General features: G+C 72.4%; 56 protein-coding genes, 1 rRNA gene, 2 pseudogenes and 1 riboswitch (2 of these 60 cut by a window edge). Of the genes and pseudogenes, 20 read left to right on the top strand and 39 right to left on the bottom strand.

Annotation, left to right across the window (positions count from 1 at the left end):
- Positions 1–898, bottom strand: the 5' portion of a protein-coding gene (locus tag DVA86_RS19060; protein ID WP_208879898.1) for an FAD-dependent monooxygenase. Its footprint begins 308 nt before the window's first position; the window shows 898 of its 1,206 coding nt (coding positions 1–898); its start codon is at positions 896–898; its stop codon lies off the left edge, out of view.
- A gap of 96 nt (positions 899–994) precedes the next feature.
- Here DVA86_RS19060 and DVA86_RS19055 point away from each other — a divergent pair, with 96 nt between their 5' ends.
- On the top strand, positions 995–1,618 hold the full coding sequence (locus tag DVA86_RS19055) for a TetR/AcrR family transcriptional regulator (protein WP_208879896.1): 624 nt from the start codon (positions 995–997) through the stop codon (positions 1,616–1,618).
- Between the two features lie 157 nt (positions 1,619–1,775).
- Positions 1,776–2,306 carry a hypothetical protein gene (locus tag DVA86_RS19050; protein WP_208879895.1) on the top strand — a complete coding sequence of 177 codons (531 nt, stop codon included), beginning with the start codon at positions 1,776–1,778 and terminating at the stop codon, positions 2,304–2,306.
- 72 nt (positions 2,307–2,378) lie between these two features.
- Here DVA86_RS19050 and DVA86_RS19045 read toward each other — a convergent pair whose 3' ends face one another.
- The 7 genes from DVA86_RS19045 to DVA86_RS19015 all read right to left on the bottom strand — a co-directional run bounded on the left by DVA86_RS19045 (position 2,379) and on the right by DVA86_RS19015 (position 8,739).
- The gene (locus DVA86_RS19045; RefSeq protein WP_208884889.1) at positions 2,379–2,831 is read right to left on the bottom strand and encodes a hypothetical protein; all 453 of its coding nucleotides are present in this window, start codon (positions 2,829–2,831) and stop codon (positions 2,379–2,381) included.
- 180 nt (positions 2,832–3,011) lie between these two features.
- Positions 3,012–3,683, bottom strand: coding sequence for a uracil-DNA glycosylase (gene ung / locus DVA86_RS19040; RefSeq protein WP_208884887.1), 672 nt, complete (start codon positions 3,681–3,683; stop codon positions 3,012–3,014).
- 148 nt (positions 3,684–3,831) lie between these two features.
- The gene (locus DVA86_RS19035; RefSeq protein WP_208879893.1) at positions 3,832–5,418 is read right to left on the bottom strand and encodes an ABC transporter substrate-binding protein; all 1,587 of its coding nucleotides are present in this window, start codon (positions 5,416–5,418) and stop codon (positions 3,832–3,834) included.
- 297 nt (positions 5,419–5,715) lie between these two features.
- Positions 5,716–6,471, bottom strand: coding sequence for an SDR family oxidoreductase (locus tag DVA86_RS19030; RefSeq protein ID WP_208879892.1), 756 nt, complete (start codon positions 6,469–6,471; stop codon positions 5,716–5,718).
- Between the two features lie 87 nt (positions 6,472–6,558).
- On the bottom strand, positions 6,559–7,320 hold the full coding sequence (gene fabG / locus DVA86_RS19025) for a 3-oxoacyl-ACP reductase FabG (protein ID WP_208879891.1): 762 nt from the start codon (positions 7,318–7,320) through the stop codon (positions 6,559–6,561).
- Positions 7,321–7,504: 184 nt separating this feature from the next.
- A complete protein-coding gene (locus DVA86_RS19020; protein WP_208879890.1) occupies positions 7,505–7,885 on the bottom strand; it encodes a DUF3037 domain-containing protein in 381 nt (126 codons plus the stop codon).
- Positions 7,882–8,739: a HipA family kinase gene (locus DVA86_RS19015; protein WP_208879889.1), complete on the bottom strand. Its 858-nt coding sequence runs from the start codon at positions 8,737–8,739 to the stop codon at positions 7,882–7,884. Before DVA86_RS19015 ends, DVA86_RS19020 begins: the two co-directional genes overlap by 4 nt.
- 57 nt (positions 8,740–8,796) lie before the next feature.
- Between DVA86_RS19015 and DVA86_RS19010 the strand changes: the two genes are divergently transcribed.
- On the top strand, positions 8,797–10,911 hold the full coding sequence (locus tag DVA86_RS19010) for a S9 family peptidase (protein WP_208879888.1): 2,115 nt from the start codon (positions 8,797–8,799) through the stop codon (positions 10,909–10,911).
- Positions 10,912–10,974: 63 nt separating this feature from the next.
- Complete coding sequence (locus tag DVA86_RS19005) at positions 10,975–11,424, top strand: Rieske (2Fe-2S) protein (protein WP_208879887.1); 450 nt, start codon at positions 10,975–10,977, stop codon at positions 11,422–11,424.
- Between the two features lie 151 nt (positions 11,425–11,575).
- Here DVA86_RS19005 and DVA86_RS19000 read toward each other — a convergent pair whose 3' ends face one another.
- Complete coding sequence (locus DVA86_RS19000; protein ID WP_208879886.1) at positions 11,576–12,481, bottom strand: LysR family transcriptional regulator; 906 nt, start codon at positions 12,479–12,481, stop codon at positions 11,576–11,578.
- Positions 12,482–12,554: 73 nt separating this feature from the next.
- On the opposite strand from DVA86_RS19000, the gene DVA86_RS18995 reads away from it, so the two are divergent.
- Entirely contained in the window at positions 12,555–13,559 is a 1,005-nt protein-coding gene (locus DVA86_RS18995; protein WP_208879884.1) for a DMT family transporter, read from the top strand.
- A gap of 40 nt (positions 13,560–13,599) precedes the next feature.
- Here the strand turns inward: DVA86_RS18995 and DVA86_RS18990 are convergent, their stop codons facing one another.
- The gene (locus DVA86_RS18990) at positions 13,600–14,937 is read right to left on the bottom strand and encodes an aminotransferase class I/II-fold pyridoxal phosphate-dependent enzyme (RefSeq protein WP_208879882.1); all 1,338 of its coding nucleotides are present in this window, start codon (positions 14,935–14,937) and stop codon (positions 13,600–13,602) included.
- Between the two features lie 98 nt (positions 14,938–15,035).
- Here DVA86_RS18990 and DVA86_RS18985 point away from each other — a divergent pair, with 98 nt between their 5' ends.
- Positions 15,036–15,797, top strand: coding sequence for a pyridoxamine 5'-phosphate oxidase family protein (locus tag DVA86_RS18985; protein ID WP_208879880.1), 762 nt, complete (start codon positions 15,036–15,038; stop codon positions 15,795–15,797).
- A 180-nt stretch (positions 15,798–15,977) separates the two neighbouring features.
- Here DVA86_RS18985 and DVA86_RS18980 read toward each other — a convergent pair whose 3' ends face one another.
- The 3 genes from DVA86_RS18980 to DVA86_RS18970 form a co-directional block, all read right to left on the bottom strand.
- Positions 15,978–16,952 carry a DMT family transporter gene (locus DVA86_RS18980; RefSeq protein ID WP_245996782.1) on the bottom strand — a complete coding sequence of 325 codons (975 nt, stop codon included), beginning with the start codon at positions 16,950–16,952 and terminating at the stop codon, positions 15,978–15,980.
- A 161-nt stretch (positions 16,953–17,113) separates the two neighbouring features.
- The gene (locus DVA86_RS18975; RefSeq protein ID WP_208879879.1) at positions 17,114–18,118 is read right to left on the bottom strand and encodes an EamA family transporter; all 1,005 of its coding nucleotides are present in this window, start codon (positions 18,116–18,118) and stop codon (positions 17,114–17,116) included.
- 12 nt (positions 18,119–18,130) lie between these two features.
- Entirely contained in the window at positions 18,131–18,730 is a 600-nt protein-coding gene (locus DVA86_RS18970; protein WP_245996780.1) for a peptidase, read from the bottom strand.
- A 143-nt stretch (positions 18,731–18,873) separates the two neighbouring features.
- Here DVA86_RS18970 and DVA86_RS18965 point away from each other — a divergent pair, with 143 nt between their 5' ends.
- On the top strand, positions 18,874–19,089 hold the full coding sequence (locus DVA86_RS18965) for a hypothetical protein (protein ID WP_245996777.1): 216 nt from the start codon (positions 18,874–18,876) through the stop codon (positions 19,087–19,089).
- A 16-nt stretch (positions 19,090–19,105) separates the two neighbouring features.
- Here the strand turns inward: DVA86_RS18965 and DVA86_RS18960 are convergent, their stop codons facing one another.
- Together DVA86_RS18960 and DVA86_RS18955 are read right to left on the bottom strand one after the other, a co-directional pair.
- Positions 19,106–19,708 carry a PadR family transcriptional regulator gene (locus tag DVA86_RS18960; protein ID WP_208879876.1) on the bottom strand — a complete coding sequence of 201 codons (603 nt, stop codon included), beginning with the start codon at positions 19,706–19,708 and terminating at the stop codon, positions 19,106–19,108.
- A 158-nt stretch (positions 19,709–19,866) separates the two neighbouring features.
- A complete protein-coding gene (locus tag DVA86_RS18955) occupies positions 19,867–20,670 on the bottom strand; it encodes a CPBP family intramembrane glutamic endopeptidase (RefSeq protein ID WP_425470868.1) in 804 nt (267 codons plus the stop codon).
- Between the two features lie 172 nt (positions 20,671–20,842).
- Here DVA86_RS18955 and DVA86_RS18950 point away from each other — a divergent pair, with 172 nt between their 5' ends.
- The gene (locus DVA86_RS18950) at positions 20,843–22,678 is read left to right on the top strand and encodes a substrate-binding domain-containing protein (RefSeq protein ID WP_208879874.1); all 1,836 of its coding nucleotides are present in this window, start codon (positions 20,843–20,845) and stop codon (positions 22,676–22,678) included.
- Between the two features lie 80 nt (positions 22,679–22,758).
- Here the strand turns inward: DVA86_RS18950 and DVA86_RS18945 are convergent, their stop codons facing one another.
- The gene (locus DVA86_RS18945) at positions 22,759–24,252 is read right to left on the bottom strand and encodes a glutamate-cysteine ligase family protein (RefSeq protein ID WP_208879872.1); all 1,494 of its coding nucleotides are present in this window, start codon (positions 24,250–24,252) and stop codon (positions 22,759–22,761) included.
- Between the two features lie 539 nt (positions 24,253–24,791).
- Between DVA86_RS18945 and DVA86_RS18940 the strand changes: the two genes are divergently transcribed.
- Together DVA86_RS18940 and DVA86_RS18935 are read left to right on the top strand one after the other, a co-directional pair.
- Positions 24,792–25,391: a hypothetical protein gene (locus DVA86_RS18940; protein WP_208879870.1), complete on the top strand. Its 600-nt coding sequence runs from the start codon at positions 24,792–24,794 to the stop codon at positions 25,389–25,391.
- A 384-nt stretch (positions 25,392–25,775) separates the two neighbouring features.
- A complete protein-coding gene (locus DVA86_RS18935) occupies positions 25,776–25,982 on the top strand; it encodes a DUF5999 family protein (RefSeq protein WP_222623333.1) in 207 nt (68 codons plus the stop codon).
- 162 nt (positions 25,983–26,144) lie between these two features.
- Here the strand turns inward: DVA86_RS18935 and gcvP are convergent, their stop codons facing one another.
- Positions 26,145–29,030: an aminomethyl-transferring glycine dehydrogenase gene (gene gcvP / locus DVA86_RS18930; protein ID WP_208879867.1), complete on the bottom strand. Its 2,886-nt coding sequence runs from the start codon at positions 29,028–29,030 to the stop codon at positions 26,145–26,147.
- A gap of 188 nt (positions 29,031–29,218) precedes the next feature.
- Positions 29,219–29,317, bottom strand: a riboswitch (glycine riboswitch).
- 144 nt (positions 29,318–29,461) lie between these two features.
- Between gcvP and DVA86_RS18925 the strand changes: the two genes are divergently transcribed.
- Positions 29,462–29,863, top strand: coding sequence for a PRC-barrel domain-containing protein (locus DVA86_RS18925; protein ID WP_208879865.1), 402 nt, complete (start codon positions 29,462–29,464; stop codon positions 29,861–29,863).
- On the opposite strand, the gene DVA86_RS18920 is transcribed toward DVA86_RS18925, so the two are convergent.
- From DVA86_RS18920 to DVA86_RS18860, 13 genes and pseudogenes are all read right to left on the bottom strand, one after another.
- Positions 29,755–31,413, bottom strand: a complete 1,659-nt coding sequence (locus DVA86_RS18920; protein WP_208879864.1) for a DNA polymerase IV — start codon at positions 31,411–31,413, stop codon at positions 29,755–29,757. The genes DVA86_RS18925 and DVA86_RS18920 overlap by 109 nt on opposite strands.
- A gap of 33 nt (positions 31,414–31,446) precedes the next feature.
- Complete coding sequence (locus tag DVA86_RS18915) at positions 31,447–32,049, bottom strand: MerR family transcriptional regulator (protein WP_208879862.1); 603 nt, start codon at positions 32,047–32,049, stop codon at positions 31,447–31,449.
- A 195-nt stretch (positions 32,050–32,244) separates the two neighbouring features.
- Positions 32,245–32,718: a bifunctional nuclease family protein gene (locus tag DVA86_RS18910; RefSeq protein ID WP_027750355.1), complete on the bottom strand. Its 474-nt coding sequence runs from the start codon at positions 32,716–32,718 to the stop codon at positions 32,245–32,247.
- 75 nt (positions 32,719–32,793) lie between these two features.
- Complete coding sequence (gene ftsR, locus DVA86_RS18905) at positions 32,794–33,546, bottom strand: transcriptional regulator FtsR (RefSeq protein ID WP_208879860.1); 753 nt, start codon at positions 33,544–33,546, stop codon at positions 32,794–32,796.
- 20 nt (positions 33,547–33,566) lie between these two features.
- Entirely contained in the window at positions 33,567–34,409 is an 843-nt protein-coding gene (locus DVA86_RS34975) for a double zinc ribbon and FHA domain-containing protein (protein ID WP_222623434.1), read from the bottom strand.
- A 124-nt stretch (positions 34,410–34,533) separates the two neighbouring features.
- Positions 34,534–35,484 (bottom strand): DUF881 domain-containing protein, encoded by a 951-nt coding sequence (locus DVA86_RS18895; protein ID WP_208879856.1) that lies wholly within the window; start codon positions 35,482–35,484, stop codon positions 34,534–34,536.
- Between the two features lie 5 nt (positions 35,485–35,489).
- On the bottom strand, positions 35,490–35,822 hold the full coding sequence (locus DVA86_RS18890; RefSeq protein WP_208879855.1) for a small basic family protein: 333 nt from the start codon (positions 35,820–35,822) through the stop codon (positions 35,490–35,492).
- A gap of 22 nt (positions 35,823–35,844) precedes the next feature.
- A complete protein-coding gene (locus DVA86_RS18885; protein WP_208879853.1) occupies positions 35,845–36,735 on the bottom strand; it encodes a DUF881 domain-containing protein in 891 nt (296 codons plus the stop codon).
- A 114-nt stretch (positions 36,736–36,849) separates the two neighbouring features.
- Positions 36,850–39,345, bottom strand: coding sequence for a mannose-1-phosphate guanyltransferase (locus DVA86_RS18880; protein ID WP_208879852.1), 2,496 nt, complete (start codon positions 39,343–39,345; stop codon positions 36,850–36,852).
- 122 nt (positions 39,346–39,467) lie between these two features.
- The gene (gene clsA / locus DVA86_RS18875; RefSeq protein ID WP_208879850.1) at positions 39,468–40,076 is read right to left on the bottom strand and encodes a cardiolipin synthase ClsA; all 609 of its coding nucleotides are present in this window, start codon (positions 40,074–40,076) and stop codon (positions 39,468–39,470) included.
- Positions 40,077–40,230: 154 nt separating this feature from the next.
- Positions 40,231–40,347, bottom strand: a 5S ribosomal RNA gene (rrf, locus tag DVA86_RS18870).
- A 37-nt stretch (positions 40,348–40,384) separates the two neighbouring features.
- A pseudogene (locus tag DVA86_RS18865) lies at positions 40,385–40,999 on the bottom strand (MFS transporter); the annotation flags it as partial.
- 3 nt (positions 41,000–41,002) lie between these two features.
- Positions 41,003–42,382 (bottom strand): NAD(P)-binding domain-containing protein, encoded by a 1,380-nt coding sequence (locus DVA86_RS18860; RefSeq protein ID WP_208879848.1) that lies wholly within the window; start codon positions 42,380–42,382, stop codon positions 41,003–41,005.
- Positions 42,383–42,493: 111 nt separating this feature from the next.
- Here DVA86_RS18860 and DVA86_RS18855 point away from each other — a divergent pair, with 111 nt between their 5' ends.
- Complete coding sequence (locus DVA86_RS18855; RefSeq protein WP_208879846.1) at positions 42,494–43,576, top strand: flavin-containing monooxygenase; 1,083 nt, start codon at positions 42,494–42,496, stop codon at positions 43,574–43,576.
- Positions 43,577–43,723: 147 nt separating this feature from the next.
- The gene (locus DVA86_RS18850; RefSeq protein ID WP_208879845.1) at positions 43,724–44,083 is read left to right on the top strand and encodes an ArsR/SmtB family transcription factor; all 360 of its coding nucleotides are present in this window, start codon (positions 43,724–43,726) and stop codon (positions 44,081–44,083) included.
- Between the two features lie 51 nt (positions 44,084–44,134).
- Here DVA86_RS18850 and DVA86_RS18845 read toward each other — a convergent pair.
- The 3 genes and pseudogenes from DVA86_RS18845 to DVA86_RS18835 all read right to left on the bottom strand — a co-directional run bounded on the left by DVA86_RS18845 (position 44,135) and on the right by DVA86_RS18835 (position 46,695).
- Positions 44,135–45,189, bottom strand: a pseudogene (locus DVA86_RS18845) (ArsO family NAD(P)H-dependent flavin-containing monooxygenase).
- A gap of 52 nt (positions 45,190–45,241) precedes the next feature.
- On the bottom strand, positions 45,242–46,372 hold the full coding sequence (gene arsB / locus DVA86_RS18840; protein ID WP_425470992.1) for an ACR3 family arsenite efflux transporter: 1,131 nt from the start codon (positions 46,370–46,372) through the stop codon (positions 45,242–45,244).
- Entirely contained in the window at positions 46,363–46,695 is a 333-nt protein-coding gene (locus DVA86_RS18835; protein WP_208884882.1) for an ArsR/SmtB family transcription factor, read from the bottom strand. The genes arsB and DVA86_RS18835 overlap by 10 nt, the downstream gene beginning before the upstream one ends.
- Positions 46,696–46,791: 96 nt before the next feature.
- Here DVA86_RS18835 and DVA86_RS18830 point away from each other — a divergent pair, with 96 nt between their 5' ends.
- From DVA86_RS18830 to DVA86_RS18815, 4 genes are all read left to right on the top strand, one after another.
- Complete coding sequence (locus DVA86_RS18830) at positions 46,792–47,205, top strand: arsenate reductase ArsC (protein ID WP_208879843.1); 414 nt, start codon at positions 46,792–46,794, stop codon at positions 47,203–47,205.
- A gap of 221 nt (positions 47,206–47,426) precedes the next feature.
- The gene (locus DVA86_RS18825) at positions 47,427–47,762 is read left to right on the top strand and encodes a hypothetical protein (RefSeq protein WP_208879842.1); all 336 of its coding nucleotides are present in this window, start codon (positions 47,427–47,429) and stop codon (positions 47,760–47,762) included.
- Entirely contained in the window at positions 47,759–48,211 is a 453-nt protein-coding gene (locus DVA86_RS18820; protein WP_208879841.1) for a MerR family transcriptional regulator, read from the top strand. The genes DVA86_RS18825 and DVA86_RS18820 overlap by 4 nt, the downstream gene beginning before the upstream one ends.
- Before the next feature lie 88 nt (positions 48,212–48,299).
- Complete coding sequence (locus DVA86_RS18815; protein WP_208879840.1) at positions 48,300–48,635, top strand: YnfA family protein; 336 nt, start codon at positions 48,300–48,302, stop codon at positions 48,633–48,635.
- A 173-nt stretch (positions 48,636–48,808) separates the two neighbouring features.
- On the opposite strand, the gene DVA86_RS18810 is transcribed toward DVA86_RS18815, so the two are convergent.
- The 5 genes from DVA86_RS18810 to DVA86_RS18790 all read right to left on the bottom strand — a co-directional run bounded on the left by DVA86_RS18810 (position 48,809) and on the right by DVA86_RS18790 (position 52,472).
- Complete coding sequence (locus tag DVA86_RS18810) at positions 48,809–49,432, bottom strand: methyltransferase family protein (RefSeq protein WP_208879839.1); 624 nt, start codon at positions 49,430–49,432, stop codon at positions 48,809–48,811.
- Positions 49,429–50,181 (bottom strand): cation efflux transmembrane domain-containing protein, encoded by a 753-nt coding sequence (locus DVA86_RS18805; protein WP_208879838.1) that lies wholly within the window; start codon positions 50,179–50,181, stop codon positions 49,429–49,431. The genes DVA86_RS18810 and DVA86_RS18805 overlap by 4 nt, the downstream gene beginning before the upstream one ends.
- A complete protein-coding gene (locus tag DVA86_RS18800; RefSeq protein WP_245996776.1) occupies positions 50,181–50,516 on the bottom strand; it encodes an ArsR/SmtB family transcription factor in 336 nt (111 codons plus the stop codon). The genes DVA86_RS18805 and DVA86_RS18800 overlap by 1 nt, the downstream gene beginning before the upstream one ends.
- Positions 50,517–50,688: 172 nt before the next feature.
- Positions 50,689–51,348, bottom strand: coding sequence for a response regulator (locus DVA86_RS18795; protein ID WP_208879836.1), 660 nt, complete (start codon positions 51,346–51,348; stop codon positions 50,689–50,691).
- Entirely contained in the window at positions 51,345–52,472 is a 1,128-nt protein-coding gene (locus DVA86_RS18790; protein WP_208879835.1) for a sensor histidine kinase, read from the bottom strand. The genes DVA86_RS18795 and DVA86_RS18790 overlap by 4 nt, the downstream gene beginning before the upstream one ends.
- Positions 52,473–52,703: 231 nt before the next feature.
- On the opposite strand from DVA86_RS18790, the gene DVA86_RS18785 reads away from it, so the two are divergent.
- Complete coding sequence (locus DVA86_RS18785; RefSeq protein WP_208879834.1) at positions 52,704–53,102, top strand: DUF6223 family protein; 399 nt, start codon at positions 52,704–52,706, stop codon at positions 53,100–53,102.
- Positions 53,103–53,179: 77 nt separating this feature from the next.
- On the opposite strand, the gene DVA86_RS18780 is transcribed toward DVA86_RS18785, so the two are convergent.
- Positions 53,180–54,451, bottom strand: coding sequence for an APC family permease (locus DVA86_RS18780; protein WP_208879833.1), 1,272 nt, complete (start codon positions 54,449–54,451; stop codon positions 53,180–53,182).
- An 82-nt stretch (positions 54,452–54,533) separates the two neighbouring features.
- On the opposite strand from DVA86_RS18780, the gene DVA86_RS18775 reads away from it, so the two are divergent.
- Complete coding sequence (locus DVA86_RS18775; protein WP_208879831.1) at positions 54,534–55,319, top strand: arsenate reductase/protein-tyrosine-phosphatase family protein; 786 nt, start codon at positions 54,534–54,536, stop codon at positions 55,317–55,319.
- On the top strand, positions 55,316–55,632 hold the 5' portion of the coding sequence (locus DVA86_RS18770; RefSeq protein ID WP_208879829.1) for a VOC family protein. 61 nt of this gene lie beyond the right edge of the window; only the first 317 of its 378 coding nucleotides appear in the window; the start codon lies at positions 55,316–55,318; the stop codon falls past the right edge of the window. The genes DVA86_RS18775 and DVA86_RS18770 overlap by 4 nt, the downstream gene beginning before the upstream one ends.

The raw sequence follows: 55,632 nt of genomic DNA, 5'->3' as shown, positions 1-55,632 counted from the left end.
CGAGGCTGGGGGTCATGGGGTGGGCGGCGTCGCCGAGAAGGGCGACGCGGCCGTGGTGGTACGCGGGCAGCGGCGCGGCCGTCTCGTACACGTCGGTGCGCAGTACGGACTCGGGGGCGACGGCGTCGAGCAGGGCGGGCACGGGGTCGTGCCAGCCGCCGAACAGGCGCCTGAGCTCGGCGTGTTCACTGTCCGGCACGCGTTCTCCGGCGGGCACGGCGGCCGACGCGTACGCGTAGACGCGGACGTCGGGCAGCGGCTGGCTGCCCCAGCCGAGGCCGCGGCCCCAGGTCTCGTGCGGGAGCACCTCCGCCCCGGCGGGCGCGGGGACGACGAACCGCCAGGTGGTGAAGCCCGCGTAGCGCGGCTCGGGGTGGTGCGGGAACAGCGCGCGGCGGGCGGCGGAGTGGATGCCGTCGGCGGCGACGACGAGACCGGCCTCGACGCCGTCGTCGTACGGGCCGCCGTCCGTACGCACCGTCGCGGGGCGGCCGGCCGCGCCGGGATCGGTGACCTCGGCGGGGGCGCCGGTGCGTACCGCGCCGTCCGGCAGCGCGCGGGCCAGCAGTTCGATCAGCTCGGCGCGGTGGAGCAGGACAAGGGGGCCGCCGAAGCGTTCGGCGGCGGCCTGATTGCTCGTACGGGAGAGCCAGCGGCCGGAGGGGGTGCGCAGGCCGCCCTCGGTGTGCCAGGCGGTACGGGCGCGGGCGGCGTCACCGGCGCCGATCACGTCGAGGGCGCGCAGCCCGTTGGGGGCGAGGGAGATGCCCGCGCCGACGGGTTCGAGGCGCGCGGCGCGCTCCAGCACGGTGACCCGCCAGCCGCGGCGGTGCAGCGCGGCGGCCGCGGTCAGTCCGCCGACTCCGGCTCCGATGACGACGGCCCGGTTCGCGGCCATGGCGGCTCCCTTCGACCGGTTCACTACATCTGTAGTGCACGCTACTACAGGTGCGGCGGCGGCACTACAGGTGTAGCGGCGGCGTACCGTGCCTCCATGACCAGCCGCACCACCGCCCCCGCCGGCCCGGGTTCCGCTGGCTCCTCCCCCACCCGCGCCGAGCTCGTCGCCGACACCGCCCTCGGCCTGCTCGCCGAACGCGGCATGCGCGGGCTCACCCACCGCGCGGTCGACGAGGCCGCCGGCCTCCCCCAGGGCTCCACCTCGAACCACGCCCGCACCCGTGCGGCGCTGCTGGAGGCGGCACTGCGGCGGCTCGCCGTACGGGAGGCCGCGCTGCTCACGCCCCAGGAGATGCCCGAACCCGGCGCAGGGGCCGCCGGACTGGCGGAGCTGCTCGCGGTCGCCCTGCACCGGCATCTGGCCGGACATCCCGAACTGACCCTCGCCCGCTACGAACTGGCCCTGGAGGCCACGCGGCGGCCCGAACTGCGCGCCCTCTACGACCGGATCGGGATCAGCGCGTTCCGCGAACCGCTGGCCGCCCTGCTGCGAGGGGCCGGTTCGGCGGAGCCGGAACGGCACGCGCTGTCCGTGGTGGCCTGGTGCGACGGGATGATGTTCTCCTGCTCGGCCGGGGCGCACCACACGCGGGTGCCGACGCTGGAGGAGCTGCGCGCGGGGGCACGCGAGCTGCTGCGCGGAATACTCGGCGGCTAGGCGGCTGGATAGGCGGCGGTCGGCAGCCGGGGACCGGGCCGCCCGGCCGACCGGCCGCCGGGGACGGTGCCGGGGACCCCAACGGCAGCCCCGCGCACGGGAGTTCACTCCTGCGGGGACTGTCCCCGGGGACGTGCCGGGCAGCAGAGTTGCCCGGGTGCGACGGATGACGGAGGCGCTGCTGCTGACGGGTCTCGCCGTGTCGGTCCTGTCGGGCTGCGTGACGGCCTCCGGACGGCCGGAACCGGACGGCGTACGCGGACCTGGGCACGCCCCGGGCGCGCCTCCGGTGGACGGCGCCGCCGCCCGGACCGTACGGCCGCCGCTGCCGCGCGAGGGCCTGTCCCGGCCCGAGCCGGCGCGGTCCCGGGCCGCTTCTCCCGCCGCACGGACGCCGTCCGGCGGGCCGGAGCACGCACCCGCGCCCGGCACCCGTACGCCCGCGGCCCCGGCAGCGGGTGCCGCGCCGGCTCCCGCCCGTGACGCGCCGGAAGGCCGGGCCCCCGACCGGGCGCCCGAGCGGCCACCGGGGCGGCCGCAGGGCCCGCGGCCCGGGCCGGCCGCCCAGCCCGCACGCGGCGGGGGCGGCGGTCCGGGGCCCGGCGTGTGCGACCTCGGCGAGCGCTACGGCCGCTGGGACCCGGACAGCACCCAGGCCCGCATCTGCCGCGGCGCGTACGGCCGCTGACCGCCGCGGGTCCCGTCCGGCGGCCGGCCCGGTCCGCCGCGGCTCCCCCTACGCCGCCGGGCACCCTTCCGCCTACGGCCTCTGGTCCATTCCGGCGAGGCGCAGCTCCAGCCGGTCGATGGCGGCTCTGATGCCCTGTCCGTAGTCGTCGTGCGCCAGCTCCGCCGCGGTGCCGCGCGCCAGGAGCAGCTCGCGGCGCGCGGCGCGGGTGTCGTGGAGCTTCACGTGGTCGGCCGCGAGGTTGAGGTGGAGGGAGGGATAGAGCGCCCGCACCGCCAGCTCGTGCCGCCCCCACGCCACCCGCTCCCCCGACAGCGCGTCGGCGGCTGCCAGCGCCCGGCGGTCCCACTCCAGCTCGTCGGCGGGGTGGTCCTGGGTGTCCGCCATGTAGTGCGCGATGGTGCAGCGGTGGAACAGCGCCGCCTCGTCCTCGCCGGCCTCCTCCCACAGCCGCGCGAAGCGGTTGCGTGCCTCCTCGCGGTCGCCACCGCGGTGCAGGATGATCGCCTGACCGATACGGGTCATCAGAGCGCCCTCGTCCCCGGACGTCTCCCGCTGCTGCTCCGCCACCGGCTCCTCCTGGTCCTGGCTGCGCGTACGGACGGCGTACGGACTTCGCACCCCGGTCCTTCCGACGCTAGCCGGTGGCACTGACAACCGCGCTCCGCACACGGCCCCCGGGACCCGCGGCCCGGCTCCCGGAGCTCAGCTCCCGAGGTCGGGAATGCGCCAGTCGACGGGCGTGTGCCCGTGCTCGGCCACCGCGTGGTCGATCTGGCTGAACGGCCGCGACCCGAAGAACTTCTTCGCGGACAGCGGCGACGGGTGCGCGCCCTGCACCACCGTGTGCCGTCCGGTGTCGATGAGCGGCAGCTTCTTGCGCGCGTACGCCCCCCAGAGCACGAACACCGCGGGGTCGGCGCGGTCCGCGACCGCCCGGATCACGGCGTCGGTGAAGGTCTCCCAGCCCTTGCCCTTGTGCGAGTTGGCCTCGCCGGCCCGCACCGTCAGCACGGCGTTGAGCAGCAGCACGCCCTGCCGGGCCCACGGCATCAGATAGCCGTTGTCGGGCACGGGGTGGCCGAGGTCGTCCCGCAGCTCCTTGTAGATGTTCCGGAGCGACGGCGGCGTCCGCACGCCGGGCCGCACGGAGAAGCACAGGCCGTGGCCCTGCCCCTCCCCGTGGTACGGATCCTGGCCCAGGACCAGCACCTTGACCTCGTCGTACGGGGTGGCGTCGAGGGCGGCGAAGACCTCCTCGCGAGGCGGGTAGACCGGACCGCGCGCCCGTTCCTCCTCGACGAACTCGGCGAGCTCCTTGAAGTACGGCTTCTCCAGCTCTTCGCCGAGGACGTCCTGCCAGGACTCGGGCAGCATGCCGTTCACGCCTCAACCTCCGGTATGTGCGGGCTCGTTGCTTCGTTCTGCACTGCCCGAACGTACCGGTGGCCACTGACAACCCGGCCGCCGAGACCGGCGGAATCCGGCCCTCCGCCAGGCCCGCCGCACCCCGTGCAACCGGCTGCTACCAGCTGGACTTCCGGCTCAGCTCCCACATCTTCATGATGATCGACGGGTCGAGGCACCACTCGACGCCCGCGACGTCCTTCCGGGCGGCCAGGAACACCTTGCCCTGCCACAGCGGCAGCAGCCTGGCGTCCTCCGCGAGGATCTTCTGCGCACTGGTGAACGCGCGCCCCGCCACCCCACGGTCGCTCTCCTTGCGGGACTGCGGCAGCAGGTCCTCGGTGAGCCGGGTGTTCTCGTACGGGGTGCTCATCGCGTTGTTCTCGCCGACGAACGGCGAGACGTAGTTGTCCGCGTCCGGGAAGTCGGGGAACCAGCCCCGGCCGAACACCGGGTACTCGCCCTTGGCGTAGCCCGCCTGGAACTCGTTCCACTGCCGGCCCTTGACGGTGATGTCGAACAGTCCGGAGTCCTCGAGCTGCCGCTCGATCTCCTTGAACTCGCCCTGGGTCGTGGCGCCGTACCGGTCGGTGGGGTACCAGAGGGTGAGGGAGACCTTCTCGTCGATGCCCGCCGACTTCAGCGTCTCCTCCGCCTTCGACTTGCTGGGCTCGCCGTACTCGTCGTAGTACGCGTTCGTGTGCCCGGTGATGCCGGCGGGGACCATCGAGTAGAGCGGCTCCGCGGTCCGCTCGTAGACGTTGCGCACCAGCGCCTTGCGGTCGATGAGCTGCGCGATCGCCCTGCGTACGGCGGGCTTGCCGGCGGCGTCGAACTTCGGGTTGAAGACGAGGTAGCGGATCTCCGTGCCGGTCATCTCGCTCAGGTCGATGTTGTCGGCGCCCTCGGCTCCGGCCTTCCGCAGGTCCGTCACCTGAGCGGGGGTCAGACCGCGGAGCGTCAGGTCGATGTCGCCGCCCTTGAGCGCCTTCACCATCGGCTCGGAATCCTTGAAGTAGCGGATCGTGACGCCGTCGTTCTTGATCTTGGCCGCGCCCTGGTAGTTCGCGTTCTTCGCGAGGACGGACTCGCGGCGCTCCTTGTAGCTCTCCAGCTCGTACGGGCCGGAACCGACGATCTTCGTGCCCTTCAGCAGGCTGTCCGCCGGGTAGACCTCGGGGTCGACGAGCGCGGTGGCCGGGGTGGCGAGGATGAACGGGAAGGTCGCGTCGGACTTCTTCAAGTGGAAGACGACCGTGCTCTCGTCGGGTGTCTCGACCCGGTCCAGGCTGCCCAGCAGAGCGGCCGGGCCGGTGTCCGCGTCGATTTTCAGGATCCGCTCGAAGGAGAACTTGACCGCCTTGGCATCCAGCGCGTTCCCGTTGGAGAATTTTATCCCCTCACGGAGAGTGCACCGGTAGACGCGGCTCGCGGAGTCGGTGAACTGGCAGCGCTTCGCGGCGTCGGGTTCCGGAGAACTGCTCGAGTTCGGAAAGTGCATCAGCGTCTGGTAGATATTCCGGAACAGCTCCCAGGAACCGTCCCAGGCCGCGGCCGGGTCCAGCACGCTGGGCGCGCTGGTCGTGCCGACCACCAGGGGCTCGTCCTCCTCGTCGTCACCGCCGGGCAGCACGCCGCAGCCGGCGAGCAGTACCGCTATGAGCACGGCGACAGTCGTTTTCAGGGGTCCGTTCCGGTCGAACACTTACGAGCTCCTCGGTCGGCGGGGCCACCAGTGCGGATGCGATGCGTGAGGGAGTCGCCCGTCGGCCGGTTGTTTGCGCTCTTCTGCACCCACTTGTCCCGTAGAGGGGTGGTGCCACACGCGGACCCGCTGGCCGGAGGCGAGAGTGACCATACCGCAGCATCCGGCCAAGTAGCATGCACAGATCAACTGTTTGGTACGGCCATTTTCTTTCCCGCAATGCAACCCCGGTGCCCGTCCACGGGGGACAGCCACCGGGGCCGTACTCACTGCTGTCCGTTATTCGATACCGGATTATCAGACTCCGGCATTGAGGAACAACCCGCCGTCGACCACCAATGTCTGTCCGGTGATCCAGCCCGCCTCCCCGGAGGTGAGGAACGCGACCACGCCGCCGATGTCGTCCGGAGCGCCCAGCCGCCCCATCGGGTAGCGCGCGGCGGCCTCCTCCTCGCGGCCCTCGTACAGGGCGACGGCGAACTTCGTCTTGACGACGGCCGGCGCCAGCGCGTTGACGCGTACGACAGGCGCGAACTCGTGCGCCAGCTGCTGCGAGAGGTTGACCATCGCGGCCTTGCTCATGCCGTACGCGCCGACGAACGGCGAGGCGTTCAGCCCGGCGATGGACGCGATGTTGACGATGGAGCCGCCGTTGTCCCGCTGCCAGGCCGCCCACGTACGCTGCGCGAAGCCGAGCGCGGAGATCACGTTCGTCTCGAACACCTTGCGCGCGACGCCGAGGTCCAACTCCGCCATGGGGCCGAACACCGGGTTCGTGCCCGCGTTGTTGACCAGGTGGTCGATCCGGCCGTACGCCTCCATCACGCGCTCGACCGCGGCCGCCTGGTGCGCCTCGTCATGCGCCTTCCCGACCACGTACATCGCGCGGTCGGCGCCCAGCCGCTCCACCGCTTCCTTCAGCGCGTCCTCGTTCCGCCCGGTGACGCAGACCCGGTCGCCCCTGGCAACCAGGGCCTCCGCGATGCCGTATCCGATGCCGCGGCTGCCGCCCGTGACGAGGGCGACCTCTCCGGTGTCCCGCTGCTCTGCCATGCCGCTCCGCTTCCGTTCCGTGCCCGATTCCACATGCGCGTCCGTACGGTGGCCGTGCCGCCGGTGCCGGCGGCGCGCGCACGCTCGTCAGTTGAGCGGTCCGCCGGCCACGTAGATGACCTGGCCCGACACGAAGCCCGCGGCGTCGCCGGTGAAGAAGGCGATGGCGTTGGCGACGTCCTCGGGCCTGCCGACGCGCTGTACGGGGATCTGGGAGGCGGCCGCCGCCTGGAAGTCCTCGAATCCCATGCCGACGCGCTCGGCGGTGGCCGCCGTCATGTCCGTGGCGATGAAGCCGGGGGCGACGGCGTTCGCGGTGATGCCGAACTTGCCGAGCTCCTTGGCGAGCGTCTTGGTGAAGCCCTGCATGCCGGCCTTCGCCGCCGCGTAGTTGACCTGCCCGCGGTTGCCGAGCGCGGAGCTGGACGACAGGTTCACGACGCGGCCCCAGCCCGCGTCGACCATGTGCGACTGGCAGGCGCGGGTCATCAGGAAGGCGCCGCGCAGATGGACGTTCATGACCGTGTCCCAGTCCGAATCGCTCATCTTGAACAGCAGGTTGTCGCGGAGCACGCCCGCGTTGTTCACGAGGACGGTCGGCGCGCCGAGCTCCGCCGCGACCCGCTCGACGGCCGCTTCGGCCTGGGCCGAGTCGGACACGTCGCAGCCGAAAGCGGCCGCGGTGCCGCCCGCCGCGGTGATCTGCTCGACGGTCTCCTTGCAGGCCGCCTCGTCGAGGTCGAGCACGGCGACCGTACGGCCCTCGGCCGCCAGCCGTACGGCGGTGGCCGCGCCGATCCCTCGGGCCGCGCCGGTGACGATCGCGACGCGCTGCTCGGTGCTGGACATGCTGTTCTCCTCGCCCTGTCAATGATGAGCAACCGCTTAGTAGGTTCGCATGCGTGACGCTAGAAGGCCGGGCACTCCGTGTCAACGGGTGCCCTGGTCAACGGCGTACGGGCGCGGGTGCCCGTACGGGATGCGCTGAGCGCCGGCGTCCGCACCGGCGCAGGACAGCACCGTACGCCCGCGCTCAGCGCACCAGCAGGTCCAGCAGCCGTTCGGCCTCCGCAGCCGGGTCGGCGGTGAGCCCCGTGTGCACGGGGCCGGGCTGTACGACCGTGCTCCGGGGCGCGATCAGCCACCGGAAGCGCCGTCCCGCGTCGTCACCCGCCGCCTGCCCCGCCGCGTCGCCGCCCCGGCAGACGCACTCCGCGGCGTGCAGCGCGGCGCGTACGCCCGCCACGTCGGCCGCCGGGTCGAGCGCCCGCAGCCGATCCTCGTCCAGGTGCGTGCGGGCGGTGACGAACGAGTGCGCGCGGCAGTACAGCACGACCCCCGCGTTGATCCGCTCACCGCGCTCCACGCGCGGGACAACGTGCAGCAGCGCGTACTCGAAGACCTCGCGTTTCACCGCGCACCGCCTCCCTCGCGCCCGGCGCGGCCGCCCGGCAGCGGGCGTCCGGAGCCGCCCGTGAGCCAGCCGGGCGCCTGCGACGGCCGGTCCGGGCTGGGCGGGCCGATGGTGACGCGTTCGTGGAGCCCGTCCGCACGGGCCGTCAGCACCTCCACGTACGCGGCGCGCAGCGCGTCCGGTGCCGCGAAGCCGGGCTCGTCGAGCAGCCACTCGTCGGGCACGTCGGCTGCGCACTCCGCGAGGAGTTCCGCGGTGACCCTCGGGGCCAGTTCGCGGGCGGCGGCCGCGAGGTCGGGCGCGAAGGGGGCGAGGGCGTGGTCGGAGGCGTCGTACGGGCGGCCCGCCGCGGCCTGGGCGGTGGGCCAGTTGTGGTGCCAGATCATGGCGGCGCCGTGGTCGATGAGCCACAGGTCGCCGTGCCACACCAGCAGGTTGGGGTTGCGCCAGGACCGGTCGACGTTGTTCACCAGCGCGTCGAACCAGACGACACGCCCGGCCTCTTCGGCGCTCACCTCGTACGCGAGCGGGTCGAAGCCGATCGAGCCGGGCAGGAAGTCCATGCCCAGGTTGAGGCCGCCGCTCGCCTTCAGCAGCTCCTGCACCTCCTCGTCCGGCTCGCTCAGGCCGATGACCGGATCGAGTTGGACCCCCACCAGCTCCGGCACCCGCAGGCCGAGGCGCTGCGCGAGGCGGCCGCAGATCGCCTCGGCGACGAGCGTCTTGCGGCCCTGCCCGGCGCCGGCGAACTTGGTGACGTACGTCCCGAGATCGTCAGCCTCGAGGAGCCCGGGGAGCGAGCCGCCCTCCCGCAGCGGGGTGACGTAGCGGGTCGCGGTGACTTCAGGGAGCATTCCGCCAGGTTAGACGGCATCCTTCCGTGGTCACGCGGCGGATGCGACAGTCTCGCCATGCATACGGACAACGACGCCCCCCACACCCTCCGCGCCCCCGACTTCCCCCGCCAGTACGCGCGCACCCGCCGCTTCTCCCTCGGCGAGGTGCGCGATCTGACGGTGTCACCGGACGGCGAACGGGTGCTGTTCGTCCGTACGGTGAGCGGCAGCGACCCGGTGGGCCGGCTGTGGCAGTGGAAGGACGGCGGCGAGCGGCTGCTCGCCGACCCGCGCACCCTCGGCGTCGTCACGGGCACGCCCAGCGCGCGGGAGCAGGCCCGCCGCGAACGGGTCCGGGAGCAGTCCGCCGGGCTCACCGCGTACGCGACGGACGCCGCCGCCGAACTCGCCGTCTTCGCGCTCGGCGGCGCGCTGTGGGCGGTGCGCACCCGCGAGCACGAGGCCGCCCCGTTCCCGGTGCCCGCGCACGGCCCGGTGCTCGATCCGCGGCCCTCCCCCGACGGGCGGCTCATCGCGTACGTCACCGGCGGCGCGCTCCGTGTCGTCGCCCCGGACGGCAGCGGCGACCGGGAGCTGGCGGCACCGGAGGACGGCGAGGTGACGTACGGGCTCACCGACTACGTCTCCGCCGAGTCGATGGGCCGCATGCGGGGCTTCTGGTGGGCGCCGGACTCGTCCGCGCTGCTCGTCGCGCGCGTCGACACGTCTCGCGTGGCGCGCCGCTACCTCACCGACCCGTCCCAGCCGCACCTGCCGCCGCGCGTGCTGCGCTACCCGGCCGCCGGCACGCCCAACGCCGACGTCTCGCTGCACGTGTTCCGGCTGGACGGGGGGCGCACCGAAGTGGACTGGGACCACGGCGCCTTCGAGTACGTCCCCGCCGCGGGCTGGGACGCCCACGGCCCGCTCGCCGCCGTGCAGAGCCGGGACCAGCAGGCGCTGCGGGTGCTCGCCGTCGACCCGGACAGCGGGGCAACCCGGACGCTCGCCGAACAGCGCGACAAGCACTGGGTGGAGCTCGTGCCGGGCACCCCGTGCCGTACGGCGTCGGGCGCGCTGGTCGACCCGTACGAGAGCGGCGACACCCGCGGGCTGCGCGTCGGCAGCGACGCGGTCACCCCGGCGGGGCTGCAGCTGAGGGACGTGCTCGGCACGGACGGCGACGCCGTGCTGTTCACCGCGAGCGACGACCCCGCCGAGCGGCACGTGTGGCGCTACGCCCGGGACACCGGCTGCGTACGGCTGAGCGAGGCGCCGGGGATCCACGGGGCGGCGTACGGCGGCGGCACGGTCGTACTGGACGCGCTCGGCCCGGACGGGCAGCGGGTGACGGTGCTGCGGGACGGCGTGCCGGTGGGGACGGTCGAACCGCTGGTTGAGGAGCCGTGCGTACGGCCGCGTCCGGAGCTGCTGTCGCTCGGCGAACGGGAGCTGCGCAGCACGCTGTTCACGCCGTCCTGGTACGAGCCGGGCGCGCCGGGGAGCGAGCCGCTGCCGGTGCTTCTCAGCCCGTACAGCGGGCCCGGGATCCAGCTGGCCGTACGGGCCCGGCTGGCGCAGACGTGCCTGGCGCAGTGGTTCGCGGAGCAGGGGTTCGCGGTGCTCGTCACCGACGGGCGCGGCACTCCGGGGCGCGGCCCGCGATGGGAGAAGACGATCCGCGGCGACCAGCTGACGCCCGTGCTGGAGGACCAGATCGACGCCCTGCGGACGGTGGCCGCCGACCGCCCGTGGCTCGACGCCGGACGGGTGGGCATCCGCGGCTGGTCGTTCAGCGGGGCGCTCGCCGCGGCCGCCGTCATGCGCCACCCGGAGGTGTTCCACGCCGCCGTCGCGGGCGCGCCGCCCACCGACCAGCGGCTGTACGACACGCACTGGAAGGAGCGCTACCTCGGCCACCCCGAGGAGGAGCCGGAGAACTACGCGCGCAGCTCCCTCGTCGGCGAGGCGCACACCCTGCGCCGCCCGCTCCTGCTGGTGCACGGACTCGCGGACGACAACGTGGCGTTCGCGCACACCCTGCGGTTCTCCGCCGCCCTGCTCGCGGCCGGCCGCGAGCACACCGTGCTGCCGCTGCCCGGCGCGTCGCACATGGTGCGCGACGAGGTGGCGGCGGAGCGGCTGCTGACGTACGAACTGCGTTTCCTGCGGAACGCGCTGTGTCGTTGAACGCGGCGGCGTTCCGTTGCGTAAGAAGGTGGGACCGTTCGTGACCAGACAGGGAGCGCCGCCATGACCGAACAGTTCACCTCCCGCCGTACCGTGCTCGCCGCCGCCGGCACCGTCCCGCTCGCCACCACGCTCGCCGCGTGCGGCGACTCGGAGGACTCCGGGGGCACCGGCGACACCGGCGCCGACGGAGGCGAGAAGAGCCCGGGGGCCGGTGAGAGCAAGGGCAAGGAGCTGGGCAGTGCCTCCGAGATCCCGGAGGGCGGGGGCAAGATCTTCAAGTCCGAGAAGGTGGTCGTCACGCAGCCCAGCGCGGGCGAGTACAAGGCGTTCTCGGCGGTCTGCACGCACAAGGGCTGCGTGGTCAGCTCGGTGTCGGACGGCAGCATCGGCTGCGCCTGCCACGGCAGCAAGTTCGACGCCAAGGACGGCGCCGTCACGCAGGGACCGGCGACGAAGGCGCTGCCGGAGGTCAACGTGACGGTCGAGGGCGACAGCATCAAGCTCGCCTGACAGACGGGCTGGCAGACGGGCTGACGTACGGGCAGACCGACGGACGTACGGGAAGCCGGGCTGACGTACGGGCAGTCGAGTCGGCGTACAGACGGGCCGCGGGCCGGAGGCCGTTGCGGGACCGCCGCCACGGAGCCGGCCCGCGCCGCCGTCAGCCGCGGATGTCCGCGGCGGCGCGCTGGAGCGCGCCCACGGCGGCCCGGATCGACGGGCGCCGGTCGGCGTCCGCGCGCCAGATCGCGTAGATGTGCCGCCGCATCGTGTGCCGTACGGGCACCACCACGACGCCCTCGGGCACCGGCCCGCGGCCGAGCCGCGGGGCGACGGCGACACCGAGGCCCTCGGCCACCAGTGCCAGCTGCGTGTGGTGCTCCTCGGCCATGTGCGAGAGCCGCGGCTCGATGCCGTCGCTGCGCAGCGTGAACATGAGCCAGTCGTGGCAGAACTCGCCCTCCGGCCAGGAGACCCACTCGTCGTCGGCGAAGTCGCCCAGCGCGACCTCGCGGCGGTCCGCGAGCCGGTGCGTGGCGGGCATCGCGACATCGGCGATGTCGTCGTGCAGCGGCGCCTTGGCGAGGCCGCCGGGCAGCGACAGCGGCCGGTTGTGCCAGTCCAGGACGACGGCGAGGTCGATGTCGCCGCGCACCAGGCGCCCCACGGACTCGTCCGGTTCCATCTCCGACAGCCGGGCGCGCAGCTGCGGGTGGTCGCGGCGCAGGGCCGCCAGCGCGGCGGGGAACAGCCCGCGGGCGGCGGTCGGGAAGGCGCCCAGGAGGAGTTCGCCGACGGCCTGGCCGCGGTGCGCCTCCAGCTCGGCGTGGGCGAGTTCGAGCTGCGACAGCATGCGTTCGGCGTGCCCCGCGAGCAGGCGGCCCGCGTCGGTCAGCCGGACCCCGCGGCCGTTCTTGGCGAGCAGCGGCTGCCCGGTCTCCCGCTCGAGCTTCGCCATCTGCTGGGACACCGCGGAGGTCGTGACGTGCAGTGCTTCGGCCGCGGCGCCCACCGAGCCGTGGCTGGAGATCGCGTGCAGGACGCGCAGACGGTCAAGGCTCAACATGTAAGCAATGCTACGCCATGAGGCAAAGCAATTCTCGCTTGCGCTAATCTTTCGTGAACGACACGGTGGACGCATGCCCGCCGTCACACGGACCTCGTCCGCCGCCGACTCCCCTTCCACTTCCGGTTCCGTTCGGGGTTCCGCCCCGCTCCCCTTCCGTACGGACCGCGCGCGGCCCGCGCTGGACTGGCGCGTACGGTTCGGGGTGCTGTCCCTGGTGTGGGGCTTCAGCTTCCTGCTCATCAAGCTCGGCACGGAGGCGTACGCGCCGCTGCACGTGTCGTTCGGCCGCCTGCTGTTCGGGGCGCTGGTGCTGCTCGCCGTGCTCGCCCTGAAGCGCGAGCGGCTGCCGCGGGGCGGGCGGCTGTGGGGGCACCTCGCGGTGTCGGCGTTCCTGCTCAACGTCCTGCCGTACTCGCTGTTCGCCTACGCCGAGCTGACCATCCCGTCCACGCTCGCGGGCATCATCAACGCCACCTCCCCGCTGTTCGCCATGCTGCTCTCGCTCGTGGCCCTGTCCGAGGACCGGCCGACGCGCCGCCGCGTGGCGGGCATGGCGATCGGCTTCGCCGGGGTGCTGACCGTCCTCGGCGCGTGGCAGGGCTTCTCGGGGCAGGATCCGGCGGGCACGTGCATGGCGCTGATCGCCGCGGCGAGCTACGCGGTGGGCTGGATGTACGTACGGCGGACGCTGGCCGGCAGCCCGCACTCCCACATGTCCATGTCCAGCGGGCAGTTGCTGCTGGGCACCGCGCAACTGGCCGTCGTACTGCCGCTGTTCACCTCCGTCCCGGACTCGTTCGCCACGGGCCCGCTGCTGGCCGTGGTGGCGCTGGGCGCGCTGGGCACCGGACTGGCGTTCCTGCTGCAGTACGGGCTGGTGGCCGAAGTCGGGCCGACGACCGCGCAGATGGTGACGTACTTCATCCCGGTCATCGCGACCGTCGCGGGCGTCGCGCTGCTCGGCGAGCGGCTCACCTGGAACGCGCCCGTGGGCGCCGCCGTCGTGCTGCTGGGTGCCGCGCTGACGCAGAGCGGGCCGCGCCGGCGCCCCCGTACGGAGCGCGAGAAGCCGTAGGGCGAGGCCACCGGCCGCCCAGCCGTCAGCCGCCCGGCTGTCAGGCGTAGCGGCGTGCCCGGGCCGGGCGCAGCGCCGCCGCGACGTCGGCGGCCAGCGTGCCGGCCTCGGACGCGGACACCAGCGACACCGTCAGCCGCATCCCCTGCGCCGAGCCGAGCCGGAACCGCGCGCCGGGCGCGACCGCCCAGCCCGCGTGCAGCAGCCGGGCGACCGCGCCGGTCTCGTCCGGCACCGGCACCCACACGTTCATGCCGCTGCGGCCGTACGCGGCCACACCGCGCGCGGCCAGCTCCCGTACGAGGGCGTCGCGCCGCTCGCCGTACGCCGCGGACACCGCCGCCCCGTCCACCGTGTCCGTCCGCCACAGGTGCACCACCGCGTCCTGCAGCAGGCGGCTGACCCAGCCGGGCCCGAGCCGCTGCCTGCCGCGTACGCGGTCCACGGTGACCTGGTCGCCGGTGAGGACGGCGAGCCGCAGGTCGGGCCCGTACGCCTTGGCGGTGGAACGCACCAGCGCCCAGTGCCCGTCGCCGCCGCCGGCCGCCAGCGGGTGCAGCGGCAGCGACGTGATGCCGTGCCCGTGGTCGTCCTCGATGAGCAGCGCCTCCGGATGCGCGGCGAGCACCGCACGGAGCGCGGCGGCGCGGCCGGCGGTGACCGCGGCGCCGGTCGGGTTCTGGGCGCGGCTGGTGACGACGAACGCCCGCGCACCCTCCCGCAGCGCGCGTTCGGCCGCGTCGGGCAGCGGCCCCTCGTCGTCGAGGGCGACGGGGACGGGCCGCAGCCCGAGCGCGGGAACGAGGTCGAGCAGGCTGCCCCAGCCGGGGTCCTCCACGGCCACCGGGTCGCCGGGCCTGAGATGTGCCGCCAGGACGCGTTCGATGGCGTCGAGCGCGCCGGAGGTGACGGCGACCGGGCCGCCGGGGACGCCGTCGGCGGCGAGCGCTTGCCGTGCCGCGTCGGCCAGTTCGGGCGTGACGTCGGAGGCGCCGTACAGCACGGGCTGCCGTGCGGCGCGTGCCGCGGCGGCGGCCAGCGCCCCGTCCAGCGGGGGCAGCAGCCGGGGGTCGGGGTTGCCCGTGGAGATGTCGCGTACGCCGGGCGGCGGCTCGACGCGGATCTCCTCGCGCGGCGTGGTGGCGGGGCGCGCACGGACCCTGCTGCCGCGCCGGCCCGCGGTCTCGATCACGCCGCGCTCGCGCAGCGTGCGGTACGCGGCGGCGACGGTGTTCGGGTTGACGCCCAGCTCCGCGGCGAGGTCCCGCATGGGCGGCAGCGACTGCCCCGGCACCAGCTCGCCGGAGCCGACGCCGTGCTCGACGCTGGCCGCGATATCGACTGCGCGCCGCCCCTCGATCCTGTATTCTCCTAGCACAAAGAAGATTATGCACTAGTGCAATATGAACCGCAAGACAGCGTCGCAGCACAGAACAGCAAGTCGCCCGCCGACGCAGACAGGCAAAGGAGACAGCCGTGACCCCCGCGCCGCCCGCCGCCACCGGCAGCTACCCCCGCAGCGAGCACACGACGCCCACCCGCAAGCCCGACCGGGCGTCGTACGACCGGGAGGTGGTGCACTCGATACTCGACCAGGAATACGTCTGCCACCTCGGCTTCGTCCGCGACGGCCGCCCCGTCGTGCTGCCGACGCTCTACGCCCGCGTCGGCGAGCGCCTGTACGCGCACGGCTCCACCGGTTCCCAGCCGCTGCGCGCCGCCGGGCAGCCCAACGGCGCGGCAGGACGGACCGGTTCGGACGGCCAGGACGGCGAGGACGGCGAGGGCCGGCCGGGCAGCCCGGACGACGGCGGTCCCGGGATGCCCGTGTGCCTCACCGTCACCCACGTCGACGGTCTGGTCCTGGCCCGCACCGCCTTCCACCACTCCCTCAACTACCGCTCGGTGGTGGTGCAGGGCACCGCGCGCCAGGTCACCGACCGCGACGAACGCGTCGCCGCGCTCGACGCACTGGTGGACAACGTCCTGCCGGGGCGCGCCGCCGACTGCCGGCCCGCCGACCCCAAGGAGCTGGCGGCCACGGCGGTGATCGCGCTCGATCTGAACGAGGTGTCCGCCAAGATCCGCTCCGGCGGCCCCAGTGACGACCCGGAGGACGTCCCGCTGCCGTACTGGACGGGCGTGGTCCCGGTGTCCCGCGCGTACGGCGAGCCGGTGCCGGCCGACGACCTGGCGCCGGGCACGTCGCTGCCGGAGTACCTGCGCCGGGTGGGCTGAACGCCGGGTGCGGGCGCGGCGGTTCCGCCCGCACGCCCGCACCCGGCGCACGCTGTCCCGTATGGCGCGTCCGGAAAAACGCATCCGCACGGATGCTTCCGTACGGACCGCACAGACGCTTCGCTACGGACGCAGAAGCGCTTCCGTACGGACGTAGATGCGCTCCCGTACGGAGTCGCCTCAGGCGGTCGCTGCCGCCGCCCGCCGCGCCGCCGCGAGACGGGCCTCGGCCAGGGCCAGGCCGCCCGCCGCGGCCAGCAGGAGCAGCGTGCCCGCGACGGTCGCCGCCGTGAGCCGTTCGCCGAGCAGGAGCACCGCGATCACGGCCGCGCTGACCGGCTCGATCAGCATGATGACCGAGACGGTGGCGGCCCGTACGACCGCGGCGCCCGCGAAGTACAGCGCGTACGCGAGCGCACTCGGCACCGCCGCCACGTAGGCAAGCAGCAGTGCGACCCGCGCCGGGTCGGCGGTGTGCGGCAGCAGTCCCTCGGCGGCGCCGAGCGGCAGCAGGCAGACGGCGCCGATGCCGAACGCCCATACGGTGGTGGTGAAGGCGTCGCCTCCGCCGCCGTTCCGGCCGGTCCAGCGGGTGAGGAGCGTGACGGCCGCGTAGCCGGCCGCGGACAGCAGCGCGAGGGCGACGCCCAGCGGGCGTACGGTGCCTCCTCCCCCGCCCGCGAACAGCACGAGCAGCCCGGCGAGCGCGCCGGTCACGGCGGCGAGGCCGGCGCGGCCGAGCCGTTCGCCCATGGTGAGCCGGGCGCCCAGGGCGATGACGACGGGTCCGGCGCCGAGCGCGACGACGGTGGCGACGGCGAGCCCGGTGTGCTGTACGGCGGCGAAGTAGGCCGTCTGGAAGAGGGTCAGGCCGAGTCCGGTGGCCAGCACCTGGACGGCGCGGTGCGGGCGCCGGCCGGCCGGCTCACAGGAGGACGGGCGGCGCCCACGCCGTACGGCGGCCACCGCGAGCAGCAGCGCCAGCCCGCCCGCGTAGCGCCAGAAGGAGAGGGCGACGGGCCCGAGGTCGCTGGACCGGTAGACGAGTGACGCCGCCGCTCCGGCGGTGCCCCAGGCGGCTCCGGCGACGGCGAGACAGAACAGTCCCCGGCCCACGGGCAGGCCGGGGGAAACGGGAAGGACGGTATTCGACACGTGTGTGCTCCGCGCAGTCAGGAATCGGTCGTTGATCCCGTCTGCGGGCGGCGACGACCGACGCGGCGGCGGAGACGCGACGTCCCGCTGCGCGGTCTTTCCTCAGCTGCCCGCCCTACGCGGCGGGCGGTGACAGCACTGCCGAATACATGAGCGTCACCCTACGAGGCGCTCTTCCCCACCGGCAAACCCTCCGCCGCGCCGGCCCCGGCCGCCACCGGCTCCGCCGCGGCGGGCCTCGGCGCGGAGCTCTGCGCGATGAACGCGCCCGCCAGCACGATGGCCCCACCCGCGATCTGCGGCGCGGACAGGTGCTCGCCCAGCAGCACCCACGCCAGGCCGGTGGCAATGACCGCCTCGAGGCAGGCGACCACGCCGGCGACCTGCGGCGAGAGCCTGCGTACGGACACCACCCCGGTCAGGTACGCGGCCACCGTCGCGACGAGCACGATCCAGGCCAGCAGGGCGAGTCCGGGCACCGCGGTGCCGTCCATGTACGCGTCCTCGCCGAGCACCGACCAGTCCATCGTCCAGGGGCGCGCGACCACCGTCAGCACCACGGCGCCGACCAGCAGTCCGTACGCGATCACGCCGAGCGGGTCCGGCACCTCGCGGCCGCCCTTCCCGTCGCTGCCGTGGTCCGACAGCACGAAGTAGCCGACCTGGCAGCAGGCCGCGCCGAGCGCGAGGAGCAGCCCGACGGGGTCGAACGCCATGCCCGTCCACACCTCGACGACGCACGCCAGTCCGCCGACCGCCAGCGTCACGCCGACCGCGGCGGCCCGGGTCACCGGCCGGCGCTGCACGAAGTGCACCCAGCCGAGGACGAGGGCGGGCGCCAGGTACTCGATGAGGAGCGCCACCCCGACCGGGATACGGGAGATCGCCGCGAAGTAGCACGCCTGCACGCCCGCGACGGCCAACAGTCCGAACCCCACGAGGAGGCCCGGCCGTTGGCGTAGCAGGCCGCGGTGCCGCCAGGCCAGCGGCAGTGTGACGAGGGCCGCGCCCGCGACCCGCAGCCAGGTGACGTGCAGCGGTTCCAGGCCCGCCTCGATCAGCGGCTTGGCCGCGGGTCCGGAGCCGCCGAAGGCGAAGGCGGAGACGAGGGCGATGGTGAGTCCGAGGCGCCGGGCCGGCGCAGCGGAGGTCGACGTGGCGTGCATCGGCACATCATGTCAAGCTCCGACAGGAGTGTCACCCCGTTCACACCTGTCGCGGTCGTGGGCCGCGAGCGCCGCCACGTCGGCCTCCGCTGCGCCGGCCCGTACCAGCACCTCGACGGCCCGGCACGCGCCGTCCTCGGCCAGTGCGGCCAGCAGGTCCCGCCCCTCGACCCGTACGGCACCGCGGTCGCGTGCGCGCCGCAGCGCGCGTTCCAGCGCGGCGGCCGCGGACGGCGACCAGCCGGTAATGCCCGCTTCGGGTACGGCGGGGAGCGCGCCGGAGTCCTCCACCGAGCCCTGCCAGCGCAGTCCGTAGCCGATGCTGCGCTGCACCAGATAGCCGAGGAGCCGGCCGGCCCGCGGGCCGTCGCCCCCCAGCAACTCCCAGACGCCGGGGTCGCATTCGAGCAGGCTGTGCAGCAAGTGCGCCGTGTCGACCTGCCGGTCCGCGTCACGCGACGCGCGGCGCCGGGCACTGGCGACCGCCGAGGCCAGTTCACCGCTGAACCAGTCCTCGGATGACCGGCCCACCGGCCGCTTGGACACCGTACGACTCTGCACGGGACCACTCGACCACAACGGTCGTTCCGGGACATCCGGCCGCGGAGGCATATGCCCGTCACACCGGAGTTGTGCGCGCGTACGGGCCGCCTCCTCCTTGAGGACGAGAAATGACCCTGACCGCCCCCGGTCGTACACACTTGGGCAACAGCCCCGCACCAGCCGCCCGTTACCGCCCCCGGCCGAGGAGACCGATGGCCACGCCCGCCGAACCCGTCCTCGACTGCTGGATGGTGGCGCTGCTCGGGGCCGACGGGCGGCAGTACGTGTACCGGGTGTACGCGCCGCCCGACGCGATACCGGGCGACCTGTTCTGGGCGGCCTTCCACTGCCACGACGACTTACGCTGCCCGCGCGCGCTCGACTGGTTCGACGCCGCGGAGATATGGCAGCCGGTGGCGGACCCGTGACGGCACACGGGGGCGCTCAGTCGCGGTCCTCCTCCGCGAGGATCAGATACAGCTTCTTGCGGGCCTCGTTGACCACGCCGAGCGCCTTCTCGCGCTGCTCCGGCGTGCCCGTCGACCACACCTGCTTGAACGCCTCGATGAGGCCGCCGCCGGCCTTGCGGATCTCGTTCATCGCCTCCCAGTCGACGCCGCGGCCGGCTTCCTCCCAGGGGGCCTCCGGGCCGGACTCGGCCTCCGTACGGCCCGCCTCGGTCAGCGAGAACAGCTTCTTGCCGCCCTCGCTCGCGCTCGTGATGAGGCCCTCGTCCTCGAGCAGCTGGAGCGTCGGGTACACCGAGCCGGGGCTCGGCTTCCACGTGCCGCCGCTGCGCTCGGCGATCTCCTGGATCATCTCGTAGCCGTGCATCGAGCGGTCCTTGAGCAGCGCGAGGATCGACGCGCGTACGTCACCCCGGCGCGCCCGTCCGCGCGGCCCGCCGCGTCCGCGGCCCCGGCCACCGAAGGGCGGTCCGTCGCCGAACGGCGGCCCGAACGGCCCGAAGGCCGAGCGCCGGCCTTCCGCGCCCCGTCCCTGGGGGCCCCACTGACTCCGGCAGTGTTCGTGTCCTTGTGCGTGCATGGTTCGCTTCCTTACCTCGGGAACCTGTCGTGATGGGTCAACGATATATCGGAAACACGGTTACGACAAGGCCCGCTCGCGATCCCCCTCCGGACGGCGGGGAGCGAGCGGGCCGATTCCCGCGAGGGCGTGTTCCGGGCACCGCCCACGGCCCGGGCTCAGGCCGTGGGCAGCCAGCTCACCTTCCCGGCGAGCAGCGCGTACCCGACGAACGCCACGATGTCGATGAACGCGTGCGCCGCGACGAGCGGCCCGACCCGCCCCCAGCGGCGGTACAGCAGCACGAAGATCACGCCCATCGCCATGTTCCCGAGGAACCCGCCGATGCCCTGGTAGAGGTGGTACGTGCCGCGCAGCACGGCGCTCGCAGCCAGGGCGCCCATCGCGGTCCAGCCGGTCTGGTCCAGCCTGCGCAGCAGATAGCCGACGACGATCACCTCCTCCAGTACGGAGTTCTGCACCGCGGAGAGGATCAGGACGGGGATCTTCCACCACACGTCGGGCAGGTTCTCCGGCACGATCGTGAGGCTGAACCCGGCGGCGCGTGCGCCGAGGTAGAGCAGCAGCCCCGTGCCGCCGATGGCCGCCGCGACGCCGAGGCCGCGGGTCGCGTCGAAGCCCGGGCGCCGCCGGTCGAAGCCCACGGCGCGCAGCCCGCCCGCGCCCTCGCGGGTCAGCAGGTGGGCCACCAGCGCCACCGGCACCAGGGCGGTGGCGATCCCGAACAGCTGCCAGGCGAGATCCAGCCACGGCCGGTCGGGCGCGCGCGAGGTGTTCAGCTCGGCGGCCTGGTCGGCCAGCCCGCCCGGCTCGGTCAGCGAGCCGGTGAAGCTGATCAGCGACGACAGCGCGCTCGCGCCGAGCGAGAGCGCCAGCACGAGCAACGTCTCCCGGCGCAGAGTCGTACGGGCCGGCCCGTCCCCGTACGAAGAGGGTGCGGCGTCACTCGCCTCCGCATGCACAGATGCCTCCAGTTCCGCAATCCCGCCTCATCAGGTCTCCCGCAACGCTAGGGTCTCGACTGCACGTACGAAGATCGCTCGCGACAGGCCGGGGGCCGAGCGCCAGCCGACAGGTGTGCCGCCCCTCCCTCCGATGTGACCCGAGAAGGCTTCGAAGAGAGGCGCGCACGCCATGGGACGTCACAGCTTGCCGGATGACCCCGATCCGTACTCCGCGGGGGCCGCTCCCGCGCTGCCGCCGTCCGGGCCGTCCGGCGCGCCGCGCCGCCGCAAGCGCCGCCGCACGCTGCTCGTCACCACCGCCGTCGTCCTCGCACTCGGCGCCGGAACGGCGGTCGCCGCGCGCAGCGGGCTGCTGCCCTTCGACGAGCCCTGCGAGGGGGACACGGTACGGCTGAAGGTCGCGGCCGAGCCGTCCGTCGCGCCCGCGCTGCGTACGGTCGCGGACCGCGCCCGCGAGAACCACACCACCTCCGACGGGCAGTGCCTGGATATCAGGGTCAGCGACCGTACGGGTGCCGAGATGGCCGGCACCCTCGGCAGCGGCTCCGACGCCGGATACGACGTCTGGCTGCCGGACTCCGCGCTGTGGGTGAGCCGCGCGGCCTCCTCCGGGAAGGCGCTCCCCCTGGAGAGCACCGGAAGCGTCGCCTCCTCGCCGCTTGTCCTCGCCGCCGTGCCGGACGCGGCGAAGAAGCTCGGCTGGCCGGAAAAGACCTACAGCTGGGCCGAGCTCGCCGCCGCCACCGAGAAGGACGCCCTGCGCGTCGGCAGCGCCGACCCGGCCCGCAGCGCCACGGGCCTGCTCTCCCTCGCGCACATCCAGCGGTCGACGGCGGGCGGCAAGGACGGCGGCGGGAAAGGCAAGGGCGACGACGCCGACATACGGACCGCCGCCACCGCCAAGCTCCTCTCCGAACGCACCGCCCCCGGCGACCCGCAGGTGCTCGCCACCCTCCCCCGCGACGCCTCCGGCGCCGAGACGGGCAACCCTCAGCGCAACCAGGCGCTGCTCCTCTCCGAACAGGCCGCGTACGCCCACAACACCGGCCAGGAGAACGCCCCCGACCTCCGGCTGTTCTCCCCCGGGGACTCCACGGCCGTGCTCGACTACCCGTACACCGTGCTCGACGCCGAGAACCTCGGCACCGCCAAGACCCGCGCCGCCACCCGCTTCCAGACCCTGCTCGGCAGCGACTCGGGCCGGCGGGTCCTGCGGGACCACGGCTTCCGTACGGGACACGGGCAGGCCGACGACACCCTGGCCCGTACGGCGGGCAGCCGCGACCCGCAGCCCTACGGCGAGCCGCCCGCCGACCCGCCGAAGACCGAGGAGCTCAACGCGGTGCTGGGCATGTGGACGGTCACCGTGCAGAGCGCGCGGCTGACCACCGTCGTGGACGCGTCCGCGTCGATGTCCGCGCCGGTCCCGGACAGCCAGGGGCAGAGCCGTATGACGGTCACCAAGTCGTCGCTGCTGCAGGCCCTTTCGCAGTTCACCGACGACGACGAGATCGGCCTGTGGGACTTCGCCGTCCGGCTGGACGGCGACCGCGACTACCGCAAGCTGGTGCCCGCCCAGCGCCTCGGCGAGCGTACGGACGACGGGGGCACGCAGCGCGAACGGCTCACCGCCGCGTTCGGCTCCCTGGAGCCGATCGAGGGCGGCGCGACCGGGCTGTACGACACGGCGCTGGCGGCGTACAAGGACGCGCGGGACACGTACGCCGAGGGCCGGTTCAACGCCCTGGTGGTGCTGACCGACGGCGCCAACGAGGACCCGGGCAGCGTGTCCCGCGCCGAACTGGTCAAGAAGCTCCGCCAGCTGGCCGGCACCGAGCGGCCCATCCCGCTGATCGCCATCGCGGTCGGCCCGGACGCCGACGAGGCGGCGTGCCGGGAGATCGCCGAGGCGACCGGCGGCTCCTCGTACCAGGTCAGCGATCCCGCGGAGATCCACGAGGTGATCCTGAAGGCGATCATGTCGGCGGGCCAGTCGGGCGGCTGACGTGCCCGCACCCGCACCTGCACCCGCCGCGTCCCGGGCCGCCCGCGCGGTGCGGCGGCGCGGGACGCGGCACGCCGCGGCTACGGCCCGACGGGCCAGCTGTGCACCGGCTCCTCCGTACGGACCAGCTCGCAGTACCTCCTCGTCATCGCCGTCAACGCCTTCTCCCGGTCCAGCCCGGCCGCCTGCGCCCGGTGGAAGGAGGCGGCCTGCCAGGACGCCCCGTTCGTACGGAGCCGGCAGCGCTCCTCGACCACGGACAGATAGCGGTCCCGGTCCGCCGGCTCGATGCCCCAGGCATCCAAGCCAGACGCCGCGAGCGGCAGCAGCTCGTCCCGTATGAGCCGCACGGCGGGCACCGTGGCCGGGCCGCCGCGCCCGTGCCGCGGCCAGTGCAGCTCGGCCTCGATGCCGTGGCGGCAGGCGTTGTCGAAGTTCTCCCGCGCGGTGGCGAACGGCATGCGCTTCCACACCGGACGCGGATCGTCGGCAAGCGCGCGCACGAGGCCGTAGTAGAAGGCCGTGTTGGCGAGCACGTCGGTGACCGTGGGGCCCGCGGGCAGGACGCGGTTCTCCACCCGCAGGTGCGGTACGCCGTCGGCGACGCCGTACACGGGGCGGTTCCAGCGGTAGACGGTGCCGTTGTGCAGGACGAGTTCGGCCAGGGCGGGTATGCGGCCCGCGTCGAGCTCCGCCCGCGGGTCCTCGTCTTCGCAGAGCGGCAGCAGGGACGGGAAGTAGCGGACGTTCTCCTCGAAGAGGTCGTACACCGAGTTGATCCAGCGCTCCCCGAACCAGGTGCGCGGCCGCACGCCCTGCGCCGCGAGTTCGGGCGGCCGGGTGTCGGTCGCCTGCAGGAAGAGCGGCGGGCGCGACTCGCGCCACAGCTCACGGCCGAACAGGAACGGCGAGTTGGCGCCGAGCGCGATCTGCGGGCCGGCGATGGCCTGAGCGGCGTTCCACACGTTCGCGAACCGGCTCGGCGTCACCTGGAGGTGCAACTGCACCGAGGTGCAGGCCGCTTCGGGCGCTATGGAGCCGGAGACGTAGCTGAGGTGCTCGACGCCCTGGATGTCGAGCGTGACCTCCTCGCCGCGCGACGCCATGATCTGGTCGTTGAGCAGGGTGTAGCGGTCGACGGCGGAGAGGTTCGCGGACACCAGGTCCTCGCCCGTGAGCGTGGGCAGGATCCCGATCATCACGATCCGCGCGGCGACCTCGCGGGCCTGCCGGTCGGCGTACGCGAGCCCGGTGCTCAGCTCCTCGGCGAGCTGGTCGAAGACGCGCCCCGTCAACTGGTGCGGGACGATGTTGACTTCGAGGTTGAACTGCCCGAGCTCCGTCTGGAAGTCCCGGCTGCCGATCCGCTCCAGCACCTGCGCGTTCATCATCCGGGGCTGACCGCCGGCGTCGGCGAGATTCAGCTCGATCTCCAGCCCCATCATGCTGCGGGGGCGGTCGAACCGCTGCTCCCGCAGTAGCCGTTCCAAACCCTCCAGGCACAGCCGCAGCTTGCTGCGGTACCTCTGCCGGTCGGCCAGGCCGAATCTGTCGGCCGCGACCTTCTCTCCCATCGGGGCGTTCCTCCTCTGACGGCGGTGCGGGACTGCTGGGCTTGGGGGGTGCGGGGCCGGATACGGCCGGGGTCACACGTATGACGAAGGATTGATGCCCGTCCGTATGATCGATAACGCCTCCCCGGAGCCGCCGTCGGCCGTTACCCTTGACGGAGAGACCGGCAGGCACATTCCATCGGCATACGGCAGTGGCCCACGCCACTCGCACAAAGGCTCGTGAAATGCGCCGAAAGCTTTCGGCCGACCACATTCCGAGGGAAATCCGAGGCAGCGCACATGCGGTCGGCGCGTAACCGGAGAAATACCCCCGCCAAATCGTCCGGATTTCCCCTTGTTGAAATGCTGCGGGGGTTCTAGCGGAAACATGGTGGGAACAAAGGTCGTATAAACTCCTCGAACGAGGCAGAGACTTGGTGCCCGAACGGCCCACGACCGTCGACGCCCTCCCAGCCGCCCTCCGCGGCTTTCCGTACGCCGACAGCGCCGTCCGCGCACCGTCCTCGCACCGCCATGTCTCCGATGAGAGGCGACCCATCATGCCCTTGCGTATGTCCCCGGCTCCGGCTCCCGCGCTGCGCAGTCTCCTCGACGCGCTCGGCTCCCCCGCCGCCGGGATCACGGGCGCACCGCGACCCGACCTCCCGCTGCCCATCCACGAGATCGCCCGCGTCGGCCAGCGGCAGGGCCCGCCGAGCACCCGGCTCACCGGGTGGCGCTTCCTGCTGCGCGACCGGCCACCGGGCGCCGCCGACGGTGCGGGGGACGCGCAGGCGGTCGTCGTGGGGGCGGCCGAGGTCATGATGTCCGCGGAGGGCTGGTCGTTCGCGCACTTCCGGGAGGGCCCGTACGTGTCCTCCACCGAGCGCGCCATGGAACAGGCAGGCGCGCTGCCGCTGCCGTACCAGCCGCGCCTGCTGTCCGTGCCCGAGCTGTACATGCTCACGCTGTGGCTGCACGGCGACGCCGACGCGGACCCCGCCGAGGGCTCACCGGCCGCGTCGGACCTGCTGATCCCGCTGGCCCCGGCGCCGCCCGGGATCGCCGCGCACCAGCCGCACCGGGTCGACGCGCTGCTGCCGCTGCTCACGCACCGGCTGGTGGCCTCCTCCTCGCCGCTGCTCGGTACGGCTGTCTGACCCGGCGGAACCGTCCCGTCCGGCACGGCTGCCCGGCCCCGTACGGCCGTCCGACCGCCCGCCGACCAGCCGCCGGCCGGCGTACCGCTCGCACACGGAGCGGCGCGCCGGCCGGCGGCTGCCGTGCCGCGCCCGGGCCGCCCGGCTCCCTCCCCCGCGGGCGTAGCCCTCCGCGTTCTTACGGCTACCCGAAAGGACCGGATCCCGAGGGCAACCGCTCGAGTGGGTGACGCGTCTCAAACCTGTGAGGAGTGCTGCCGCAAAATGCCTGCGGATTCTCGTCCGCAGGGCAACACTGGGGACAGACCGACGAAACGGGGGGCGGCGATGGACACCGCACCGAGCCGCAGGACAGACACCGACTCACAACGGAAGACACCGCAAATGTGCCAGCACCAGCCACCGTGCCCGACCGCAGAATCCGCCGACCGGGAAGCCGCGCACCTCGTGGCGCACTTCCCCGAACAGGGCTGGAGCCTGCTGTGCAACGGGGTCCTGCTCTTCGAGGACACCGGTGAGCTGCTGCCGGACGGCAAGGTCATCGCGCCGCACCGTCCGATCGACAGCGAGCGCATCATCACCGCCGCCTGACACGGCGCGCACCGCTCGCCTCAACTCAGCGCCGTCCGCACGGCGCTGAGCGGCACATCACCGAACAGCACAGCACCAGCACCGCCGCAGCACCACGCGGCACCGTACGAACAGGGGCCGGCCCGGCGTCACCGCCGCACCGGCCCCCACCTATGCCGGCTGTCAGCCCTCGTACTCCTCCACCGGCGGGCACGAGCACACCAGGTTGCGGTCGCCGTACGCGCCGTCGATGCGGCGCACCGGCGGCCAGTACTTGTCGGAGGCCTCCACCCCGGCCGGGAAGGCCGCCTCCTCGCGGCTGTACGGGAAGTCCCACTCGCGTCCGAGCTGCGCGGCGCTGTGCGGGGCGTTCCGCAGCGGGTTGTCCGCGACGTCCCACTCCCCCGACGCCACCCGCTCGATCTCCGCGCGGATCGCGATCATCGCCTCGCAGAACCGGTCGAGTTCGGCCAGGTCCTCGCTCTCGGTGGGCTCGATCATCAGCGTCCCGGCGACCGGGAACGACATCGTCGGCGCGTGGAAGCCGTAGTCGATCAGCCGCTTGGCGACGTCGTCGATGCTGACGCCGGTGGCCTTGGTCAGCGGCCGCACGTCGATGATGCACTCGTGCGCGACCAGCCCGTTCGGGCCGGTGTACAGCACGGGGTAGTGCGGCTCCAGGCGCTTCGCGATGTAGTTCGCGCCCAGCACCGCCACCTGCGTCGCCCGGCGCAGGCCCGCGCTGCCCATCAGCCGCACGTACGCCCACGAGATCGGCAGGATGCCGGCCGATCCCCACGGCGCCCCGGACACCGGCCCGATGCCCGTCTCCGGCCCGGCGGAGGGCTGGAGCGGGTGGTTGGGCAGATACGGCGCCAGGTGCGCGCGTACGCCGACGGGCCCCACGCCGGGACCGCCGCCACCGTGCGGGATGCAGAAGGTCTTGTGCAGGTTGAGGTGCGAGACGTCCGCGCCGAACCGGCCCGGCTTGGCCAGCCCGAGCAGCGCGTTGAGGTTCGCGCCGTCCACGTACACCTGGCCGCCCGCGTCGTGCACCGCCGCGCAGATCTCGGTGATGTGCTCCTCGAACACACCGTGCGTGGACGGGTAGGTGACCATCAGCACGGCCAGCCGCTCGCCGTGCTGCTCGATCTTGGCGCGCAGGTCCTCGGCGTCGACGTCGCCGTCGTCGCCCGTCTTCACGATGACGACCCGCATGCCGGCCATCACCGCGCTCGCGGCGTTCGTGCCGTGCGCGGAGGAGGGGATGAGGCAGACGTCGCGCTGCGTGTCGCCGTTGGCGCGGTGGTACGCCCGTACGGCCAGCAGCCCGGCCAGCTCGCCCTGCGAACCGGCGTTGGGCTGGAGGGACACCGTGTCGTAGCCGGTGACCTCGGCCAGCCGCTCCTCCAGTTCGCGGATGAGCGTGAGGTAACCCTGCGCCTGGTCCTCGGGCGCGAACGGGTGCAGCGCGCCGAACTCCGGCCAGGTGACCGGCTCCATCTCGGTGGTGGCGTTGAGCTTCATCGTGCAGGAGCCGAGCGGAATCATGCCGCGGTCCAGCGCGTAGTCGCGGTCGGCGAGCTTGCGCAGGTAGCGCAGCATGGCCGTCTCGGAGCGGTGCTGGTGGAAGACGGGGTGGGTGAGGTAGTCGTCGGTGCGCAGCAGCTCCGCGGGGAGCGCGTCGGCGGTGGCGCCGTCCAGCGCGTCGATGTCGGCCTCGACCCCGAACGCCCGCCAGACGGCGGCCAGCTGGGCGCGCCCGGTGGTCTCGTCGCAGGAGATCCCGACGTGGTCGGCGTCGGTCAGGCGGAGGTTGACGCCCGCCTCCCGCGCCGCCGCGACGACCTGCGCGGCCCGGCCCTCGACGCGCGCGGTGACCGTGTCGAAGTAGGCGCCGTGCACGACATCCACGCCGCCGTCCCGCAGCCCGGCGGCGAGCAGGGCGGCGTACCGGTGCGTGCGCCGGGCGATGCCCGCCAGGCCGTCGGGGCCGTGGTAGACGGCGTACATCCCGGCCATCACGGCGAGCAGCACCTGTGCCGTACAGATGTTGCTGGTGGCCTTCTCACGGCGGATGTGCTGCTCGCGGGTCTGCAGCGCCAGCCGGTACGCCTGGTTGCCGTCCACGTCCTTGGAGACGCCGACGAGCCGGCCGGGCAGGCTGCGCGCGAACGTGTCCTGCACCGCCATGTAGCCCGCGTGCGGCCCCCCGAAGCCCATCGGGACGCCGAAGCGCTGGCTGGAGCCGACGGCGATGTCCGCGCCGAGGTCTCCGGGCGAGGTGAGCAGGGTCAGCGACAGCAGGTCGGCGGCGACGGTGACGATCGCGCCGAGCTCGTGCGCCTGCTCGATGACGGCGCGCGGGTCGCGTACGGCGCCGGACGCGCCCGGGTACTGCAGCAGCACGCCGAACACGCCGCGCTCGGCCACCTCCGCCGGGATGCCGTCGCGGAGGTCGGCGACGACGGTCTCGACCCCGGCCGGCTCCGCGCGCGTACGGATGACGGCGATGGTCTGCGGCAGGCAGTCGGCGTCGATCACGTACACGCCCTGCTTGACCTTGCCGACCCGCCGGGACAGCGCGACGGCCTCGGCGGCGGCGGTGGGCTCGTCGAGGAGCGAGGCGCCGGAGGTGGGCAGTCCGGTCAACTCGGCGACGACGGTCTGGAAGTTGAGCAGGGCCTCGAGCCGGCCCTGCGAGATCTCGGGCTGGTACGGCGTGTACGCGGTGTACCAGGCGGGGTTCTCCAGGACGTTGCGGAGAATGACGGGCGGCGTGAACGTGCCGTGGTAGCCCAGCCCGATCATCGGGTGGAGGACCTGGTTCCGCTGGGCGAGCCCGCGCAGTTCGGCGAGCACCTCCGCCTCGCTTCGCGCGTCGGGCAGCCCGAGCGACTCGGTGCTCTTGATCACGTCGGGCACGGCGGCGGCGGTGAGCTCGTCGAGGGAGCCGTATCCGACCTGCGCCAGCATCTTGGCCTGATCCGCCGCGTCCGGCCCGATGTGGCGGCGCTCGAACGGTACGGCGCTCTCCAGCTCGGCGAGAGAATTGCGGTTGGCGGTCATCTGCGGGGGCCTCCTGGGTCTCTGCGACCTGCGAGGGGCACCATGACGGTGCCCGGACGGCCTCCCCCTCTGTCATCTCAACCTGAGAGCTTCACCGGTCCCGCCCGCTCGCGGGCCGGTCCGGCTTTCACCGTCGGTGAGGGGGACTTCGGCACTCGTCCGCGGCCCGCCCTGCTTTCCAGAGTGACCTCGTCCGTACGGTACGTGAGCCTGAGAGATTCCGGGGAGGAGTTGCTCCTTCGGCGCCTCCGGCACATCTTGCCGGAGAACTCTCCCGTACAGGGTCGACAGCCGTCTTCGAGAGTACCAGCGAGGTTCAGAACGGGTACCCGCAGCGTCAACCGGAGGCCACCGGAATGTCGCTTTTGCTGATCCTGAGGGATTCTGTACTCACGGACATTCCGGAATGACTGCGACCAGTTGGAGGGATCGTGCAGACCGAGATCGATCCGCGGAGCCTGATCGGCCGCAAGGCATTCGACCGCGACGGTGCGCGGATCGGCACCGTCGACGAGGTGTACCTCGACGATGCCACGGGCCAGCCCGAGTGGGCGGCCGTACGGACGGGCCTGTTCAGCCGCGACGCCTTCGTCCCGCTCGAGCCGAGCGAACTGGACGGCGACGCCCTGCGGATTCCCTTCGAACGCGCCCTGATCAAGGACGCGCCGGACTTCGGCGTGGGCCGCCACCTCTCGCCGGAGCAGGAGCTGCAGCTGTACCACCACTACGGCCTCGACGTGCCCGCCACCGGCTCCGAGCCGCCGGGCCCGCCCGCGCCGGACCCGGAGTTCGGCCGCATCGCGGGCTCGGAGGACCGTCCGGCCGGAGGCTGACCGGCCGGGGGCTCACCGGCCGGGGGCTGACCGGCCGGGGACTCACCGGCCGGGGACTCACCGTCTGCCGTGTGGTCCGGCCCGGCGCCGCCCCGTACGGGCTCCTCCGCCCGCGGGGGCGCGCCCTCGCCTGCCGCCGTCGTGACCAGCGGGGGCGGATCGGTGCTGCTCAGGTCCGGGTCGTCCACGGCGAAGGTCCGTACGCGCCCCGGCGCCGATCCGGGCCCCTCGAAGCGCACCGTGACCCGCCCGATGCCGCTGCCCTGGACCCAGCCGGGCCCGTGCACGGCGTGCAGCACGTCGCTGCCCGGGAGCCACCTGCGGGGCGCGCCGGTCCGCTCAGCGGCCGCCTGGTGCGGCGCGGCCGTTCCGCCCGGCGCCGGCTCCGCCCCCGCGGCGGTGGCCGTCTCCCCCGCTCCCGCCTCGCCCGCGTCACTCGCTTCGGCCGCTTCGGCCACCTCCGCCGCGCCCGCGGCCTCCGCCGCCTGCGCGAACAGGTCCTCCTGCGTGAAGTCCGCCAGCCCGCTCACGCCCACGCCCAGCAGCCGTACGCCCGCCGTGGTGTCCACGCTGTCCAGGAGACGGGCCGCGGCCTCCCGTACGACCGCGGGATCGTCCGTGGGCCCGCGCAGCGTCTCGGAGCGGGTCAGCGTCGAGAAGTCGTAGCTGCGCACCTTGATCACGACCGTACGGCCCGACCGCCCCGCCGCGCGCAGCCGCTGCACGCAGCGCTCGGCCAGCCTGTCCAGCTCCGTCTGCACGCGCGTGCGGTCCGTGAGGTCCACGTCGAAGGTGTCTTCCACGGATACGGACTTGGCGTCCCGCTCGGCCACCACCGGCCGCTCGTCGACCCCGTTCGCCATCGCGTACAGCGCGGAGCCGTGCGCCTTGCCGAGCAGCCTGAGCAGCTCGTCCTCCCCCGCCTCCACCGTCTCGCCGACCGTGGTGATCCCGGCCCTGCGCAGCGTCTCGGCGGTGGCCGGCCCGATGCCGGGGAGGATGCGGACGGACAGCGGCGCCAGCAGGTCCCGCTCGGTGCCGGGCTCGATGACCACCAGCCCGTCCGGCTTCGCGTCCTCGGACGCGATCTTGGCGAGCAGCTTGGAGCCGGCCAGGCCCACGGACCCGCTCAGTCCGGTCGCCGCCCGGATGTCCGCCCGCAGCCGATGGGCGACCTCGCGCACGGCCGCGGTGTCCGCGGGTGTGCCGCCGGCCTCCAGGTCGACGAACGCCTCATCGAGGCTGAGCGGCTCCACCAGCGGTGACAGCTCCTGGAGGAGCCCCATCACCACGTCGCTGACCTGGCGGTAGAGCCCGAAGCGGGGAATGAGGTACGCGGCGTTCGGGCAGAGTCTGCGGGCCTGCCCCATGGGCATCGCCGAGTGCACCCCGAAGCGCCGTGCCTCGTACGACGCCGTGGCCACGACTCCGCGCGGCCCGAGGCCGCCCACGATGACCGGCTTCCCGCGCAGGCTCGGCTTGGCCGCCTGTTCCACGGCGGCGTAGAACGCGTCCATGTCGAGATGCAGAATCGTCGGTGCGGACCTCACATCTGTCGATGCTGCCGCAGACCACTGACAATCTCACCCGGCGCGGTTGCCGCGCCGGCGCGCCAGCTCGTCCTCGGGGTGATCCCGGACGATGGTCTCGCCGGTGTCCACGTGCTCGGCGTGCAGCTCGGAGAGCGCGCCCTCGACGTCCTTCCAGACCACGCCCACGGCGATGCCGAAGACGCCCTGGCCGCCCTGGAGCAGATCCACGACGTCGTCCGGCGACGAGCACTCGTAGACGGTGGCGCCGTCGCTCATGAGCGTCATCCGGGCCAGGTCGGTCCTGCCGCGCGACCGCAGGTGCTCGACAGCGGTACGGATGTTCTGCAGCGATACGCCCGTGTCCAGGAGTCTTTTGACGATCTTGAGGACGACGACGTCGCGGAAGCTGTAGAGCCGCTGGCTGCCCGATCCGTACGCGGCGCGGATGCTCGGCTCGACCAGGCCCGTACGCGCCCAGTAGTCCAACTGCCGGTAGGTGATACCGGAGGCCGAGCAGGCCGTGGGGCCGCGGTAGCCGAGCCGTTCGGCGGGACTGCCGTCGGCCGGTACGGCCTCGGAGGCGTGCTGCGCTGGGGGCCCCTGAAGTGGAGGGGATCCGTTCGCCGCCGTGCCGTCTCCGCCGGTGCTGCTCACGCCGACCTCCTCCTTCACATTCCGGGGATAGTCCCCCGGAACCTGCCCAACTGAAGGTAGGCAGTCACCCGGGGTGCGTCAACGATCGCCACACTCGGCACGCCGAGTGATAATCACCCAAAGAGTGGTTTCACGTATCCCGGGTGCGGGAACGGATCAGCGAATGTGCGCGGCGGCCTCCCGGCCGCGTACGCGTCACTGGCTGCTGGTGCCGAAATCCTCCGGCGAGATCTGGTCGAGGAACTCGCGGAACTTCTCCACCTCGTCCTCCTGCTCGTCCGGGATCGCGATCCCGGCGTCGTCCAGCACCCCGTCGCTGCCGAAGATCGGCGTACCCGTACGGAGGGCCAGCGCTATCGCGTCGGACGGCCGGGCGCTCACCTCGACTCCGCTGGCGAACGCCAGCTCGGCGTAGAACACGCCCTCCCGCAGATCAGTGATCCGGACCGCGGTCAGCTCCTGTCCCACCGCCTCCAGCACGTCCTTGAACAGGTCGTGCGTCAGCGGCCGCGCAGGCGTCATGCCCTGCTGCGCGAAGGCGATCGCGGTCGCCTCCCCGGGGCCGATCCAGATGGGGAGGTATCGGTCGCCTCCCACTTCTCGCAGGAGAACGATCGGTTGGTTGGAGGGCATTTCGACCCGGACACCCACAACGTCGAGCTCGTTCACACAGCAACCCTAGGACGTGCCCGGCCTGTTTGGGTAGTCGGGCACCCTTTCGGCGAGGGCATTCGTGTACCCGCGTCAGGGTGCGGGCAGCCGCAGCGCCGTCCGTACGAGCGCGGCGTGGAGCCGCAGGGAGAGCCCCGCGAGCTCTCTGGCGGTGGTCTCGGCCCGTTCCCTGGTGCCCGGATCGCGGTGCTGCCGCAGCGGGGCCACGACCTGTTCCACGAGCCCCGCCTCCCGGTCGGCCGCCGCCTTCACGGTCCGCAGATGGCGCGCCTCCAGCCCGAAGCGGCCGAGGTCGGCCAGCAGCCGGGCGACGGACACGGCACCCATGTCGTATCCGCCGTCCTCGTGCGGGCCGATCAGCCCGTACGACTCCCACTCGGCGAACTGGTCCTCGGTCACCCCCGCCACGGCGACCAGCTCCGCCCTGCCGAGCCGTACAGGGCTGCCTGCGCCCGGTGGCCCGTCCGCCGCTCCGCGGGGCTCAGGGAGCCCGCCAGGGTGCGGGGCGGGCGGCAGGGGCAGCTCCTCACCGCGCGCCAGGGCGTCCAGGTGCTCGCGGATGACCTTCAGCGGGAGGTAGTGGTCGCGCTGCATCCGCAGGACGTAGGCGAGGCGCTCGACGTCGCCGTCCCGGAACTTCCGGTACCCCGACGGCGAGCGCTCCGGCTCCACCAGACCCTCGGACTCCAGGAAACGGATTTTGGAGATGGTGACCTCGGGGAACTCCTCGCGCAGCACCTCGAGCACGGCGCCGATGCTCATCGGCCTGCCGTTCCCCCCGGTGGTGGCGCCGGCTCCGGCGCCACCCGACGGTGTGTGCAGCATGAGCCTTCCCCTGAGACGGGTCAGATGCCTCGCTGGCTCGCGAAGAAGACCAGCCGGTACTTGCCGATCTGCACCTCGTCGCCGTTGGCGAGCGGGACGCCTGTCTCGATCCGCTCACGGTTGACGTACGTCCCGTTCAGGCTGCCGACGTCGGAGACCGTGAAGCCGCCGTCCGGGCCGCGCCTGAACTCGACGTGGCGCCGCGAAACGGTCACGTCGTCCAGGAAGATGTCGCTCTCCGGGTGCCGTCCCGCCGTCGTCAGCTCGCCGTCCAGGAGGAAACGGCTGCCCGAGTTCGGCCCGCGGCGCACGACCAGCAGCGCCGATCCCATGGGGAGAGCGTCGACAGCCGCCTGCGCCTCGGGGGGCAGCGCCACCACGTGCTGGCCGGTGGTCTCCGAGTCGTGGGCCTCCAGGCCGGAGATGGAGATCGTGGACGTCGTCTCCGACGGGGCCTCGCCGGCCGGCATGCCGCCTCGCAGCGGCGCACCGCAGTTGGAGCAGAACCGGCTGGCCTCGGCCGCACGGGTCCCGCACCTCGAACATACCGGCAAGGTAAACCCTCCACCCGTACTTGAGGTTGATGGTTCTTCGAAACCTATGCGGCCCGTCGCTTCGGGGTCAACAGACACCACGCCGGGACCACCCTGATTGGGGCCGCCAGGCGCTCCCACCTCGTCGCGGAAGAGCGGACGCTCGCCCTCGTCTCCCGGGGCACCGCCCTGGGCGGCCTCGCCGTGCCGGGGGGCCCGATGACGGCGCGACTCGCCGCCACCGCCCTCCTTGCGGCTCTTGCCGAACAACCTCGAAAAGAAACTCACGGGCGATTCCCCTCGCACGACACAGACCCGCCCGTGGGGCAGGACAGACCCTCGATGTTCCCACTGGCCATTCCGGACGCCCTGAGAACGTCCCCGGCCTCGGAACAGTTTCCCTCACGGGGGCCGCTGCACCCCCGCCGACCCCCTCGAAGACTCGATCGCCACCTCACTGTGATGACCGAGCGTAGTCAGGCCGCTTCGTGGAACGCAAGGCGTCCACGGTGATCTTCTCCGACCGCGAAACCTCCACGGCGGCCTGCTCCTTCTCCAGCGTCTGCACGACGCCACCTGGGATGTTGAGCGCGGGCTCGAGATCCTTCGGTTCGCCGATCACTTCGAAACGGTACGGCGGGGAGACCGCGTGTCCGTCGATCCGTACATCGGTCGCGCCCTGAAGGTAACTGCTCGCCACCACCCGCACGTTGTTCACCTCAATCGCCTCCGCGCCCGCGGCGCGCAGTTCCTGGATCGTGTCAAGAAGCATGTCGGCCTCGACGGCGCCGCCGGGGTCCCGGACCGTGATGTGCAGCCCCGGGCCCTCGGCGCCGACCGTGCCCGCCAGCACGCCCAGCTGGCGCGCCTTCTGCTGGGTCTGCTTACGGGCCTCTTCGGCCTGGTCCGAGCTGTTCTCCAGCTCCCGTTGCTGGCCCTCCAGGCGCTGCTTCTCGCCCTGGAGCCGCGCGGACCGGTCGTCCAGCTCGTCGAGGATCCGTACGAGGTCCTCCTGGCGGGCGCCGCGCAGCGGTCCGCCCTCGCTGGTCGAGCGCACCTGGATGGCCAGCCCGAGGCCGAGCACGAACAGCAGCACGGCGACGGTGAGTTGGGCCCGGGTGACCCGCGGCGGCCAGACCGCGGCCACGAGGCGCTGCCGCCCGGTCAGCTCCGGGGCGCCGTCGTCCGTGTCCGCGTCCCCGTCCGGGGGCGCGCCGTCGTCCGGCCGGCCGTTCTCGGCGTGCGTCGCCTCGCCGGCGTTCCCGGTGCTCCCGGTGCTCCCGGTGCTCCCGCCGTGACCGTTGCCGCTGCTGCCGTTGTCCGCGTTGTCGCCGCTGTCCTCGGGGCCCTTGGCGGGGCCGGCCTTCCCGGCGTCGTCGGTGCTCCTGGCGTTGTCGTCGCTCATCGGCCTCACGCCCGGAACACGTGCCGGCGGATGGCGGCCGCGTTGGAGAAGATGCGGATGCCGAGGACGACGACCACGCCCGTGGAGAGCTGCGCGCCCACGCCCAGTTTGTCGCCGAGGAAGACGATGAGCGCGGCGACGACGACGTTGGAGAGGAACGACACGACGAAGACCTTGTCGTTGAAGATCCCGTCCAGCATCGCCCGCAGCCCGCCGAAGACCGCGTCCAGTGCCGCGACGACGGCGATCGGCAGGTAGGGCTCCACCACCGTCGGCACCACGGGCCGGACCACGAGTCCGGCCACGACTCCCACGATGAGGCCCAGTACGGCGATCACGATGTGCTGCCCTTTCCTGTCTTCACGGGCTTCCTGTCTTCACTGGCTCCGCCGTCCGTACGGACAGGCTCAGCGCGGCGGGAAGCCGCACCTCGTCCTGTGCGGAGATGTTGTAGCGCACGCCGTAGCTCTCCTTCAGCACCTGCAGGTAGCGCCCGTCGGCGCTGTCCCGGAACGCACTGCTCAGCTTCCGGCCGTCGCCCACGCCGAGCACCGTGTACGGGGGCGCGAGCGGCTTGTTGTCGACCAGTATCGCGTCGCCTGCCGCCCTGATCGCCGAAAGGGCCGTGAGGCGCTGACCGTTGATGGACACCGCCTCGGCGCCCGCGCCCCACAGCCCGTTGACGACGCGCTGCATGTCGCGGTCGCGGATGCGGCCGGTGTCGGAGAACCCGCTGTCGTTGCGCGGCCCGTCACCGCCGTCCTGCTGGGTGTTCTTGGCGTCGTCCACGACCAGCTTGAGGCCCGGGCCCTCGACCGGCGTCGCGCCGGCGAGCAGCGCGGTGAGCGCGCCCTTGTCACCGCCGTGCCGCTCCAGCGCCTCGTTCTGCCGTGCGCTGACGCTCTTGCGCAGCTCCTCGATGCGCTCCTCGAGGGCATCGGCCTCCCGTGTGCCCTCCTCCACGCGGTCGATGAGCTCTTCGCGCTCCTTGGCGACGGTGGGCGCGTCGACCCGCGCCTGCACCGCCCCGACGGTGACGACGAGCGCGGCCAGTACGAGTCCGGCGGCGAGCCACAGCTTCGCGTTCAGGGTGCGGGGCAGCCCGGACCGGCCCGCGGCGACGTCGCGGGCGGCGGCCTCGGCGTATCCGTCGTCGAGGCTGTGATCCATCACGTTGGTCAGCAGCGACATCGAGGCGTCCGGACGCGCAGGCCGCGATGCGGTACTCCGTCCGGGGTGCTGCTGCGGCATGCCGCACATCGTCGCACGTCGACGGTGCTGCCGCCGAACGGGCCCACCGGTGCTGCCCGGTGGGCCCGTTCACGCGCGCCGGTCGCGCCGTACGGCCGCCGGCGCGGCGGCACTTCAGCGTCCGGCGCCGTCCACGACCGCGGACCACTCGTCCAGCAGCGCCTGCGCGGAGGTGTCGTCGGGGCCCTCCGCCCACAGGTGCGTGACCGCTTCGGCCCGGTCCGGGAGGACCATCACCCAGCGGCCGTCGGGCTCGACGATACGGACGCCGTCGGTGGTGTCCACGGAACGGTCGCCAGCGGCCTCCACGACCCTCCGCATCACCAGCCCCTTGACCGCCCAGGGCGTCGCCAGGTCGCGGCGCAGCACGTGCGCCTGCGGGATGCGCGCGTCGATCTGGCTCAGCGTGAGCTGGGTGCGGGCGACGAGGCCCAGCAGCCGTGCGAACGCGGCGGCCCCGTCGAACACGGGGCTGAACTCCGGCACGATGAACCCGCCCCGCCCGTCCCCGCCGAAGACCGTCGCGTCCTCCCGGCCGACCCGCGTGAGGTCGTCCGGAGAGGTCGTCGTCCACTCCACCTGCGTCCCGTGGTAGGCCGCGACCTGCTCGGCGATACGAGTGGTGGTGACCGGCAACGCCACCTTGCCGCTGCGCCGTTCGGCCGCCACAAGGTCGAGCATCACCAGCAGCGTCCGGTCGTCCTCGATGATCCTGCCGCGCTCGTCGACGAGCGAGAACCGTTCGCCGACGGGGTCGAAGCGGACGCCGAACGCGGCGCGCGCGGACGCGACCATCTCCCCGAGCCGTACCAGCCCCGAACGCCGGGTCTCGGCCGTCTCCGTGGGGCGCGACTCGTCCAGTCCGGGGTTGATCGTCAGCGACTCGACGCCCAACCGCCCCAGCAGGCTGGGGAGTACGAGGCCGGCGCTGCCGTTCGAGGCGTCCACGACGACCTTGAGGCCGGACTCCTCGACGCCCGTGGAGTCCACGGCGCGCAGGAGAGAGCCCGTATAGGAGTCGAAGACGCTGGCGGGGAAGCGCAGGTCACCGATCTCGCCGGGGAAAGCGCGGCGGTACTCCTGGCGCGCGTACACGCGGTCGAGCTTGCGCTGGCTCGTCTGCGAGAGGTCCGCTCCCCGCTCGTCGAAGAACATGATGTCGACGGAGTCGGGCACACCCGTCGTCGTACGGATCATGATGCCGCCGGCGCTGCCACGTGCTGTCTGCTGGCGGGCGACGGGGAGCGGGACGTTCTCCAGGTCCCGTACGTCGATGGCGCTCGTCTGCAGCGCCGAGATGATCGCGCGCTTCAGGGCGCGGGCACCGCGCGAGTGGTCGCGGGCGGTGGTGACCGTGGAGCCCTTCTTGAGGGTGGTGGCGTACGCGCCCGCGAGCCGTACGGCCAGCTCCGGGGTGATCTCGACGTTGAGGATGCCGGACACGCCGCGGGCGCCGAAGAGATGGGCCTGGCCGCGGGACTCCCAGATCACGGAGGTGTTGACGAAGGCGCCAGCCTCCACGATCTTGAACGGGTAGACGCGGACGTTGCCCTGGACGATGGACTCCTCGCCGACCAGACACTCGTCACCGATCACGGCGCCGTCCTCGATCCGCGCGGCGCGCATCACGTCGGTGTTGCGGCCGATGACGCAGCCGCGGAGGTTGCACTGCTGGCCGATGTAGACGTTGTCGTGGACCACGGCCCGGTGGAGGAACGCGCCGCTCTTGACGACGACGTTGGAGCCGATGACGGAGTGCTCGCGCACTTCGGAACCGGCTTCGACCTTGGCGTAGTCGCCGATGTAGAGCGGGCCGCGGAGCACCGCGTCGGGGTGCACTTCGGCGCCTTCGGCGATCCACACGCCGGGCGAGATCTCGAACCCGTCGATTTCCACGTCGACTTTGCCCTCGAGCACGTCCGCCTGCGCCTTGACGTAGCTCTCGTGCGTGCCGACGTCCTCCCAGTAACCCTCGGCCACGTAGCCGTAGATGGGCTTGCCTTCCTTCATGAGCTGCGGGAAGACGTCGCCTGACCAGTCGACGGAGACGTCGGGGTCGACGTAGTCGAAGACCTCGGGCTCCATGACGTAGATGCCGGTGTTGACGGTGTCGGAGAAGACCTGGCCCCAGGTCGGCTTCTCCAGGAAGCGTTCCACGCGGCCGTCTTCGTCGACGATGGTGATGCCGAACTCGAGCGGGTTGGGGACGCGGGTCAGGCAGACGGTGACGAGTCCGCCGTGCTCGCGGTGGAAACGTATGAGGTCGGTGAGGTCGAAATCGGTGAGCGCGTCACCCGAGATGACGAGGAACGAGTCGTCCTTCAGCGCCTCTTCGGCGTTCTTGACGCTCCCTGCCGTGCCGAGTGGCTTCTCCTCGTTGGCATAGGTGAGCTCCATGCCGAGCTCCTCGCCGTCCCCGAAATAGTTCCGGACAAGAGAAGCGAGGAATTGCACGGTCACGACGGTTTCGCTGAGACCGTGCCGCTTCAGCAGCCTCAGCACATGCTCCATGATCGGGCGATTGGCCACAGGCAGAAGCGGCTTGGGCATGCTCGCGGTCATGGGGCGAAGGCGCGTGCCCTCGCCCCCTGCCATTACGACGGCCTTCATATCGGAAGCGTCCTCCTTGCAGAGACGACAGTCACACCGACTGTCCCCCGTTCAAGATGACCCACAGTCCCACATTACGGGCAGCCGGCCCGGGCCGCTCAGCGTTGAGCAGGCGAGCAGGCTCAGTCGGCCGCGGCGTCCGCCTTGACCAGGCGGCGGACCTGGACCACGTAGAGGATCCCTGCCCACCAGTAGAGTGCCGTACCCCAGCCCGCGAAAGCCCAGCCGAAAACTGCGGCGAGCGAGGCGACCCAGCCCGATCCGTCGCTCAGCAGAAGCAGCGGAAAGGCATACATAAGGTTGAAGGTCGCGGCCTTGCCGAGAAAGTTCACTTGCGGCGGCGCGTAACCGTGCCGGTCGAGGATCCAGACCATGACCAGCAGCAACAACTCTCGCGCCAGAAGCACGCAGGTGAGCCAGAGAGGAAGGATTTCGCGCCAGGTGAGACCGACGAGGGTGGACAGGATGTAGAGGCGGTCGGCGGCCGGGTCGAGGATGCGCCCGAGATTGCTGACCTGGTTCCAGCGCCGGGCGAGCTTCCCGTCCAGGTAGTCGCTGATGCCGCTGAGAGCGAGGACGAGCAGGGCCCAGCCGTCACTGTTGGGGCCGCCGAACTCGGGCCACAGAATCAGCCACAGGAAGATGGGCACGCCGACGAGACGGGCCATGCTGAGGATGTTGGGAACGTTGAAGACCCGGTCCGTCTGAGCCCCCGTCTCCTGGACCTCCACCCTCGGCCTCCTGCTGTGAGTCATCGCGCGATCGATACCGACCTGACCCTACCGGGCTGGGCGGCGAAGCCGAGCAGCGGGCTTGGGGCACGAGTGGCCCTGAACGTGAGACAGCCCCGTCGGCACAAGGCCAACGGGGCTACCCCTAAAGAAAGTTCGGCGGTGTCCTACTCTCCCACACACTCCCGTATGCAGTACCATCGGCGCAGAAAGGCTTAGCTTCCGGGTTCGGAATGTAACCGGGCGTTTCCCTCACGCTATGACCACCGAAACACAACGAAACCAGCACCCAACACCAGCACACCCCACGCATGGGGCCAGGGGGCGCGCAGGGCGAGGGCGTGGGCCGGGATGGTGATCAGGGCGAGGATCGCGGCGAGGACGGCGTAGGTGGCTCGCCAGGTGAGGTGGTCGGCGAGAGCGGCGGTCAGCGGGGCGAAGACGGTGCTCGCCAGGCCGCCCGCGAGGGTGACGATCGTGAGCGCGCGGACACGGTCCTCGCCCCACCAGCGGGTGACGGCGGCGAAGGCGGGCGGGTAGAAGGTGGCCGCCATGGCGAAGCCCGCGAGTATCCACGCGCCGGTGAAGACGGGCAGGTTGGGTGCGGTGGCGACGCCGAGGAGCGCGAGTGCGCCGAGGACGGAGCCCGTCGTCATGACCGTACGTGGTCCGCGTGCGTCGAGGATGCGGCCGACGGCTATCCCAGCGAGCGCCGATGTCAGCAGCGCCGCCGAGAACGCGGCACTGGCGGTGCTCGTGGACCAGCCGGTGTCCGCGCTGAGGCGGGGGAGCAGGACGGGGAAGGCGTAGAAGAGGACGCCCCAGCTGGTGATCTGGGTGGCGCACAGGGCGGGCAGCACACCGCGAGGCCGTGACTGGTCCCCCGTACCGGTCACGGCCTCGGCGGCGTCGAGGCGGGGCACGGGTCAGCAGCCGCCGGTGGTGGCCGGGGCGGTGGCGCCGATCTGGAGCGTGGGCGGTGCAGCGCAGCAGCCGCCGCTCTCCTCTGTCTGCGTGGTGTCGGGGGCGTCGGGGGTGTCGAAGAGGCCTGAGCCGCCGCAGACGCCGGTCTCGGCGAAAACCAACTCGACGCGTTCGGCGGCCTCGTGGTCGCCGGCGAGGGCGGCGGCGATGGAGCGGACCTGTTCGTAGCCGGTCAGGGCCAGGAAGGTGGGGGCGCGGCCGTAGCTCTTCATGCCCGCCAGGTAGACGTCCTGTTCGGGGTGGGACAGCTCCTTCGCGCCGTGCGGATAGACGGTGCCGCAGGAGTGCTGGTTGGGGTCGATGAGGGGAGCGAGGGCGACCGGGGCCTGGAGGCGTTCGTCCAGGCCGAGACGGAGCTCGGAGAGGAACGAGAGGTCGGGCCGGAAGCCGGTGAGGGCGATGACCTCGTCCACGGGCTCGAGGCGGCGGCCGTCCTCGGCGACCAGCACGAGCTGTGCGCCCTCGGCCTCGACGGTGGCGGTGCGGAAGCCGGTGACGGCGTCGGCGTGGCCGTCGTCGACGGCGGCCTTCGCGGCGAGGCCGAGGGCGCCGCGGGCGGGCAGCTGGTCGGCTTCGCCGCCGCCGAAGGTGGCGTCGCCGATGCCGCGCCGCTGGATCCACGAGGCGTGGGTGCCGGGCGTCTCCCGGGCGAGGGCGGCGAGCTGGGCGAGGGCGGTGAAGGCGGAGGCGCCGGAGCCGATGACGGCGGTGCGCCGGCCCGCGTAACGGGCCCGTACGGCGGGGTCGTCGAGGTCCGGCACCCGGTAGGAGATACGGGCGGACGCCTCGTGTTCGCCGGGCGCGGGCAGTCCGTCGCCGCCCAGCGGGCTCGGGGTGGACCACGTGCCGGAGGCGTCGATGACGGCGCGGGCGGTGAGGCGTTCGGTGCGGCCGTCGGTGTGCCGGAGGTGAACGGTGAAGGGCTGCCGTTCGCGGTCGGCGTCCACGACGCGGTCGCGGCCGAGGCGGGAGACGCCGGTGACGGTGGCGCCGTAGCGGACCCGGTCGCCCAGGGCGTCGGCGAGCGGCTGGAGGTACCGCTCGGCCCAGTCCGCGCCGGACGGGTAGGCGGCGGAGTCGGGGGCGGTCCAGCCGGTGGGGGCGAGGAGCTTCTCGGCGGCGGGGTCGACGAGTTCGGCCCAGGTGGAGAACAGCCGTACGTGGCCCCACTCGCGTACGGCGCTCGCGGCGGCCGGTCCGGCCTCCAGTACCAGGGGTTCGAGGCCGCGCCCGGCGAGGTGGGCGGCGGCTGCCAGGCCGATGGGGCCCGCTCCGATGACCACGGTGGGCAGGTCGGAGGCGGTAGTGGTGGGCGCGTTCACGAGGACTCCCGGAATTCTGGTTCGACGTCTGTCGATGCTTGCGCCGCAAGCATCCCATCTGTATTGATAGACGTCAACATAGACATCTGTCGAAGTTAGGGGTCACGTCTCATGGGTCAGCATGATGTATTCGATGTCGCGGTCATCGGCGGCGGGCAGTCCGGCCTGGCCGCTGCCCGTGCACTGCTGGCGGAGGGGCTGCGGCCCGTGGTCCTGGAAGCCTCGGACCGCCCGGCGGGTTCCTGGCCGCGTTACTACGACAGCCTCACCCTGTTCTCGCCCGCCCGCTACAGCGCCATGCCGGGCCTGCCCTTCCCCGGTGACGGCGACCGCTACCCGCACCGCAACGAGGTCACCGCCTACCTCACCCGGTACGCGGACCTCCTGGACGCCGAGATCCGCACCCACACCCGGGTGGAGACCGTCGAGGCCGACGGGCCGGGCTTCACCCTGCGCACGTCCGACGGCCGCCGCGTCGCCGCCGCCGGGGTCGTCGCGGCCACCGGCGCGTTCGGCAACCCGCACCTGCCCGACCTCCCCGGGGCGCCGGACTTCACCGGTGAACTCCTGCACGTCGCCGACTACCGCGACCCCGAGCCGTACGCGGGCCGGCGGGTCGTCGTGGTCGGCGGCGGCAACTCCGCCGTACAGATCGCCCACGAGCTGGCCCACGTCGCCGAGGTGACCCTCGCCAGCCGCAACCCGATCCGGTTCCTGCCGCAGATACGCGAAGGCAGGGACCTGCACCACTGGCTGACGACCGCGGGCTTCGACCAGCTGCCGCCCGCATGGCTCGCCCACGTCGTCGGCGGCACCCTCGTCCTGGACGACGGCCGCTACCAGAACGCCCTGCAGAACGGCCACTTGGAACGGCGGCCGATGTTCACCGCACTCGACGGGGACGCCGTCATCTGGGCCGACGGCCGCCGCGAGAAGACCGACGCGGTGCTGCTGGCCACCGGCTACCGTCCCGGCCTGGACTGCCTCCGGCCGCTCGGCGCGCTGGACGCCGACGGCGCCCCGCTGCACAGCGGCGGCCTCTCCCTCACGCACCCCGGTCTCGTCTACCTCGGCCTGGAGTTCCAGCACTCCTTCGCCTCCAACACCCTGCGCGGAGTCGGCAGGGACGCCGCCTACGTCACCCCGCCGCTCGCCGCCCACGTACGGGGCGCGGCCGCCGCGGCCGGGTTCTGAGGCCGGCGGGAGAGTTCACCTGCGAGGAGAACGGGTGCCGCCGTTCGCGGCGGTACCCGCTCCTGCGGTCCCTGTACGTGCGGGAGGGCGTCGGGCGGCGTGCGTCCAGCCCTCCCTTGTTGATTCGATATGTGTCAACATATATGCATGTCGAATGACAGGGCGCTGCCCGTGCTGGAGCCGGACGTCGTGCCGTGCTGTCCGCCGCTGACCGAGCGCACGTTGACCGCGGAGGAGGCGGTCCGTACCGCGGCGATGTTCAAGGCGCTCGGCGACCCGGTGCGCCTGCGCCTGTTCTCTGCCGTGGCCTCGCACGAGGGCGGTGAGGCGTGCGTGTGTGACATCTCCGGCGTCGGCGTTTCCCAGCCCACCGTCTCCCACCACCTGAAGAAGCTGCGGGAGGCCGGTCTGCTGGCCTCCGAGCGGCGCGGGACCTGGGTGTACTACCGGGTGGAGCCGTCGGTGCTGGCCGCCATGGGTCAGATGCTGCGGCACTACGGGCCCTGACGGCCGGTACGGCCTCGACCGCCGACGGTTCCGCGCGACGGGCCCTCCGCGTCAGCGGATCAGTCCGGCGATCTGGCGGGCCGCGTCGCGGGCGGGCCGGCCCACGCCGATGAGGGTGGCGGAGGCGGGGCCCGTCCAGTCGCCGTAGCCCATCAGGTGGAGCCGGGGTTCGCCGGCGGCGCGGGTGCCGTGCGTACGGATGTGGCCGCGGGCGCCGCGCAGGCCCAGAGGTGCCAGGTGGGACAGCGCGGGGCGGAAGCCGGTGCACCAGATCACGGTGTCGGCCGGTGCCCGCGTTCCGTCGGCCCACTCGACGCCGTCCTCGCGGAGGCGGGCGAACATCGGCTGGGCTTTGAGCCGTCCCGCGTCACGCGCGGCGCGGACCGGGGGAACGGCGACGATGTCGCCGAGCGATGCCACCCCGCCGGTGTCCGTCGCTCCGGTGTCCAGGGCGCGCCGCCGTGCGGTGGCCGCGTCGAACAGCGCGCGGCCGTCGATCTCGTCGGCCAGGAACCGCGGCGGACGCCGGGTGACCCACGTCAGGTCCGTACGGGGAGCGAGGTCGGCGGCGATCTGCGCGCCGGAGTTCCCGCCTCCGACGACGACGACCCGTTGCCCGGCGAACGCGTCCGGGCCGCGGTACTCGGCCGTGTGCAGCTGCCTGCCGCCGAAGACGTCCCGGCCGGGGACGGCGGGGAGGAAGGGGCGCCACCAGGTCCCGGTCGCGGAGACGACGGTACGGGCGGACCAGGTGCCCGCGCCGGTCTCCACCCGCATCCGTTCGCCGTCGCGGTGGACGCCGTGCACGCGGACGGGCCGCCGTACGGGCAGGTCGTAGCGCTGCTCGTACGCGGCGAGGTAGTCCACGACGTGACCGGCGTCGGGGTAGAGCGCTCCGTCCTGGTGGGGCATGGGGTGGCCGGCAGCGAGGAGTACGCGGCAGGTGAGAACAGCCGCAGCGACTCCCAGCCGTGCCGCCACGCCCCGCCCGCCCGGTCCTGGGCGTCCAGGATCACGAAGTCCAGGCCGAGGCGGCGCAGGTGGTAGCCGGTAGCGAGCCCCGACTGGCCGCCGCCGATCACCACCACGTCTTCGCGTTCGGTCATGCGGTCACCGGCGCTGTACCGACCTGGCAGCCGAGGCGACCGGGGAGGTGCATCAGCGTTCCTGCGGTGGGGAGGTGGTGACCGCGTCGGGTGCGAACTTCCGGCGCCAGGCGAGCGACACGTACACGAGCGCGACGAGCACGGGCACCTCGATCAGCGGGCCGACGACGCCGGACAGTGCCTGGCCGCTGGTGACGCCGAAGGTGGCGATGGCGACGGCGATGGCCAGTTCGAAGTTGTTCCCGGCGGCGGTGAAGGCGAGCGTCGCGGTGCGGTCGTACGCGATACCGAGCGCTTTGCCGAGCGCGAAGGTGCCGAACCACATCAGGGCGAAGTACACGAGCAACGGCAGCGCGATACGGGCGACGTCCAGCGGCTGCGAGGTGATCGTCTTCCCTTGCAGAGCGAAGAGAAGGACGATCGTGAACAGCAGTCCGTAGAGCGCGAACGGACCGATCCGCGGCAGGAATTGCCCCTCGTACCGCTCGCGTCCCATCGACCTCTCGCCGAGGCGTCGGGTCAGGAAGCCCGCGAGCAGCGGGACGCCGAGGAAGATGACGACGTTCAGGGCGATCTTCCACATCGAGATGTCGAGGTGCTCGCCCTCGCCCAGGCCGAGCCAGCCGGGCAGCAGGTCGAGGTAGAGCCAGCCGAGCAGGCCGAAGGCGAGGACCTGGAAGACGGAGTTGAGGGCGACCAGGACGGCGGCCGCCTCGCGGTCGCCGCAGGCCAGGTCGTTCCAGATGATGACCATCGCGATGCAGCGGGCGAGGCCGACGATGATCAGGCCCGTACGGTATTCGGGCAGGTCGGCGAGGAAGATCCAGGCCAGGGCGAACATGACGGCCGGACCGGCGATCCAGTTGATCACCAGGGAGCTCGCCATGAGCTTGCGGTCGCCGGTGACGGCGTCGAGCTTGTCGTAGCGGACCTTGGCGAGTACCGGGTACATCATGATCAGCAGGCCGAGCGCGATCGGCAGGGAGATGCCGCCGATCTCCATCTTGGACAGCACGTCGTTCAGCCCGGGGATGAGCCTGCCCAGTCCGAGGCCGAGGGCCATGGCGGTGAGGATCCACACCGCCAGGAAGCGGTCGAGGGTGGAGAGCTTGGCGACCACACCCGTCTCGCCGGTGCTCGTCCCGCTGGTGTCGGTGGCGGGTTCCGTACGGGTCACGGGCAGGGCCTCTTCCGGTCTGTGGCGAGGGTGGTGCGGGCAGCCTCAGCCAGCTCCCCGAGTGCTGCGGCGAGCGCGTCGAGGACCTCGGGCCGCAGCCTGTAGTACGTGAAGCGGCCGCAGGGCTCGGTCTCCACGACGCCCGCCTCGCGCAACACCCGCAGGTGGTTGGACAGGTTGGTCTGCCGGGCGCCGGTCTCTTCCACCAGATGTGTGGTGCAGAGCGTTTCGCGGGCGAGCAGGGTCACGATCTGGAGCCTGAGGGGGTCGGCGAGCACCCGGACGAGGTCCGCATCCGGGGCGTTCAGCTCAGGCTTGGCTGACGTCATCATGCGCTGATACTGTCACATCATTGCTGCCTGATGCCAGCTGTCGCTGATGCTGCGCAAGCGGGACGAAGCTCCCCTCGACGAAAGAGAACCGTCATGTCAGACAAGCCGTCCGTGCTCTTCGTCTGCGTCCACAACGCGGGCCGCTCCCAGATGGCGGCCGCCTGGCTGGCGCACCTGGCCGGGGACCGGGTGGAGGTGCGTTCGGCGGGCTCCGCTCCGGCCGACGCCGTCAACCCGGCCGTGGTGGAGGCGATGCGTGAGGTGGGCGTCGACATCGCCGCCGAGACGCCGAAGGTCCTCACCGTAGACGCCGTGCAGGCCTCCGACGTGTGCGTGACGATGGGCTGCGGTGACGCCTGCCCCGTCTTCCCCGGCAAGCGGTACCTGGACTGGCAGTTGGCGGACCCGGCGGGTCAGGGCGTCGCGGCCGTACGGCCCATCCGTGACGAGATCAGGACCCGTATCGAGGGCCTGATCGCCGAGATCGCCCCGGAGGCCGTGAAGTGACCGCAGCCGACGTCCGCAACGTGATCATCATCGGTTCGGGACCCGCTGGCCATGCCGCCGCGCTCTGCACCGCCCGCGCGTCGCTGACCTCCCGTACGGGCCCAGCGCGGGCGGCTGCCTGTGTAACCGGCTTGCATCCTGTACCTAGGTACAGGTTTACGGTGCGGGGGAGACGTCCTTCCCCCGCGCTGTAGCGGGGGAGCGCCGACAGGAGGGTCACGATGACGACCTGGGTGCCTCAGTCCTGCACGCTGCCCACGACGGAGCAGCCGTTGCGGGTCGCGGAATTCGACGTGCTGTTCCGTGAACGGCTGTGCGAGTGGACCCGGCCCGACCGGATGCGCCTGCAACTGGTGCTCCGCGGCGGGCCAGGGGTGGCGGAGACCGTACGCGACCTGGTGGACCGCGAGAGCGGCTGCTGCTCGTTCTTCACGTTCTCGCTGGTCGTCGATGCGGACAGGCTACGGCTGTCCGTCACGGTCGACGAGCCGCACCAGGCCGTACTGGACGCCCTGCAGGAGCGGTTGGCCCTGGCCACGGGGCGGGAGCGGCCATGAAGGCAACGGGCCTGCGCACCGGGGAAGTCGCGGACGCGGCAGGTGTGAACGTTCAGACGTTGCGCTACTACGAACGGCGCGGACTGCTCGCCGAGCCCGAACGCAGTCCCGGTGGGCAGCGGCTCTACGGCGAGGAGGCGGTGACCGCCCTGCGCGTCATCAAGGCGGCGCAGCGCCTGGGGTTCACGCTGGGGGAGGTGGCCGAACTCATGGAGGCCGGACGCCACCGGCACGGCCGCCCCGTCTCAGGTCTGCGAGAACGGGCTGGGGTCAAGCTCACGGAGGTCGACGCGAAGATCGCCGACCTGACCACGATCCGCGCCACCTTGGCTGCCGCCGTCGAGGCCGGATGCGACGACCTCGCCGCGTGCGCGGCAAGCTCATGCTGTCCCCTGCCGTTCGCCGAACTCGCCGCGGACGGGCAGCCCGCTCCCGGCCCCAGCGAATGAGCGAATCCGGGCTGAGCGGGTGCGGCTGCGAGACGCCATGTGAACCGCCCCACATCACCGGCAGGAGCCGTCGTTAGGCTCCCTGAACATGACCGTCCTGCGCTCTGTTGCCCTGTTCGTCGTCGCCGCGTTGTTCGAGATCGGCGGCGCCTGGCTGGTCTGGCAGGGCATTCGGGAGCACAAGGGCTGGATCTGGATCGGGGCGGGCGCTGTCGCACTGGGGCTGTACGGCGTGGTCGCCACCTTCCAAAGCGATGACAACTTCGGTCGTATCCTCGCCGCGTACGGCGGAATCTTCGTAGCCGGGTCGATCGCCTGGGGCATGGTCGCCGACGGCTACCGGCCCGACCGGTACGACATCGTCGGCGCCCTCGTCTGCCTCACGGGGATGGCCGTGATCATGTACGCGCCCCGCGGACACTGACCTGCAGCTCGGTCACCGTGCCCGGAACGCGCCGGGGGCAGAGCGTGCTCCCCGACCCGAGCGTCCCGACACCAGGGCAGGGGAGCCGTGAACGCGGCGTACGACACCGGGCGCCCTGGTCACCTGATCGATCCGACGACGAGCCAGTGAAATGACGAGACGCTCGCGCCGGGCTAGGAGCGGTGCCCCTGCCCGACGCCAGGGACGAAGCGTCCGGTTCGGCCGGCGTAATCCGCGTACGAGCTGCCGTGCACGCCTGCGAGGTAGGGCTCCTCGACTACACGCACCTGCATCTCGACTGCGGCCAGCAGGAGGGCCAGGGATGCCACCGCGATCAGGTTGAGCACCATCAGGGAGAGCCCGGCGGCAGTGCCGATCATGGCGGTGAATACCGGATTGCGTACGTAGCCGAATACTCCGCCGGTGACCAGGTCGGTGCGCTCCGCGTCGTCGACCCCGACTCGCCAGGACGCGCCCATCGTGTTCTGCGAGAGGAGCGTCGCGGTGGCGCCGAGCAGGGCGACAACGCCGCCCAGGGCGTGAACCAGCAGCGATTCGCCGCCGGGTACGTGGGGCATGCCCCCGAGCGCGGCGAGTGGAGCCGCGGCTCCGCCGAGGAGGGCCAGGACGAAGAGCACCCCGGCCCACCAGGCGGCAGAACCCGGCGCTCCGGAGATGCCGCGGAATCCAGAATCGCCGGTGCGGCGGCGCTGCAGCACGGCTCGGAGGCCGAAGGCGGCTGTCGCCCACACCGCGAACAGGGCCAGTGCGGACCAGGCCCATGCGGAGGCGGTCATCGGGCAGTCGGTTCCGCTGACTCGGCCCGGTCCGGGGCGCAGCACGAACAGCCGGGGCGGCAACCGCATGCGTCTTCGCCGTCTGGCGCGCGTTTCTGCACGGTGGCCGTGGGCGGCACGGCGCAGCAGTTCTCTCCGCGCCAGGCTTCGCGGCCCTCCTTGAGGGCCACGGCCGCTATGACCAGGGCGGCGAGCGGATCGGCCCAGGACCAGCCGAGGGCGGCGTTGGCGACGAGACCGACCAGCAGAACGCCGGAGAGGTAGGTGCACAGCAGGGTCTGCTTGGAGTCGGCGACGGCGGAGGCCGAGCCCAGCTCCCTCCCCGCGCGGCGCTGGGCGGCTGACAGGAACGGCATGACGGCCAGGGACAGCGCGGCGAGGACGATCCCCGGCAGCGACGTGTCCGCCTCTCCGCTCTGGGTCAGCGACCGGACGGCATCGAATGTGACGTAGGCGGCGAGCGCGAAGAAGGAGCAGGCGATGATCCGCAACGCCCTCTTCTCGCGGGCGTCTTGTATGTCATGGTCGCTGGCGGAGAACTGCCACGCCACGGCGGCCGCGGAGGAGACTTCTATGACCGAGTCGAGTCCGAAGCCGATCAGTGCGGTGGAGGACGCGAGCGAGCCGGCGGTGATGGCGACGACCGCTTCGATGACGTTGTACGTGATCGTCGCCGCGACCAGGTAGCGCACGCGCCGCGTGAGCACCTCCCTGCGAACTGGGGAGGGGCCGAGCTGCACGGCTGCCATCAGCAGCATCCCTTCTCGTCGGCCTCAGGGCAGGTGCGGTCGGCCTCCACCGCGACGACTGCGTTGCGCAGGTCGTCCAGAGCGTGTCCGAGGCGGGCGTCGGCGAGTTCGTACCGCAAGCGCCGCCCCTGCGGTACGGCGACGACGAGGCCGCAGTCGCGCAGGCAGGCCAGATGGTTCGAGAGGCGGGTGCGCGTAATGCCCAGCTGGTCGGCGAGGTCCGCTGGGTGGGTCGGTTTGTCGCGCAGGGCGAGGAGGATCCGGCAGCGGATGGGGTCGGCGAGCGCCCGGCCGAAACGGGCCAGAGCGTCGATGTCCGTGGCGAGAGTCAGCACCCGCATGATGATACATGCAATCCTGAATTCAGAAAATCATGGACTATGGGCCGCCTGACCGCCGTACCCGGAGATCACGGTACGGGGCGTGAAGGCGGCGAGCACCGTGGCGGTGATGTGGCCGGGGCATGGTCGGGACGTCCACCGCGAAGTCGGCAACCACTGTCGGCTGTCAGCCGTTGCGCGGGGCGACCAGGCCGGATGCGTAGGCGAGAACTACGAGCTGGGCCCGGTCGCGGGCATGGAGTTTGGTCATGGCCCGGTTGATGTGGGTCTTCGCGGTCATCGGGCTGATCACCATGTGGTCGGCGATCTGGTCGTTGGACAGGCCTTGTGCGACCAGGGCGACCGCTTCGCGTTCGCGGCTGGTCAGCTCCTCGAGCGCGGCACTGGAGGCGGGGGGCGGCTGGGTGACGTACCGGTTGATGAGCTTGCGGGTGAGGGACGGGGCGAGCAGAGCGTCGCCGCGGGCGGCCACCCGTACGGCGTGCAGGAGGTCCTCCGGCACGATGTCCTTGACCAGGAACCCGGCGGCGCCGGCGCGCAGCACTTCGAACACGTACTCGTCCATGCCGTAGTTGGTCAGCATGACGACGTGCACGCTGGCCAGAGCCGGGTCCGCGGCGATGCGCCGGGTCGCCTCGATGCCGTCCATGACCGGCATCTGGATGTCGATGAGCGCGACGTCGGGCAGATGCTCCCTGACGAGCGCCACACCTTCTTCGCCGTCGGCGGCCTCGGCCACCACCTCGATGTCGTCTTCGAGGTCGAGCAGTGCGCGGAAGCCGCTGCGGATGAGCGGCTGGTCGTCGACCAGCAGGACACGGATCATGATGCTCGTTCCACGGGGAGTTCGGCCTGGACGGTGAAACCGTGCTCGGTGCGCGGCTGCGCGTTCAGTCGGCCCCCGAGGGCGGTGACGCGTTCGCGCATGCCGAGCAGCCCGAGGCCGGGGGCCGGGGCGTCATCGGGGGTGGCCTTGCCGTCGTCGTCCACCTGGATGGACAGCGCGTCTGGCCGGTATGCGATCCGGACCGCCGCGGTGGTGGCACAGGCGTGCCGGGCGGTGTTGGTCAGCGCCTCCTGGACGATGCGATAGGCGGTCCGGCCCACCGCGGCAGGTACGTCGTGCCGTTGCCCTTCGATCGTCAGCGTCGCGTGCAGCCCCATGGAACGGGCGCGCTCCACCAGTTCCGGTACGTGCTCGAGGCTCTGCGGCGGGGTCGTGTCGTCGTCGCGCAGCGCCTCCAGAGTCGCGCGCAGCTCCCGGGTCGCCTCCCGGCCGGCCGTCTGGATCGCCAGCAACGTCTCGGGCACCTGCTCACCGCGCCTGCGAGCGACGTGGACGGCGACCTCGGACTGCACCTTGATGATCGAAATCTGGTGGGTGAGGGAATCGTGCAGCTCCCGCGCGATGTGCAGCCGCTCCTCGTCGGCGCGGCGCCGAGCGGTCTCCTCCCGGGTGCGCTCGGCATCGTCCGCCCGCCGCTCGGCCTGCCGCAGCGCTTCCCCGGCGGCGAAGGCGGCGATCAGCCAGGCGATTTCCAGCACGTCCCGGGCCTGCGCGAACGCCTCGCGCGCCGGCCCGTCACGGAAGACCAGCGCCGTGAGAGGCAGGACGACGAGGAGCAACACGGATGCCGCCATCGTCTGGGCGCGGTGCCCGGCCCGCACGGCGCCGTACACCGCGACCAGGTACGAGACGGCGAGCACTTCGAAGCCCGCGGCCTCGTACCCCACCGCGCACAGGCCGGTGACAGCCAGCACGGCGATCGGAGCTCTACGACGTGCCACCAGCGCCAGACCTCCGGCCGCCAGCAGCACGGCGCCGAACAACTCGCGCTCCCCGTCCGGGTGCTGCCCGGACATTCCGGTTCCCAGCAGCAGTGCCGCCACGCTGACGGCCATCACCCAGTCCATGGCGCCGGCCGGGACACGAAAACGCCTTGTGTCCATGCGCGCACCCTAGCCGGACGTCGCTGCGGGCGAGTCCCGCCCGCGGACGAGCGGCCGGCTACCGCACCCGTGGTACTTGCCCGCCGTCTGCCGCATGCGCAGCAGTCGACTGCCATGTCGGTGGCAGCCCGAAGAGACCGCACCCGCCGGACGACCAGCAGGGCGGTGGCCAGGCACGCTCAAGGCACGGCGAAACCGCGGAAGCCGCCACGCACGAAGGAGGAGAACGGCATGAGCGCAACAGATGTCCTGACGGTGGCCGCCGAGGGCGGAGTCGTAGGCGACGGGCGGACGGGGGCCAACCTGGCCCTCGGGGTGGGGCTGATCGCCGTGGCCATTGGCTGTCTGGCCCTGGCCCGCCCCGGTGGCCGTATCAGCCTCGGCAACGCACGCACCGCCGCCATGTCGGCCATGGCGGCGGGCCTGTTCGGGGCGGCCCTCGCGGCGCTGCATCTGGCCACCTCCAGTGGTGGCCCCGGCACCGGCAACGGGATGGTGGGCGCCGTCGTGGCCATTCCCTTGGGGCTGATCGCCATGGTCATCGGCTGGCGCGCTCTCGCCCGCTCACGACGCGTTGAGCGGACCGCCGACCGCTTCGATCGCGAGCGGGAGTTCGAGTCCACCTCATAAGCACGGCCGGACCTACGTCGACGGCCGGCCCGGACATGTGAGTTCGGGTCGGCACCCCGCTCGTGCAGGTGAGCGGCTCAGGACGCCGGGCGGGCGCTGATGGACCGGCGTATGCCGTAGGCGGCGATGCCTGCGGCCAGGACCAGGGTTCCCGATGCGACGGAGTCGGCGGGCAGGGTGAAGGCCAGCACCAGGCAGCCGGCGAGGCCGACCGCGGGGACGAGGCGGGGCGGACGGTTCTCCTCCGGCGTGAGCGTCCAGGCGCAGGCGTTGGCGACGGCGTAGTAGACCAGGACGCCGAACGAGGAGAAGCCGATCGCGCCACGTACGTCGGCGGTGGCGGCGAGCACCACGACGACGGCACCCACCAGCAGTTCAGCGCGGTGCGGCACCTGGAAGCGCGGATGAACGGCGGCCAGGACGTGGGGCAGATGCCGGTCACGGGCCATCGCCAGGGTGGTGCGGGAGACGCCCAGGATCAGCGCGAGCAGGGACCCGAGCGCGGCGACCGCCGCCCCGGCCCGCACGACGGGCGCCAGCCAGTCCGCCCCCGCAGCCCGTACCGCATCCGACAACGGCGCGGCCGCCTCGCCCAGCCCGCGAGGGCCCAGCACCATCAGGACGGCGAGAGCCACGGCCGCGTACACGACCAGGGTCAGGCCGAGGGCGAGCGGGACGGCGCGGGGGATGGTGCGCGCGGGATCGCGGACCTCCTCGCCGAGGGTGGCGATGCGGGCGTACCCGGCGAAGGCGAAGAACAGCAGACCCGCCGCCCGCAGTACGCCGGTGACGGTGGCGTCCGAGCCGACGTCCAGCCGGCTGGTGTCCGCCGTCGACGAGGTGAGGCTCACGACCACGACCACCGCGAGCACCGCCAGTACGACGGCTACGACAGACCGGGTCAGCCACGCGGACTTCTGGATCCCGGCATAGTTCACGGCGGTCATCGCCACCACCGCGGCGACCGCCACCGCGTGGGCGTGACCGGGCCACACGTACGAGCCGACGGTCAGCGCCATCGCCGCGCAGGACGCCGTCTTGCCGATCACGAAGGCCCAGCCGGCCAGGTAGCCCCAGAAGTCGCCGAGGCGTTCGCGGCCATAGACGTAGGTGCCGCCGGAGGCTGGGTAGCGGGCGGCAAGCCGGGCGGAGGAGGTGGCGTTGCAGTACGCCACCACCGCGGCCACCGCCAGAGCGGCCAGCAGCCCGGAGCCGGCCGCGCGGGCGGCCGGGGCGAGTGCCGCGAAGATGCCCGCGCCGATCATCGAACCCAGTCCGATGAGGACGGCGTCGCCGACGCCGAGCCGCCGCTGGAGCTGAGGTGACGGGGTCTCGGCGGGCTGACTCATGACGTGCCTCCGTCTTCCGGCATTGAGCGTCAGTGCTCCCGACAGCAAGGTACATCAATTTGGTTTGATGTATTCTGGCTGCATGAGGCCCTCGGATCCTGCTGCCCCGGCGTTCGTGCAGCTGGCCTCCCACCCGCTGCGGTGGAAGCTGCTGGCCGAACTCGCCGCGAGTGACTACCGGGTTCGTGAACTGGTGGAGCGGGTCGGCCAGCCGCAGAACCTGGTCTCCTACCATCTGCGGCTGCTCCGCGACGGCGGGCTGGTCACCGCCCGCCGCAGCAGCTTCGACGCCCGCGACAGCTACTACCACCTGGACCTGCAGCAGAGCGCGGACGCGCTCGCCCGCACCGGTAGCGCCCTGCACCCGGCGCTGGGTTTCGCCCCCGCCCTGCCGTCGCCCTCGTCGTCGGCGTCGCCGGCGAGACGGCCCGCCGTCCTGTTCGCATGCACCGGCAACAGCGCCCGCTCCCCGATCGCCGAGGCACTGCTACGCCACCGCACCGACGGTCACGTCGAGGTGGCCAGCGCCGGCAGCCACCCCAAGCCCCGCATCCACCCCGACGCCGTACAGGTCCTGCGTGAACAGCACGGCATTGACATCTCCGGGCAGCGTCCACGACACCTGGACGCCCTGCTCGGCCGCCGGTTCGACTACGTGATCAGCCTGTGCGACAAGGTCCGGGAGGTCTGCCCCGACTTCGGCGACCAGCCACGGCTGGTCCACTGGAGCATCCCCGACCCCGCAGCAGCCACCAGCCCCGGCCCGGTCGGCCACCCCGCATTCGTCCGCACGGCAGCAGAGATCGACACCCGCATCCGCTACCTGCTGCCGCTGCTCACCCCCACGCCACAGGAGGTTCAGCCGTGACCACGCCCGAGCAGTTCGCCAGCGTCCGCTACCTCGTCGACGACGTCCAGGCGGCCATCGACTTCTACACCACCCACCTGGGCTTCACCCTCCGCAGTAACCCCGCCCCCGCCTTCGCCGACGTGACCCGCGGGCCGCTGCGGCTGCTGCTGTCCGGCCCGGCCACTTCCGGCGCCCGCGCCACTCCCAACGACCTCGGCGCCGGGGGCAACCGCATCCACCTGACCGTCGACGACCTCGACACCGAGATCGACCGGCTGCGCAGCGCCGGACTCACCTTCCTCAGCGATGTCGTCTCGGGCCCCGGCGGGCG

It is taken from the genome of Streptomyces armeniacus (assembly GCF_003355155.1).
GTDB classification, from domain to species: domain Bacteria; phylum Actinomycetota; class Actinomycetes; order Streptomycetales; family Streptomycetaceae; genus Streptomyces; species Streptomyces armeniacus.
This window is presented reverse-complemented; position numbering and strand designations above follow the sequence as displayed.

Coding starts and splice junctions, on each gene's coding strand:
- DVA86_RS18880 (WP_208879852.1), bottom strand. CDS start 39,345: ATGAAGGCCGTCGTAATGGCAGGGGGCGAGGGCACGCGCCTTCGCCCC.
- DVA86_RS18970 (WP_245996780.1), bottom strand. CDS start 18,730: ATGCCTCCGCGGCCGGATGTCCCGGAACGACCGTTGTGGTCGAGTGGT.
- DVA86_RS18945 (WP_208879872.1), bottom strand. CDS start 24,252: ATGGGAGAGAAGGTCGCGGCCGACAGATTCGGCCTGGCCGACCGGCAG.
- DVA86_RS19055 (WP_208879896.1), top strand. CDS start 995: ATGACCAGCCGCACCACCGCCCCCGCCGGCCCGGGTTCCGCTGGCTCC.
- DVA86_RS18810 (WP_208879839.1), bottom strand. CDS start 49,432: ATGACCGCCTCCGCATGGGCCTGGTCCGCACTGGCCCTGTTCGCGGTG.
- DVA86_RS19030 (WP_208879892.1), bottom strand. CDS start 6,471: ATGGCAGAGCAGCGGGACACCGGAGAGGTCGCCCTCGTCACGGGCGGC.
- DVA86_RS19015 (WP_208879889.1), bottom strand. CDS start 8,739: ATGCTCCCTGAAGTCACCGCGACCCGCTACGTCACCCCGCTGCGGGAG.
- DVA86_RS18855 (WP_208879846.1), top strand. CDS start 42,494: ATGGGTCAGCATGATGTATTCGATGTCGCGGTCATCGGCGGCGGGCAG.
- DVA86_RS19010 (WP_208879888.1), top strand. CDS start 8,797: ATGCATACGGACAACGACGCCCCCCACACCCTCCGCGCCCCCGACTTC.
- DVA86_RS18780 (WP_208879833.1), bottom strand. CDS start 54,451: ATGAGTCAGCCCGCCGAGACCCCGTCACCTCAGCTCCAGCGGCGGCTC.
- fabG (WP_208879891.1), bottom strand. CDS start 7,320: ATGTCCAGCACCGAGCAGCGCGTCGCGATCGTCACCGGCGCGGCCCGA.
- DVA86_RS18815 (WP_208879840.1), top strand. CDS start 48,300: ATGACCGTCCTGCGCTCTGTTGCCCTGTTCGTCGTCGCCGCGTTGTTC.
- DVA86_RS18785 (WP_208879834.1), top strand. CDS start 52,704: ATGAGCGCAACAGATGTCCTGACGGTGGCCGCCGAGGGCGGAGTCGTA.
- DVA86_RS19005 (WP_208879887.1), top strand. CDS start 10,975: ATGACCGAACAGTTCACCTCCCGCCGTACCGTGCTCGCCGCCGCCGGC.
- gcvP (WP_208879867.1), bottom strand. CDS start 29,030: ATGACCGCCAACCGCAATTCTCTCGCCGAGCTGGAGAGCGCCGTACCG.
- DVA86_RS18820 (WP_208879841.1), top strand. CDS start 47,759: ATGAAGGCAACGGGCCTGCGCACCGGGGAAGTCGCGGACGCGGCAGGT.
- DVA86_RS18895 (WP_208879856.1), bottom strand. CDS start 35,484: ATGAGCGACGACAACGCCAGGAGCACCGACGACGCCGGGAAGGCCGGC.
- DVA86_RS18825 (WP_208879842.1), top strand. CDS start 47,427: ATGACGACCTGGGTGCCTCAGTCCTGCACGCTGCCCACGACGGAGCAG.
- DVA86_RS18965 (WP_245996777.1), top strand. CDS start 18,874: ATGGCCACGCCCGCCGAACCCGTCCTCGACTGCTGGATGGTGGCGCTG.
- DVA86_RS19000 (WP_208879886.1), bottom strand. CDS start 12,481: ATGTTGAGCCTTGACCGTCTGCGCGTCCTGCACGCGATCTCCAGCCAC.
- DVA86_RS18835 (WP_208884882.1), bottom strand. CDS start 46,695: ATGACGTCAGCCAAGCCTGAGCTGAACGCCCCGGATGCGGACCTCGTC.
- DVA86_RS18950 (WP_208879874.1), top strand. CDS start 20,843: ATGGGACGTCACAGCTTGCCGGATGACCCCGATCCGTACTCCGCGGGG.
- DVA86_RS18795 (WP_208879836.1), bottom strand. CDS start 51,348: ATGATCCGTGTCCTGCTGGTCGACGACCAGCCGCTCATCCGCAGCGGC.
- DVA86_RS18850 (WP_208879845.1), top strand. CDS start 43,724: ATGTCGAATGACAGGGCGCTGCCCGTGCTGGAGCCGGACGTCGTGCCG.
- DVA86_RS19045 (WP_208884889.1), bottom strand. CDS start 2,831: ATGACCCGTATCGGTCAGGCGATCATCCTGCACCGCGGTGGCGACCGC.
- DVA86_RS18975 (WP_208879879.1), bottom strand. CDS start 18,118: ATGCACGCCACGTCGACCTCCGCTGCGCCGGCCCGGCGCCTCGGACTC.
- ung (WP_208884887.1), bottom strand. CDS start 3,683: ATGCTGCCCGAGTCCTGGCAGGACGTCCTCGGCGAAGAGCTGGAGAAG.
- DVA86_RS18775 (WP_208879831.1), top strand. CDS start 54,534: ATGAGGCCCTCGGATCCTGCTGCCCCGGCGTTCGTGCAGCTGGCCTCC.
- DVA86_RS18830 (WP_208879843.1), top strand. CDS start 46,792: ATGTCAGACAAGCCGTCCGTGCTCTTCGTCTGCGTCCACAACGCGGGC.
- DVA86_RS18935 (WP_222623333.1), top strand. CDS start 25,776: ATGTGCCAGCACCAGCCACCGTGCCCGACCGCAGAATCCGCCGACCGG.
- DVA86_RS18960 (WP_208879876.1), bottom strand. CDS start 19,708: ATGCACGCACAAGGACACGAACACTGCCGGAGTCAGTGGGGCCCCCAG.
- DVA86_RS18805 (WP_208879838.1), bottom strand. CDS start 50,181: ATGGCAGCCGTGCAGCTCGGCCCCTCCCCAGTTCGCAGGGAGGTGCTC.
- DVA86_RS18940 (WP_208879870.1), top strand. CDS start 24,792: ATGCCCTTGCGTATGTCCCCGGCTCCGGCTCCCGCGCTGCGCAGTCTC.
- DVA86_RS18885 (WP_208879853.1), bottom strand. CDS start 36,735: ATGCCGCAGCAGCACCCCGGACGGAGTACCGCATCGCGGCCTGCGCGT.
- DVA86_RS18790 (WP_208879835.1), bottom strand. CDS start 52,472: ATGGACACAAGGCGTTTTCGTGTCCCGGCCGGCGCCATGGACTGGGTG.
- ftsR (WP_208879860.1), bottom strand. CDS start 33,546: ATGCTGCACACACCGTCGGGTGGCGCCGGAGCCGGCGCCACCACCGGG.
- DVA86_RS18995 (WP_208879884.1), top strand. CDS start 12,555: ATGCCCGCCGTCACACGGACCTCGTCCGCCGCCGACTCCCCTTCCACT.